General features: G+C 72.0%; 49 protein-coding genes and 1 tRNA gene (2 of these 50 only partly in view). 29 read left to right on the top strand and 21 right to left on the bottom strand.

Features of this window, described 5'->3' with window-relative positions; translation table 11 throughout:
- On the top strand, nt 1-1485 hold the 3' portion of the coding sequence (locus DC008_RS14620) for an MFS transporter (RefSeq protein ID WP_108707370.1). It extends 57 nt beyond the left edge of the window; the window shows 1485 of its 1542 coding nt (coding positions 58-1542); the start codon falls outside the window, past its left edge; it ends in the stop codon at nt 1483-1485.
- 119 nt (nt 1486-1604) lie between these two features.
- Here the strand turns inward: DC008_RS14620 and DC008_RS14615 are convergent, their stop codons facing one another.
- The gene (locus DC008_RS14615) at nt 1605-2120 is read right to left on the bottom strand and encodes a MarR family winged helix-turn-helix transcriptional regulator (RefSeq protein ID WP_108707369.1); all 516 of its coding nucleotides are present in this window, start codon (nt 2118-2120) and stop codon (nt 1605-1607) included.
- A gap of 102 nt (nt 2121-2222) precedes the next feature.
- On the opposite strand from DC008_RS14615, the gene DC008_RS14610 reads away from it, so the two are divergent.
- From DC008_RS14610 to DC008_RS14600, 3 genes are all read left to right on the top strand, one after another.
- A complete protein-coding gene (locus DC008_RS14610; RefSeq protein ID WP_108707368.1) occupies nt 2223-3005 on the top strand; it encodes a dioxygenase family protein in 783 nt (260 codons plus the stop codon).
- Between the two features lie 474 nt (nt 3006-3479).
- The gene (locus tag DC008_RS14605; RefSeq protein ID WP_108707367.1) at nt 3480-4478 is read left to right on the top strand and encodes a sigma-70 family RNA polymerase sigma factor; all 999 of its coding nucleotides are present in this window, start codon (nt 3480-3482) and stop codon (nt 4476-4478) included.
- A gap of 415 nt (nt 4479-4893) precedes the next feature.
- Nucleotides 4894-5547: a TetR/AcrR family transcriptional regulator gene (locus DC008_RS14600; RefSeq protein ID WP_341867289.1), complete on the top strand. Its 654-nt coding sequence runs from the start codon at nt 4894-4896 to the stop codon at nt 5545-5547.
- On the opposite strand, the gene DC008_RS14595 is transcribed toward DC008_RS14600, so the two are convergent.
- Nucleotides 5544-6512, bottom strand: a complete 969-nt coding sequence (locus tag DC008_RS14595; RefSeq protein WP_108710693.1) for a helix-turn-helix transcriptional regulator — start codon at nt 6510-6512, stop codon at nt 5544-5546. The two genes, DC008_RS14600 and DC008_RS14595, sit on opposite strands and share 4 nt — an antisense overlap.
- 242 nt (nt 6513-6754) lie before the next feature.
- Here DC008_RS14595 and DC008_RS14590 point away from each other — a divergent pair, with 242 nt between their 5' ends.
- The 3 genes from DC008_RS14590 (at nt 6755) to DC008_RS14580 (ending at nt 10643) form a co-directional block, all read left to right on the top strand.
- Nucleotides 6755-8296 carry an MFS transporter gene (locus DC008_RS14590; RefSeq protein WP_244221492.1) on the top strand — a complete coding sequence of 514 codons (1542 nt, stop codon included), beginning with the start codon at nt 6755-6757 and terminating at the stop codon, nt 8294-8296.
- Nucleotides 8297-8442: 146 nt separating this feature from the next.
- Complete coding sequence (locus tag DC008_RS14585; protein ID WP_108707364.1) at nt 8443-8637, top strand: hypothetical protein; 195 nt, start codon at nt 8443-8445, stop codon at nt 8635-8637.
- A 212-nt stretch (nt 8638-8849) separates the two neighbouring features.
- Nucleotides 8850-10643 carry an HEXXH motif domain-containing protein gene (locus DC008_RS14580; protein WP_108707363.1) on the top strand — a complete coding sequence of 598 codons (1794 nt, stop codon included), beginning with the start codon at nt 8850-8852 and terminating at the stop codon, nt 10641-10643.
- A 27-nt stretch (nt 10644-10670) separates the two neighbouring features.
- Here the strand turns inward: DC008_RS14580 and fxsT are convergent, their stop codons facing one another.
- The 4 genes from fxsT to DC008_RS14560 all read right to left on the bottom strand — a co-directional run bounded on the left by fxsT (nt 10671) and on the right by DC008_RS14560 (nt 17939).
- A complete protein-coding gene (fxsT, locus tag DC008_RS14575) occupies nt 10671-14501 on the bottom strand; it encodes an FxSxx-COOH system tetratricopeptide repeat protein (protein WP_244221355.1) in 3831 nt (1276 codons plus the stop codon).
- Complete coding sequence (locus DC008_RS14570; RefSeq protein ID WP_108707362.1) at nt 14498-15445, bottom strand: MoxR family ATPase; 948 nt, start codon at nt 15443-15445, stop codon at nt 14498-14500. The genes fxsT and DC008_RS14570 overlap by 4 nt, the downstream gene beginning before the upstream one ends.
- Nucleotides 15446-15549: 104 nt before the next feature.
- Nucleotides 15550-17073, bottom strand: coding sequence for a VMAP-C domain-containing protein (locus DC008_RS14565; RefSeq protein ID WP_108707361.1), 1524 nt, complete (start codon nt 17071-17073; stop codon nt 15550-15552).
- Nucleotides 17074-17084: 11 nt separating this feature from the next.
- Complete coding sequence (locus DC008_RS14560) at nt 17085-17939, bottom strand: toll/interleukin-1 receptor domain-containing protein (protein WP_208645863.1); 855 nt, start codon at nt 17937-17939, stop codon at nt 17085-17087.
- Nucleotides 17940-18150: 211 nt separating this feature from the next.
- Between DC008_RS14560 and DC008_RS14555 the strand changes: the two genes are divergently transcribed.
- The 4 genes from DC008_RS14555 to DC008_RS14540 all read left to right on the top strand — a co-directional run bounded on the left by DC008_RS14555 (nt 18151) and on the right by DC008_RS14540 (nt 22367).
- Entirely contained in the window at nt 18151-18912 is a 762-nt protein-coding gene (locus DC008_RS14555) for a DeoR/GlpR family DNA-binding transcription regulator (protein WP_108707360.1), read from the top strand.
- Nucleotides 18913-18946: 34 nt separating this feature from the next.
- Entirely contained in the window at nt 18947-19894 is a 948-nt protein-coding gene (gene pfkB / locus DC008_RS14550) for a 1-phosphofructokinase (protein ID WP_108707359.1), read from the top strand.
- A gap of 127 nt (nt 19895-20021) precedes the next feature.
- Nucleotides 20022-22007 carry a PTS fructose transporter subunit IIABC gene (locus tag DC008_RS14545; RefSeq protein WP_108707358.1) on the top strand — a complete coding sequence of 662 codons (1986 nt, stop codon included), beginning with the start codon at nt 20022-20024 and terminating at the stop codon, nt 22005-22007.
- A 105-nt stretch (nt 22008-22112) separates the two neighbouring features.
- Nucleotides 22113-22367 carry a hypothetical protein gene (locus DC008_RS14540; RefSeq protein ID WP_108707357.1) on the top strand — a complete coding sequence of 85 codons (255 nt, stop codon included), beginning with the start codon at nt 22113-22115 and terminating at the stop codon, nt 22365-22367.
- Nucleotides 22368-22400: 33 nt separating this feature from the next.
- Here DC008_RS14540 and DC008_RS14535 read toward each other — a convergent pair whose 3' ends face one another.
- The 4 genes from DC008_RS14535 to DC008_RS14520 form a co-directional block, all read right to left on the bottom strand.
- On the bottom strand, nt 22401-23147 hold the full coding sequence (locus tag DC008_RS14535) for a DUF6227 family protein (protein ID WP_108707356.1): 747 nt from the start codon (nt 23145-23147) through the stop codon (nt 22401-22403).
- Between the two features lie 186 nt (nt 23148-23333).
- Entirely contained in the window at nt 23334-24557 is a 1224-nt protein-coding gene (locus DC008_RS14530) for a L,D-transpeptidase (protein ID WP_108710690.1), read from the bottom strand.
- Between the two features lie 603 nt (nt 24558-25160).
- On the bottom strand, nt 25161-26186 hold the full coding sequence (locus tag DC008_RS14525) for a P1 family peptidase (RefSeq protein ID WP_108707355.1): 1026 nt from the start codon (nt 26184-26186) through the stop codon (nt 25161-25163).
- Between the two features lie 42 nt (nt 26187-26228).
- Nucleotides 26229-27467: a low temperature requirement protein A gene (locus DC008_RS14520; RefSeq protein ID WP_108707354.1), complete on the bottom strand. Its 1239-nt coding sequence runs from the start codon at nt 27465-27467 to the stop codon at nt 26229-26231.
- A 201-nt stretch (nt 27468-27668) separates the two neighbouring features.
- Between DC008_RS14520 and DC008_RS14515 the strand changes: the two genes are divergently transcribed.
- Entirely contained in the window at nt 27669-27845 is a 177-nt protein-coding gene (locus DC008_RS14515; protein WP_086872747.1) for a hypothetical protein, read from the top strand.
- Nucleotides 27846-27873: 28 nt separating this feature from the next.
- On the opposite strand, the gene mscL is transcribed toward DC008_RS14515, so the two are convergent.
- The 6 genes from mscL to DC008_RS14485 all read right to left on the bottom strand — a co-directional run bounded on the left by mscL (nt 27874) and on the right by DC008_RS14485 (nt 33768).
- Nucleotides 27874-28332 (bottom strand): large conductance mechanosensitive channel protein MscL, encoded by a 459-nt coding sequence (gene mscL, locus DC008_RS14510; RefSeq protein WP_108707353.1) that lies wholly within the window; start codon nt 28330-28332, stop codon nt 27874-27876.
- A 129-nt stretch (nt 28333-28461) separates the two neighbouring features.
- Nucleotides 28462-28962 carry an RcpC/CpaB family pilus assembly protein gene (locus tag DC008_RS14505; RefSeq protein ID WP_341867288.1) on the bottom strand — a complete coding sequence of 167 codons (501 nt, stop codon included), beginning with the start codon at nt 28960-28962 and terminating at the stop codon, nt 28462-28464.
- A 302-nt stretch (nt 28963-29264) separates the two neighbouring features.
- Nucleotides 29265-30107, bottom strand: coding sequence for an S-methyl-5'-thioadenosine phosphorylase (locus DC008_RS14500; protein WP_108707351.1), 843 nt, complete (start codon nt 30105-30107; stop codon nt 29265-29267).
- Nucleotides 30108-30196: 89 nt separating this feature from the next.
- Nucleotides 30197-30520, bottom strand: a complete 324-nt coding sequence (locus tag DC008_RS14495) for an FmdB family zinc ribbon protein (RefSeq protein WP_108707350.1) — start codon at nt 30518-30520, stop codon at nt 30197-30199.
- Between the two features lie 67 nt (nt 30521-30587).
- Entirely contained in the window at nt 30588-31877 is a 1290-nt protein-coding gene (locus DC008_RS14490) for an MFS transporter (protein ID WP_108707349.1), read from the bottom strand.
- A 334-nt stretch (nt 31878-32211) separates the two neighbouring features.
- Nucleotides 32212-33768: a potassium/proton antiporter gene (locus DC008_RS14485; RefSeq protein WP_235071969.1), complete on the bottom strand. Its 1557-nt coding sequence runs from the start codon at nt 33766-33768 to the stop codon at nt 32212-32214.
- A gap of 200 nt (nt 33769-33968) precedes the next feature.
- Here DC008_RS14485 and DC008_RS14480 point away from each other — a divergent pair, with 200 nt between their 5' ends.
- Complete coding sequence (locus DC008_RS14480) at nt 33969-36734, top strand: penicillin acylase family protein (RefSeq protein WP_108707347.1); 2766 nt, start codon at nt 33969-33971, stop codon at nt 36732-36734.
- A 63-nt stretch (nt 36735-36797) separates the two neighbouring features.
- On the opposite strand, the gene DC008_RS14475 is transcribed toward DC008_RS14480, so the two are convergent.
- Nucleotides 36798-37451 (bottom strand): 5-formyltetrahydrofolate cyclo-ligase, encoded by a 654-nt coding sequence (locus DC008_RS14475; RefSeq protein ID WP_108707346.1) that lies wholly within the window; start codon nt 37449-37451, stop codon nt 36798-36800.
- A 61-nt stretch (nt 37452-37512) separates the two neighbouring features.
- On the opposite strand from DC008_RS14475, the gene galU reads away from it, so the two are divergent.
- From galU to DC008_RS14440, 7 genes are all read left to right on the top strand, one after another.
- Nucleotides 37513-38415, top strand: a complete 903-nt coding sequence (gene galU / locus DC008_RS14470) for a UTP--glucose-1-phosphate uridylyltransferase GalU (RefSeq protein WP_108707345.1) — start codon at nt 37513-37515, stop codon at nt 38413-38415.
- A gap of 4 nt (nt 38416-38419) precedes the next feature.
- Nucleotides 38420-39742, top strand: a complete 1323-nt coding sequence (gene glp, locus DC008_RS14465; protein ID WP_108707344.1) for a molybdotransferase-like divisome protein Glp — start codon at nt 38420-38422, stop codon at nt 39740-39742.
- Nucleotides 39743-39828: 86 nt separating this feature from the next.
- Nucleotides 39829-40323 carry a cyclic pyranopterin monophosphate synthase MoaC gene (gene moaC, locus DC008_RS14460; RefSeq protein ID WP_055624886.1) on the top strand — a complete coding sequence of 165 codons (495 nt, stop codon included), beginning with the start codon at nt 39829-39831 and terminating at the stop codon, nt 40321-40323.
- The gene (locus DC008_RS14455) at nt 40320-40820 is read left to right on the top strand and encodes a MogA/MoaB family molybdenum cofactor biosynthesis protein (RefSeq protein WP_108707343.1); all 501 of its coding nucleotides are present in this window, start codon (nt 40320-40322) and stop codon (nt 40818-40820) included. Before moaC ends, DC008_RS14455 begins: the two co-directional genes overlap by 4 nt.
- Before the next feature lie 20 nt (nt 40821-40840).
- Entirely contained in the window at nt 40841-41476 is a 636-nt protein-coding gene (locus DC008_RS14450) for a GNAT family N-acetyltransferase (protein ID WP_108707342.1), read from the top strand.
- Nucleotides 41477-41660: 184 nt separating this feature from the next.
- Nucleotides 41661-42842, top strand: a complete 1182-nt coding sequence (sepX, locus tag DC008_RS14445) for a divisome protein SepX/GlpR (protein ID WP_108707341.1) — start codon at nt 41661-41663, stop codon at nt 42840-42842.
- Nucleotides 42843-42926: 84 nt separating this feature from the next.
- Nucleotides 42927-43000, top strand: a tRNA-Ala gene (locus DC008_RS14440).
- 126 nt (nt 43001-43126) lie between these two features.
- Here the strand turns inward: DC008_RS14440 and DC008_RS14435 are convergent.
- Complete coding sequence (locus DC008_RS14435; RefSeq protein ID WP_108707340.1) at nt 43127-43603, bottom strand: GNAT family N-acetyltransferase; 477 nt, start codon at nt 43601-43603, stop codon at nt 43127-43129.
- A gap of 77 nt (nt 43604-43680) precedes the next feature.
- On the opposite strand from DC008_RS14435, the gene DC008_RS14430 reads away from it, so the two are divergent.
- Nucleotides 43681-44484, top strand: a complete 804-nt coding sequence (locus tag DC008_RS14430) for an exodeoxyribonuclease III (protein ID WP_108707339.1) — start codon at nt 43681-43683, stop codon at nt 44482-44484.
- A gap of 24 nt (nt 44485-44508) precedes the next feature.
- Here DC008_RS14430 and DC008_RS14425 read toward each other — a convergent pair whose 3' ends face one another.
- Nucleotides 44509-45153 carry a MerR family transcriptional regulator gene (locus DC008_RS14425; RefSeq protein WP_108707338.1) on the bottom strand — a complete coding sequence of 215 codons (645 nt, stop codon included), beginning with the start codon at nt 45151-45153 and terminating at the stop codon, nt 44509-44511.
- Nucleotides 45154-45284: 131 nt separating this feature from the next.
- On the opposite strand from DC008_RS14425, the gene DC008_RS14420 reads away from it, so the two are divergent.
- The 4 genes from DC008_RS14420 to DC008_RS14405 all read left to right on the top strand — a co-directional run bounded on the left by DC008_RS14420 (nt 45285) and on the right by DC008_RS14405 (nt 48881).
- Nucleotides 45285-46802 (top strand): flavin-containing monooxygenase, encoded by a 1518-nt coding sequence (locus DC008_RS14420; protein WP_108707337.1) that lies wholly within the window; start codon nt 45285-45287, stop codon nt 46800-46802.
- On the top strand, nt 46799-47716 hold the full coding sequence (locus DC008_RS14415) for an alpha/beta fold hydrolase (protein ID WP_108707336.1): 918 nt from the start codon (nt 46799-46801) through the stop codon (nt 47714-47716). Before DC008_RS14420 ends, DC008_RS14415 begins: the two co-directional genes overlap by 4 nt.
- Nucleotides 47713-48597 carry an SDR family oxidoreductase gene (locus DC008_RS14410; RefSeq protein WP_108707335.1) on the top strand — a complete coding sequence of 295 codons (885 nt, stop codon included), beginning with the start codon at nt 47713-47715 and terminating at the stop codon, nt 48595-48597. Before DC008_RS14415 ends, DC008_RS14410 begins: the two co-directional genes overlap by 4 nt.
- A gap of 92 nt (nt 48598-48689) precedes the next feature.
- Nucleotides 48690-48881, top strand: coding sequence for a hypothetical protein (locus DC008_RS14405; RefSeq protein WP_338907719.1), 192 nt, complete (start codon nt 48690-48692; stop codon nt 48879-48881).
- An 82-nt stretch (nt 48882-48963) separates the two neighbouring features.
- Here DC008_RS14405 and DC008_RS14400 read toward each other — a convergent pair whose 3' ends face one another.
- Nucleotides 48964-52203: a S41 family peptidase gene (locus tag DC008_RS14400; RefSeq protein ID WP_108707334.1), complete on the bottom strand. Its 3240-nt coding sequence runs from the start codon at nt 52201-52203 to the stop codon at nt 48964-48966.
- Nucleotides 52204-52388: 185 nt separating this feature from the next.
- Between DC008_RS14400 and DC008_RS14395 the strand changes: the two genes are divergently transcribed.
- From DC008_RS14395 to DC008_RS14380, 4 genes are all read left to right on the top strand, one after another.
- Complete coding sequence (locus DC008_RS14395; protein ID WP_055624875.1) at nt 52389-52988, top strand: TetR/AcrR family transcriptional regulator; 600 nt, start codon at nt 52389-52391, stop codon at nt 52986-52988.
- A gap of 103 nt (nt 52989-53091) precedes the next feature.
- Entirely contained in the window at nt 53092-55323 is a 2232-nt protein-coding gene (locus tag DC008_RS14390) for an MMPL family transporter (RefSeq protein WP_108707333.1), read from the top strand.
- A gap of 135 nt (nt 55324-55458) precedes the next feature.
- Nucleotides 55459-55959, top strand: coding sequence for a YbaK/EbsC family protein (locus tag DC008_RS14385; protein ID WP_108707332.1), 501 nt, complete (start codon nt 55459-55461; stop codon nt 55957-55959).
- Nucleotides 55956-56801: an EamA family transporter gene (locus DC008_RS14380; RefSeq protein WP_108707331.1), complete on the top strand. Its 846-nt coding sequence runs from the start codon at nt 55956-55958 to the stop codon at nt 56799-56801. Before DC008_RS14385 ends, DC008_RS14380 begins: the two co-directional genes overlap by 4 nt.
- A 14-nt stretch (nt 56802-56815) precedes the next feature.
- Here the strand turns inward: DC008_RS14380 and DC008_RS14375 are convergent, their stop codons facing one another.
- Nucleotides 56816-57526, bottom strand: partial view of a purple acid phosphatase family protein gene (locus DC008_RS14375; RefSeq protein ID WP_108707330.1) — the end only. Its footprint extends 756 nt past the window's final position; the window shows 711 of its 1467 coding nt (coding positions 757-1467); the start codon falls outside the window, past its right edge; it ends in the stop codon at nt 56816-56818.

Below are 57526 nucleotides of genomic sequence, written 5' to 3'. Positions count from 1 at the left end.
CGATGGAAGGCGCTCGCCTTCATCGCGATAGCCCAGCTGATGGTCGTCCTGGACGCGACGATCGTGAACATCGCGCTGCCCTCCGCCCAGCAGGACCTGGGCATCTCCGACGGCAACCGGCAGTGGGTCGTCACGGCCTACGCCCTCGCCTTCGGCGGTCTGCTGCTGTTCGGCGGGCGTATCGCCGACCTCTGGGGCCGCAAGCGGGCCTTCGTGGTCGGTCTGGGCGGTTTCGCCGCAGCCTCCGCCCTGGGCGGGGCGGCCACCAACGAGGCCATGATGTTCGGCGCCCGCGCGCTGCAGGGCGCGTTCGGCGCGCTGCTCGCCCCGGCCGCGCTCTCCCTGCTCGCGGTGATGTTCACCGACGCCAAGGAGCGCGCGAAGGCATTCGGCATCTACGGCGCGATCGCCGGTGGTGGCGGTGCCGTCGGCCTGATCCTCGGCGGGTTCCTCACCGAGTACCTCGACTGGCGCTGGACGTTCTTCGTGAACATCCCGTTCGCCATCGTCGCCGCGCTCGGCGCCTGGTACGTCATCCGTGAGCCGCAGGGCAGCCGCAACCGCTCCACGCTCGACATCCCCGGCGTCATCCTCTCCACCCTCGGCCTGGTCGCGCTGGTGTACGGCTTCACCCGCGCCGAGTCCGACGGCTGGAGCGACGCCACCACGATCGGCATGTTCGTCGCCTCCGGTGTGCTGCTGCTGGCCTTCGTGATCGTGGAGGCCCGGGTCAAGGCCCCGCTGCTGCCGCTGCGCGTGGTCACCGAGCGCAACCGCGGCGGTGTCTACCTCTCGCTCGGCCTCGCGATCATCGCGATGTTCGGCCTGTTCCTGTTCCTGACGTACTACCTGCAGATCGTGAAGGGCTACTCGCCGGTCAAGACCGGCTTCGCCTTCCTGCCGATGATCGCGGGCATGATCACCGGGTCCACCCAGATCGGCACCCGGCTGATGACCCGGGTCGCGCCGCGGCTGCTGATGGGCCCCGGCTTCCTGGTGGCCGCGCTCGGCATGCTGCTGCTGACCCAGCTGGAGATCGGCTCCTCGTACGCCGCGCTCCTGCTGCCCGCGATGCTGCTGCTCGGCCTCGGCATGGGCACCGCGTTCATGCCGGCCATGTCGCTGGCCACCCTGGGCGTCAAGCCGCAGGACGCCGGTGTCGCCTCGGCCATGGTCAACACCTCGCAGCAGGTGGGCGGCGCGATCGGTACGGCGCTGCTGAACACGATCGCCGCCTCGGCGACCACGTCCTACATCGACGACCACATCGCAGGCGCGTCCAGCCGGTCCCAGCAGCAGCTGGTCCAGGCGCAGGGCCTGGTGCAGGGCTACACCGCCGCCATCTGGTTCGCCGTCGGCATCCTGGTCGCGGCCGCGCTCATCGCCCTGACCCTGATCAACGCCGGCCGTCCCGGCGGCACGGCGGTGGCGTCCTCCGAGGAGGGCGCCGAGGAGGAACTCCCGGTGCCGGTCGTCGCGCACTGACGCACGAACGACCACGGCCTTGACGGCCGTACCCCGAGGGACCAGGCGTGCGTACGGGGAAGGGGACGCTCGGTACGTACGCCGCGAAGGACCTGCCCCGGCTCGCTGGAACGAGCGGTTCAGCGCAGCCAGGGCAGGTCCGCACCCGCTTCGCTCGGCTGCAGGCCCTCGGCGACGATCTTCATGATCTCGCCGAGGGCCTTCTGCTGTTCGGGGCTCAGCCGGTCGAACAGCGCCTGCCGTACGGCCTGTACGTGGCCGGGCGCGGTCCGGCGCAGCACCTCCAGCCCCTCGTCGGTCAGCACGGCGAACTGGCCCCGCTTGTCGTCGGGGCAGTTCTCGCGGCGCAGCCAGCCGTTGCCCTCCAGCCGGGCGACGGCGTGCGAGAGCCGGGAGCGGGTGATCTTCGCGTACATCGCCAGCTCGGTCATCCGCAGCCGGCGCTCGGGGGACTCGGCGAGCGCGACGAGGAGCCCGTAGTAGAGATGGGGCATGCCCGCGTCCCGCTGGAGCTGACGGTCCAGATGGTCGTCGAGCAGGGTCGTGGCCTCTATGTACGAGCGCCAGACGCGCTGCTGGTCCGCGGTGAGCCAGCGGGCCTCCTCCGCCGGGGCGGAGCTCGGTGCGGTGTTCATGCTCTCCACTGTACGAGCACGCTTCTTGAACTTTGAACTATCTCGGCGTACCGTCAGGGGAGTAGACGCTTTAGATTTGAAGCACTTAGGGAGTGGCCCGTAATGTCCGCTGTTCAGGAGCGCATGCCCGCCCTCTACCTCAGCCACGGAGCCCCACCGCTCGCCGACGACCCCGTCTGGCCCGGCGAACTCGCCGCCTGGTCGGCCGCGCTGCCGCGCCCCAAGGCGATCCTCGTCGTCTCCGCGCACTGGGAGGAGGCCCCGCTCGCCCTCGGCGCCACCGAGGCCGTGCCGCTCGTCCACGACTTCTGGGGCTTCCCCGAGCACTACTACCGGGTGACCTACCCCGCCCCCGGCGCTCCCGAGCTCGCCGAGTCCGTACGCAAGCTGCTGCGCGCCCCCGGCACGCCCGTGCAGGACATCCCCGACCGCGGCCTCGACCACGGCGCCTACGTCCCGCTCGTCGAGATGTACCCCGACGCCGACATCCCCGTCCTGCAGATCTCCATGCCCACCCTCGACCCCGTGCGGCTCATGGACGTCGGCCGCAAGCTGGCCCCGCTGCGGGACGAAGGCGTGCTGATCATCGGCTCCGGCTTCTTCACCCACAACCTCGCCGCGCTGCGTCAGGGCGGAATACCGTCCTGGTCGGTGGAGTTCGACGAGTGGGGACGCCGCGCCCTGGAGCACCGCGACTGGGACGCACTGCTGGACTTCCTCCACAAGGCGCCGGCCGGCCGCTACGCCCACCCCCGCACCGAGCACTTCGCCCCACTGTTCGTGACCATGGGTGCGGCCGACGCGGCGGGCGAGCCGGGCGGTCAGAAGTCGGTGATCGACGGGTTCTGGATGGGACTGGCGAAGCGGTCGGTGCAGTTCGGCTGAGTTTCTTCGCCGGTGAGCTTCTTCGCCGGGCGGTGGACGGCCGAAACGAGTCCCTGCGGATCTCCCCGGGGATCTCCTGTGGCCTCTCGGGGGTGTCCGCGGGCGAAGCGGCCCCTCCTGGCAACCTTCCGCGGGTACGGGCCGTCTTCAGGGAGGGAAGGGCAGCCGACGGCGGCACTCCTCCTCCGAATGGACGGCGACAGCGATGTGAGCGGAGTCTCACCCCTTCCCCCCGTCCGGCGTCGACGAAGACACCGGATCCTGGCGGATCCCGTCTGACCTGCGGCTCCGCGGCCCGTTCAGGGGCCGGTCGCGCGTGTGGCCCAGCAGGATACTGCAAGATCAGAAAAATAGGGGGGTGCGTTGGGAATTCTGTCCTGATTCAAGTCGTTGTTCCCATCGAATGCCGGGCACTCGAGAAGAGTCCCAAGCGTTCAAAGGACCACCCGCCAGCCCAATCGCAAGGGAGCACGCATGGCAACCCGTGCCGTCGCCCGTCGTCAGTCCGCCACCGGCGAGGCCGTCGACGCGGCCAGCAGTGTTCGCGCCCATGGCGGCGAGATCGCGGACCGCGACCTGGTCGGCATGTACCTCGACGAGATCGCCCGTACGCCGCTGCTCGACGCCGCGAAAGAGGTCGAGCTGTCGCAGATCATCGAGGCGGGTGTGTTCGCACAGCAGGTCCTCGACGGGTACGAGGAGTCCAAGGCCGACGCCACCCGTGAGGAGCTGGAGGCCCTGATCGCCGACGGCGAGCGGGCCAAGGACGTCTTCATCCGCTCCAACCTGCGACTGGTCGTCGCCGTGGCCCGCCGCTACCCCCGCAGCGGCCTGCCCCTGCTCGACCTGATCCAGGAGGGGAACGCCGGTCTGGTGCGCGCGGTCGAGAAGTTCGACTACCGCAAGGGCTTCAAGTTCTCCACGTACGCCACGTGGTGGATCCGCCAGGCCATCACCCGGTCCATAGCCGACCAGTCCCGGACCATCCGCCTCCCCGTCCACCTGGTCGAGGAGCTGGGCCGGATCCGGCGCGTGCAGCGCGAGTTCAACCGCGAGCACGGCCGTGACCCGGAGCCCGCGGAGATCGCCGCCGAACTCGGCTCGACCCCGGAGCGTGTGACGGACGTCCTGGACTGGGCCCGCGACCCCGTCTCGCTGAACATGTCGGTGGACGACGAGGGCGAGACCCAGTTCGGCGACCTGCTGGAGGACACCTCCGCCGTCTCGCCCGAGCAGTCCGTCCTGACCCTGCTGCGCAGCGAGGAGCTGGACGACCTGATCGGCCGCCTCGACCAGCGCACGGCGTCCATCATCAAGATGCGGTACGGCATCGATGACGGCCGCGAGCGCACGCTGACCGAGGTGGGCAAGGAGCACGGTCTGACCCGCGAGCGCATCCGCCAGATCGAGAAGCACGCCCTGCTGGAGCTGAAGAAGCTGGCGCGCAGCACCGGCTTCGACGCGGCCGCGTAGATCGCGCGGCCGCGGGGGCGGCATCCTCATCCTCCGTACGGCCGGAGGGCGGCGTCGGCGGCACCCGCGAGGGGCGTGCGCCGGGTGGCGAAAGACCGCGCAAACATGGCGCCGGAACGCCGCTTGAGGCCCCGGGGTCCAGGGAACAAGACCTCAGGGCAAGGGAGTTCGACCCGGCAAGGGAGTTCGACCCTTCACCCACGGACCACGTCCCGACGCACTCCCCCCGGCGCCGGGACTTTCCCCGAGCCGGGCTTCGGCGCCCATCCCCCCTGGGCGCCGGGCCCGGCTCGACCCACGTCCGCCCCCGTGCGGGCGGGGCGATTCCGGGTGGAACAAAGGGCCACCCCGTACCTGAACCACGGGGTGACCCCTCGGATGGCAGATTGTGTCACATGGGCATAGCCTGCAGCATGTGAGCAGCCCCACCCCCGCACCTGACCCGGCCACCGCCTCCCTCACGGAACGACGCAAGGCGGCGACCCGCATGGACATCGCCCGCACCGCGGCCGCCCTGTTCGTACGGCAGGGACTGAAGGCGACCCGCGCCGAGGACATCGCACAGGCCGCCGGCGTCGCACCGCGCACCTTCTACCGGTACTTCGCGACCAAGGAGGAGGCGGTGGCGCCGCTCTACGCGGACGGCGCCGACCGCTGGACGCGGGCGGTCCACGACGCCCCCGCCGCACTGTCGGTGCCGGAGGCCCTGGAGCACGCGGTCCGGCACACGCTCACCCCCGGCGAGGGCATCTCCGGAGCATCCTGGGAGTGGACCCGCACCCTGGTCCGCCTCGCCCTCGACGACCCGGCGCTGCACCGGGTGTGGGCGGAGGTCGGCCATGCCACCGAGGCCCGGCTGGCCACGGCGCTGGCGGCGCGCGGCGCGGGCGACAACGTTGCCCCCGGCCTCGCCTTCCCCGCGGCGGTGGCCTCCGCCGCGGTCCGGGTGGCGGTGGAGACCTGGGCCACCGGAGACGCCCCGGCCGACGGCCCGGAGGGCCCCCGGGCGCTGGCCCTGGCCAACCTGGAGGCTCTGAAGGATTTCCCGTGGGGTGAAGCCGGGATCTAGGCGGAAGCGGCGCGGCTCAACCGCCCGCCCAACTCCCTCACGGATGTCACCAGTTCCTCGGGCGACTCGACCGTGAAGTCGCAGCCCGCCATCGCGAGCCGCACCGCCATCCACTCCAGGGGGCCCCCGGCCGTCCCCCGCACCCGGCAGGTCCGCCCGTCCTCCAGCGGCTCCGGCGCACCGAGCCACCCCGGCAGCCGCGCGGCGACGAACTCCGCGGGCGCGTCGAACGTCACGGAGAACTCGTACGACTCCTGCCAGCCCCACATGGACCGGCGCAGATACTCCGCGGCGCTCCCCGTGGGCAGTTCCCGCGGGGCGAACCGGGCGCCGGTCGCGAACGGCTCGCTCACCCGGTCCACCCGGAACGTCCGCCAGTCGTCCCGGTCGAGGTCGTAGGCGACGAGGTACCAGCGCCGCCCGGTCGACACCAGCCGGTACGGCTCGGTCAGTCGGCGTGACGCGGTGCCGTCCTTCGCGCGGTACGCGAACCGCAGCCGCTCCCGTCCGGCCACGGTCGAGGCCATGACGGTGAGCGTCTCGGGCGCGATGCTCGCCCCGTCCCCGCTGGCCAGCGGTGTGGTCGCGGCCTGCAGGGTGCTCACCCGGTGCCGCAGGCGGGCGGGCAGCACCTGCTCCAGTTTCGCCAGGGCCCGTACGGACGCCTCCTCGATGCCCTCGACGGCGTGCCCGGCGCCGGCCCGCAGGCCCACCGCGATCGCCACGGCCTCCTCGTCGTCCAGGACGAGCGGGGGCATCGCCTTGCCCGCGACGAGCCGGTAGCCGCCGTCGGACCCCTTGGTCGCCTGGACGGGATAACCGAGCTCCCGCAGCCGGTCGATGTCACGGCGGACCGTGCGCCGCGACACCCCGAGCCGGTCGGCGAGCTCACCGCCGGGCCACTCGCGGGGTGTCTGGAGGAGGGACAGGAGGGTCAGCAGCCGTGCCGGAGTGTCCGTCGTCATGCGTCCGAGCATGCCGTATGTCTAGGACATGATCTGACCTAATCGGGCCGTAGCTTCGTTCCATGACCTCAGCGGAGCGCAGGACAGCGACACAGCGACAGCGAACGACAGCGGTGGACGGGCCGACCCTCACGAAGGCCGCCGACGGGAAAGACGGCCCCTCGGGCCCCGAGGCAGGCACGGAACCGGATCCCGGAGTGGCTCCCGCGGACCGCCGCCGCTGGTTCGCCCTGGCCATCGTGATGACCGCGGCCTTCATGGACCTCGTGGACGTCACGATCGTCAACATCGCCATCCCGTCGATCCAGCGCGAGAGCGGGGCCACGTTCAGCCAGATCCAGTGGATCACCGCGGGATACGCCCTCGCCTTCGCCGCGGGCCTGATCACGGGGGGCCGGCTCGGCGACATCCACGGCCGTAAGCGGGTGTTCCTCGTGGGCATCGGCGGCTTCACCCTCGCCTCCGCGCTGTGCGGCTTCGCCGTCGACCCGGAGATGCTGGTCGCCTCCCGCATCCTGCAGGGCGCGATGGCCGCGCTGATGGTGCCGCAGGTCCTGTCGATCGTCCACGCGACCTTCCCGGCGCACGAACGGGGCAAGGTGTTCGGCCTGTTCGGCGCGATCGTCGGCCTGGGCGCGGTCAGCGGGCCGCTGCTCGGCGCGCTGCTGACGGAGGGCGACCTGTTCGGGCTGGCCTGGCGCCCGATCTTCCTGATCAACCTGCCGGTCGGCATCGCCGGCCTGCTGCTCGGCAGCCGTTTCATCACCGAGTCGAAGGCGCCGAAGGCCCTGAAGCTGGATCTGGTGGGCGTCGCGCTGGTCACCCTCGGACTGCTGATGCTGCTCTACCCGCTGACCCGGGGCCGCGAGCTGGGCTGGCCGCTGTGGGGGTACGTGTCGATGGGCGGCTCGCTCGTCGTGCTGGGGGCGCTGGTGGCGTACGAGCGGCGCAAGGGCGCGCGTGACGGCTCGCCGCTGGTCGAACTGTCCCTGTTCAGGGTGAAGAGCTTCGCGGCCGGCATCGCCGTCCAGACGGTCTTCGGCGTCGCGCTCGGCATCTTCTTCCTGGTCTGGACGCTGTACATGCAGTACGGCCTGGGCTGGGGGCCGCTGAAGGCCGGTCTCACCGGCATCCCGTTCTCGATCGCCGTGTCCACGGCGGCCGGTCTGTCCGTCCAGCAACTCGTCCCGCGCTTCGGCCGCAAGGTGCTCCAGGCGGGCGCGCTGACCATGGGTGCCGGCGTCCTGCTCTACATCTGGGAGGCCGGCCGGTACGGCCTGTCCATCACCCCGTGGCAGATGGCGCTGCCCCTGGTCGTGATGGGGATCGGCATGGGCCTGATCGTGGCCCCGCTGACGGACGCGATCCTCTCCGAGGTGCCGCGCGGGCACTCCGGTTCGGCGTCCGGCCTGATCAACACGGTCCAGCAGATGGGCAACGCCCTCGGCCTCGGCCTGGTCTCCGTCGTCTTCTTCGGCGTCGTCGACGACCGCCTGACCCGGGCCACCACCCGCACCGAGGCGAGCACGGCCTTCGCGGACGGCTTCCAGCACGCGCTGGTGTGGGTGGCGGTGGTGATGGGCGTCATCTTCCTGCTGATGTGGGCCCTGCCGGCACGACCGGCGGTGCATCGGGAGGGCGAGGAGAACGAAGCCGTCGATGCCGCCGAGAACACCGAGGACACCGAGGGGCGCGACGAGGGTGCGCGCGCCGGGCGCGCGCGCTCCACAACGGCTCAGGACACACCCTCCGAGCAGGAGGAACGGCTCGCGCACGCGCTCTGACGCCCCGGATAGCTCCCCCCTGGTGGGCCCGCCCTGGGACGGAATGTAATCTGCGACACACAAACGTTCTGTGCGGGCCCGCGCAGGACACGCCAGCGTCCTGTGCGGGCCCGCAGAGGACGGACGAACGAGAAGCGGCAGGCGTCATGGCATCGAGAGAACAGGCTGCTCCGGCGGAGGCGGCGGCGTCGGAGACCGCGTCGTGGCTCCCCACCCTCTCGGCACTCTCCCTGGGTGAGCTCGCCACGCTCGACCCCTCGGCGCTGGACGCGCCCCTCGAGCAGCTCAAGCGCCGCGTCAACAAACCGCTCTCCACCATCGCCGGAAGTTCGGGCAGCTAGGGCCTCTCGTTTGGATCATGCCGGGCTCGCGGGGTCTGGCACCGCACCTCGCCGCGTTGTCGTCGGTTGCCATGGCTCCGCCATGGCGCCCTCCTCCGCCTTGCGATGCACGGCACCAGACCCCGCTCCCTCATCCGGCCTGATCCAAACGAAAGACCCTAGTCCCGGCGAAACGGGGCCCCGGAACGCCGGGGCCCGCCTAGCATGACCTGATGCGTCATCACCAGCTCTCCACGCCTGTCTTCGAGGCCCTCGCCTCGACCGGCGAGGACGTGTCGGCCGTCGAGGCACTGCTCGACGTCGAGTGCAGCCGCCGCCTCCTGATGCTGCGCGCCATCCTGGACGCCTGTGCGTCGATGCCGACGGTGGGCGAGGCGTGGAAGCTGCTGGTGCGGGCCGAGGAGCGGAGTCCGCAGACGTTCCGGACAGCACTGCTGGACCCCCAAGTCGGCGTGTGGGCAGCAGCGTTGATGCGCCGCCTGCCCTCCGAAGGTGAAACGGAGGGGGCCGCGGACGAACCGCCCCTGTGGGCGGAGGCCGGCTTCCTCGGGCAGTTCGCGGCCGCCGTGGCGTTCGAGGCCGGGCTCGACTTCGACGTCCAGGTGCCGATCCGGCAGGGGCGGGTGTTCCTCCCCCGGCTCGGGCGTGCCCGTCTCGGCTCCGACGAGGCCTGGGGCACCGCCGGGGTGTCGGCACGGGACGGAGTCCTGCGGGTCGCCGCGAACGATGAGACCGTGACACTCCCGGGTGATCCGGAGGCCGACGGGCCCGGCTGGGAAGGGCTGCGCCGGATCCGCGCCGAGCACGGCGGCCAGGCGCTCACCCTCGTCCTGGACGACCTGGGCGACCGCCCGGTGGTCACCGGACTGCCCGCCACCGGACGGCTGACGGAGCCTCGACTCACTGCCTGGCGCGACTGGTTCGCCGCCATGTGGCCACTGCTCGTGGACGACCACCCCGCCAGTGCGCGGGCGCTCGCCGCGGGTCTGCGGTCCGTGGTGCCCCTGCCCCGAGGGGAACGACTGCGGGCCCGCGCCGCCTCCTCCAGCGACGCGTTCGGCTGTGTACTGCTGTCGGCGCCGGACGAGGACGCCGAGGCGCTGCCCGCCCAGCTGGGCGTCGCCCTCGTCCACGAGTTCCGGCACAGCCTGCTGAACGGGCTGATCTTCCTCACCCCGCTCTTCGAGGACTCCGGCGCGCTCTTCCACGCCCCCTGGCGCGACGACCCACGGCCGGTCGGGGGACTGGTGCACGGCGCGTACGCCTTCTCCGGGGTCACCCGCTACTGGCGGACCCGCGGCCTCGACGGCCTCGCCGGCTTCGAGTTCGCGCTGTGGCGCCACGCCGTACGGGAGGTCCTCGCCACCCTGCGGGACCATCCGGCGCTCACGCGGCTGGGCGGAGACCTCGTGACGGCCCTCACGGAGCAGACCGCCGCCTGGGACGCGGACCGGGCGGGGGAGACCGAGTCCAGGCTCGCCGACCTGGCCGCCGCCTACCACCAGGCCGCGTGGCGCGCCCACCATGCGCGGCCGTCCAAGACGGGCGTCGACGAGCTAGTGGAGCTGTGGGAGGCCGGACGGCCCCGCGGCGAACGGAGCCGGGCAGCGAGCCCGGACGGTGCCGTTGTGTCCGCCGACCCCGACGCCTGCAGGCTGGACGTGCCGGCGCTGCTCGCGCGGCTCCTCCTCATCGACCCCGACGCCCTCACACGGCTGCGCGCCCAGGACGACCCGGGCGCCGAGGTGTCCGGCGCCGGGCCAGGCGACCTGGCACTCGTGGCCGGGGACACCGAGGACGCGGTGAAGCTGTACGCCGACGAACTCACCCGGCGTGACGCCCGCCCCGCGGCATGGGCGGGACTCGGACTGGCCCTCCTCGAGAGCGGGCGGAAGGCCGCCGGTACGGCGCTCGTCGAGCAGCCCGAACTGGCCCGCGCCGTCAGCGCGGCCCTGCCCGTCCCGCCGGACCCGGTGGCCCTGGCGCACTGGCTGGGCGGCGTCTGAGTCCGCGCCGCCCGGCCGGCGTCGGTCTCACAGCGGCATCGGGTCTATGTCGCAGTCCGCCCGGTGCTCCCAGTCCGCCGCGCGCTCCACCGCCGGATGCGCGGTGCCGAGCTTGCGGGCGAGACGTTCACGGGTGTCCGCGTGCAGGACGTCCGCCTCGTCGGTACGCCCCAGCGCGCGCAGGTCCATGGCGAGGTTGGCGGCGCAGGCCAGGGTCGACGGATGGTCCTCGTCGAAGGTGGCCCGTGAGCGGCGAAGCGTCTCCTCGTCCAGCGCCAGCGCCGCGGCGGCGTCCCCCAGGGCGTAGTGGTCGCTGGCCAGGTTCGTCCGGCACACCAGCGTCGAGGGATGGGTCTCGCCGAGAGCGGCCGTGAACTCGTCCAGGACGACGCTGTTGATGTACTGCGAGGCGGCCGCGTTCCCCAGCAGCCGGTAGGTGATGGCCAGGTTCAGCGCGGCCGACAGGGCGTGAGGGTGGTGCCGGCCGTAGGTCTTCTCGTACTGCTCGCAGATCTGCGTCCCTATCCGCAGCGACTGCGGCAGGTCTCCGCTGTGCCGCAGGTGCACCGTCAGCTCCAGCGTCGCCGCCATCGTCTCGGGGTTCTGGTCGCCGTACCGTGCGCGCAGCGCGGCGCGCACCCGGTCGGCGGTCGTCAGCGCCTCCTCGTGCTCGCCGGCCTTGCGCAGGGCCACGGCCAGGTGGCGGAAGCAGGACAGGCTGAGCGGGTTGTCCGCCTTCAGCAGGGCCGTCGACCGCTCCACGATCTCCCGGTGGTACGTCAACGCGGTCGCGTACTCGCCCAGTTCACGGGTGTCGAGGATGAACCCCAGCCAGGTGCGCAGCGCGTCCACGTGGTCCTGGCCGTACATGTTGACGTAGCTGTTCCAGGTCATCTCGTCGACGTCCCGGGCCCGGGCGAAGTCACCGGCGAGACGCAGGCTCACGCCCAGGTTGTGTGCGGCGCGCAGGGTCTCCGGGTCGTCGGGCCCGAGCATGCGCAGATACTGCTGGTGCACGGACTCCGTCAGCGTCAGGGACTCGGCGAAGTCACCGCGCACCCGGTGGTCGATGGCGACGTTGCCGAGCGCGTCGATGGTGTCCTGCGCGTCGTGGCCCATGGTGCGCCGGTAGGCGTCCAGGACGGAGGCGTTCAGGTCGGCCGCCTCCTGATAGGCACCCATCGTGAACAGCAGGAAGCCCAGCCAGCGGGCGACCTGCAGGGTCTGCGGATGATCGCGTCCCAGCGTCTCGGACCACATCTCGTACGCGGTGCGGGCGAGTTCCCGGCCGGAGGTGTAGTCGCCCCAGCGCAGCAGATAGATCACCTCGTTGACGACGAGGTTGCGCACCCAGTTCTCCTGCGACCGCACGGCCTCCGACACCACCACGTGCGGATACAGCGAGCCGTACCGGTCCCAGCGGTTGATGTCGTTCGGGTCGTTGGGGTCGTTCGCCGCCAGCAGCAGATGGGCGCCGCGCCGCATCGTGGCGCGGTCCTCCTCGGTCATCCGGTACAGCAGCGCCGCCTGGACCAGCCGGTGCATCTGGAGGGAGTTGTTGCGGTGGTTGAAACGGGCCAGTGAGTAGCGGCCGATCTCGCGGATGACCTGGCCGAGCCGGATCGGGTCCTCCAGCGCCGCGTCCAGCTCGGGGGCTATGGAGCCGCGGGGCATACGGGCGAACAGGGTCCGCGCGATGGGCTCCGGCGCGTAGAACGAACAGACCTGCAGCAGCTGGTAGGCGGCCGGGTTCTTCGTCTCCAGCTGGTCCAGGGAGATGTTCCAGGCGGCGATCACCGGGTGCTGGTTGTCCAGCGGGGCCGTGCCGCGGAGCAGGTCGACGCGTTTCTCGTCGAGCAGGCGTAGGTATTCGTCGACGAGCATGCCGGTCTCGGCGTGCCAGGCCGCCGCCTGCTCGATGGCCAGCGGCAGGTCGCCGAGCGCCTCGGCGAGCCGGTCGGCGTCCTCGTCGCTGATCTCCGGTCCGCGCAGGCGCAGCAGTTGCTTGCTCTCCTCGCGCAGGAACACGTCGACCTCCAACGGGCGTGCGATCGAAGCCCATTGAGGGTTGCGGGAGGTGATGAGGATGTTCCCGGGCCCGCCCGCCGGGAAGAACTGCTGGACCGCCTCCGGGCTTTCGGCGTTGTCGAAGACGAGCAGCCAGTTCGAGTACGGCTTGCCGATGCGCAGTGCCTCGAGGACGGCGGCGACCGTGGAGGACGCGTCGCTTCCCGGGGTGAGCCCGAGGCGCGGGGCCAGCTCCACCAGGGACAGGGAGATCTGCGCGGTGCGTTCCGCGGAGATCCACCAGACGACGTCGTACTCGGTCATCTTGCGGTACAGATACTCCACGGCGAGCAGGCTCTTGCCGACTCCACCCATGCCGTGCAGGGCGTGTGGCAGGACCGCGGTGGCCTTCTCGACCAGCAGTCGCCGGTGCAACTGGTCGAGGAGCTCCTCACGGCCGGTGAAGTTCGGGTTCCTGGGCGGGATGTTTCCCCACACCGTGGGGGTGTTCCTGGTGCGATCGTTTCCCACGGTGCCCGGGGGCTGCTGCGGCATCGCCGGCCTCCTGTTCCCCTGATGCGTCGGGCGGTCGGCGTCGCCCGGGGGGTGGGCGACGGCTTGGCTGGGTGTGCGGGGTGCGATGGTGCCCTCGGATGGTGCGTGGTGCTGCTCGACGTGGGCGGCGAGTGCGGCGTCCACCTGTCGTGCCGGTTTCAGGAAGGGGCCGGACAGGGCGTGGAGCACAGCGCTCTCCGCCCGGAGCCACGGCCCTGACTCCTCGTTCACTTCGGGAAGCCGGGACACGACGGCCCCACTCAGCAGCCGGGGCAGTCGCCACAAGTGTTCCCCGTCGCCTCCCCGACGATCCCCCACCAGCTCGACCACTCGTACGAGATCGGGTCGGCGTCCGGCAGCGAGCAGTTCCTCCCGCACACCCGGCTCGAACGCGTAGCCCCGGCCGTCGGGCGCGGGCCGGGCCAGGCCATGGGTCAGCAACTGGGCGAAGTCGGCCAGGGAACCGTCGGGCAGCAACCGGTCGAGCACCTGGCGGATCAGCGGCGGCTCAAGCGGGACGGCGGCGAGCAGCGTGGCCAGCGTGAAGACGTCCCGGGTGACCGTGGAACGGAAATGCGCCACCCGGCCGCCCGGATCGGCCGGCGGCCCCACATCCCCCGTGCGCTCCGGCAGTCCGGCGCGCGGGAACATCACCGTCAGCGGCAGCCAGGCGGGCGGTCCCGCACGCAGCAGCGCCGACCAGGCGTCCAGCCAGCGCGGCGACAGCTCCAGCACCGGGATCGGCACGTCCGGGCCGTGGCCGGGGGGCCGGCCGTCCCCGTCGGGGCCGAGGCCGCGCGCCCGCCAGCGCAGCCGGTGGTTGGAGGCGCCGGAGGACGGCGCACGCAGCAGCACCTGCCAGCCGCGCAACGCCGTCGCGGGCCACACCGCGTGCGGCAGCACATGGATCACGGCGACGGGCCCGGCCTGCCCCCACCGGCGCAGCAACGGCTCCACGGTGTGCGTGCGCCAGCGGGCACCGGCCCCGTCGGTGAGCAGCAGCGTCAGCCGGCGGTCCGCGCCCCGCCGGGCCAGACCGGCCGGGTCGGTGCTGCGGCCGTACGGCAGCCGATGGGTCGTGACACGGCCGTAGACACCGGTACGGCGCAGCGCCCGGACGAAGGCCCGCGCCGTCTCCTCCCACACCTCCATGGTGGGCCCGCCGTCCACGACGACGGCCACGTCCCAGGGCCGCCCCCGCCCGCCGCCCGGCCCGGCCCGGCCCAGGCCCCGTCCGGCGCGGCGCAGCGCACCGGGCAGCCCCGGCGGGAGCTCCGGCCAGAAGCCGGTGGTCACGGCTCCTCCGGGGCCGTCCACGCCCACAGGGCGTCCACCGCCGGCTGCCAGCCGCGTTCATCGGCGACGGCGCTCAGGACACCGTTCGCGGCCAGATGCAGCGAGTCCAGCAGCCGCTCCACGACCGGCCCTTCGGCGCGCTTTGCCCGTTCCAGGAAGGCGTCCACGACGTCCGGTGCCGGAGTGCCGGGGCGGCCCGGCGGATAGTGGCGCGCGGCCACCGCCCGCAGCGTGTCCACGTCGGGCCGGCGCGTCCGCAGCACCACACACCGCCGTACGAGGTCGAAGGGCATGTCCCGCTCGCCCGTGGTCGTGATCACCACGACGGGGAAGGCGTGGCAGCGCACCACACCGCCGGGCACCGTCACCACCGCGTCCGGATCATCGTCCGTGGCGACCCGGCCGGCACCGGCGGGCAGGTCGAACCCACCGGCGGCCAGCACCGTGCACAGATCCTCCGGCAGGGAGATCTCGGCCCGGTCCAGCCGGTCGATCAGCAGAACCCGGGGCCTGCGGTACGGCAGAAGCGCGGTGCCCAGCGGACCGAGCCGGCCCTCACCGGCGAACAGCCCCTCCCGCAGCGTGCTCAGGCTGGTGATTCGCCAGTGCAGGACACGCCCGAGCGCCAGCTCACGGCCGATGCGGTGGGCCAGGGACGCCTTGCCGGTGCCGGGTTCGCCGCTGACCAGCAGCGGGCGGCGCAGACACAGCGCCGCGTTGACCCGGTCCACCTCGTCCGGCGCGAACGGCAGCGGGGCCGTGCCCTCGCCGAGCAGCAGGGCGGCGTACGGATCGTCCGGAGGCGCGGGGAGCAGCGGACCGCCGCCGAAGCTGCGCCGGCCGGGCGGATCCGGCCAGGGCTCGCTACCGGGACCCGGGTGGCCGGTGCCCCGGTAGACACCCCAGGTGGCCTGCTCGTGCGGGGGCTCTTCGGTCGGCGGCATGGCGAGTGTTCCTCCGGCTGGCACTGGTCGGGGACGGGGGCGACGCGCGAGGTACTGGGAAGACGGCTGTGCGTCAGGGGCCGACCCTGGTCACGGTCCCCGTCTCATGGCCATCCCCGCCCGTCCGGCACGACCGGTTTGCGGTCCGGGTCGTCCCACAGCAGCGTGAGATGACGGCCCGGATGGTGCCCGTCGCGGCCGTCGCCGTCATGGATCGCGGCCTGCCGCCGATATGCGGCGACCTTCGCCGGGAGCTGCTGCCAGCCCTCGGCGAGCAACGTCCGTACGACGTCCAGGAACTCCTGCGTCGAACGGTCCGTGCGGTGCCAGATCACCACCGGCAGCCCGCTGCGCAGCGCCGCCTCCAACTCGCGCCGGCCATGGTTCTGCCCGGGCAGCGGCGGCTCGCTCAGGACGGTCGCCACCACCTGCTGGTTGTCGCCGAGGCGGGCCTCCAGACCGCGCAGATGACCGCCGTCGCCGCCGACCGCATGGACGTACAGGGACTGCGCGGGCGGCTCACCCAGCGACAGCTGCAGCCAGCGGTGGCGCCAGAACCGGTGCCAGGCACTGTTCTGCAGCCGGTCCAGGCTGCGGATCACCACCGGATAGTCCACCGCCAACGGCACATGCGGGCTCTCCGTCGTGTCCCGCGGCCACCAGTCGACGGGCAGATTGAGCAGCTCGAACGGCAGGACGAACTCCAGCCACAGATCGGCGGGCCGGTCACCGGCGGCCCCCTCGACCGAGCGGACGATCCCGCTCACCGCCTCCTCCAGCCCGTCCCTCGGCACCTGCGGCAACGCGTCCCCCTGCTCCCAATGCGGCCCACGCGCCGTCGACATGAAGGAGTGGGACACCGTGTAGGAATCGCTGTCCAGCGGATCGGGCGTGATGTGGATGGCCAGGAACTCCTGATGCGGCCGCACCGGAGCGGTCGGCGACCGCAGCCGTTGCGTGCGCTCCATGTCGAGGAGCTGCGCGAGACCGCAGCGCAGCGCCCACTTCCGGTTGCGGGCCAGAACCTCCCCGGCGAGGAGGTGGTTCATCGAGTCGGTGCTGCGGTCCAGATAGAGCATCCACGGCGGCAGACCGTCCCGCGGTGCACCCTGACCGGCCATGTGCAGGAAGTCGTGCCACGGGTTCTCCGCATGGGTCGGTGGCGCCGCCACCCGGGCGTGGGTGGCCGCCCGCACCAAGGCCGTCCGCATCTCGTGCGACATCGTCAGCATTCCGAGAGTGCCGGTGAGGAAGTCCCACGAGTCGGTGATCTCGGGGAGGCCGTCGAGCGAGTCGACGGCCGTCCACTCGTCCGCGAGCCGCCGCACCAGCACGGCCTGCGGGCAGCCGGGCTCCAGCATCGGCAGTTTGCGGGCCAGGGCCGACAACCCGTCCGGGCACCGGGCGCAGAAGCGGACCAGTTCGAGCAACTGCATCGGCACCGTGGCCTGTTCACGCAGGTCGACCCGGCGGTCGAGGGACTCGCCGACCATCTCCGCGAGCAGGGCCCGCGCGGACCGGTCCCGCAGCGCGCCGACCGAGAGCAGCGCGTTCTGCCCCTCCTCCTCGATCCGCTCGCGTATCCGCGATGCCGAACGGCCGCGGCCCCCGCCGCCCTCCCAGGTCAACGGCGCCCCACTCAGCCGGGGAACCGGGGCGGCAAGGCCGGCTTCGCGCGGCCGGCGCGGGCGGCACCGACCCCGTCGAGCAGCCGCTCCCGCGCCCGCTCCATCGGAAGGCCCACCAGGTCGATGTGGACGACCGACGCCAGCAGCCCCTCCGGTCTGCAGCGCGCCACCATCACCGGGACCAGTCTGCGGGCCAGACCCGTGGGGTCCGCGGCCTGCACGGCCTGCCACTCCTGGCGGCCGTAGACCGAGCGGAGATAGTCCGGGGAGAGCACCGCGATCGTGCGCGCGCACTGCGTCACGCCCCTCTCCATGCCGACCGGCCACTGAGTGCCCGGCACGAAGTCCCACTCCTCCACGAGGACACCGTGCCCCGCGTCCTCCAACTGCCAGGCGATCCAGGCCGCCCAGGCGCGATCCACGGCGGTGTAGGAGACGAAGAAGTCCAAGGCGCCGTCCTGAGCGGCGGGGGAGGAGTGCGGGGACCGCGAGGGCGGTAAGGAACCGAGTGGCGCGGGCTGAGGCGCCGGGGGTGGACCGGCCGTCTCCGCGACGCGCCCGTGGACCAGGGCGCTGACCCTGTCCGAGGTGCGGCTGTGCCCCTCCAGCAGCGACACGACCTGCGCGAGCGCGGGCAGTCCGCCGTCCGCCGCCTCGCAGGCCCGCACCAGCTCCAGGAACTGCAAGTGACGGGTGGGGTGTTCGCGCAGGTGAAGCCGCCGGCCCAGTTCCTCCCCGATCAGCTCCTCCAGCATGGCGCGCGCCGAGCGGTCCTGGAGGGTCGGCGAGTCGAGCAGTGCCTCCACGAGCTCCCGCTGCCAGTCGTGGTCCACCCCCGTGCGGTGGCGCGAGTCGTCCGTGTCCACAACACCCCCCGAAAGCTGTGTCCCACGTCCAGGATACGGACGCAGTGACGCCGGGTCAGCGCTTCGTCACGTTCTCGCGCCAAGCGGCCTCGGGGGTTACACGGTGCCCGTTCATGTCCGTGCGGTGCCTGAATGTGTTTACTTCTCGCTCAGTCAGGCTTACTCTCCCTTCGAAGCCACAAGCTCGGGCACAGCGCGAAGGAGAACGGGCATGTACGCACCGGAGCGGCAGCAGGCGATCCTCCGGCTCGCCCGGGACGGTGGGCGGGTGGACGTGCTGTCGCTGGCCGAGGAGTTCCAGGTGACCGCCGAGACCATCCGGCGGGACCTCAAGGCGCTCGACCGGGCCGGGCTCGTACGGCGCGTGCACGGCGGCGCCATCCCCGCCGGACGCCTCGACTTCGAACCGGACCTCAGCGAACGCGAATCCACCGCCGCCGACGAGAAGGACAGGATCGCGAAGGCGGCCCTCGCCGAACTCCCCACCGACGGCACCGTCATCCTCGACGCCGGCACCACCGTCGCCCGCCTCGCCGCCGCACTCCCGCTGGAAGCCTCCCTCACCGTCGTCACCCACAGCCTGCCCACCGCCGCCCGTCTCGCCGACCACCCCGGCATCCAGCTGCACCTCGTCGGCGGCCGCGTACGCCACCGCACCCGCGCCGCCGTCGACGCCTGGGCCCTGCGCGCCTACGCCGAGATCCGCGCCGACGTGCTCTTCGTCGCCGCCAACGGCTTCTCCGCCGAACACGGGCTGACCACCCCCGACCTCGCCGAAGCCGCCGTCAAACGCGCCGCCGTCGCCGCCGCCCGCCGCGTCGTCCTCCTCGCCGACTCCGGCAAGCACGGCCAGGAACACTTCGCCCGCTTCGGCGACCTCACCGACGTCGACCTGCTCATCACCGACACCGGCCTCGCCCCCGACACCGCCACGGCCCTCGAACACGACGGCACCGAAGTACAGCGAGTCTGAGAACGTCCCCCCACCAGGGCCTGGAAACGAGCGCATGATCCTCACCGTCACCCCCAACCCCTCCCTCGACCGCACCTACGAGGTCCCCGCACTCCACCGCGGCGAGGTCATCCGCGCCACCGGCGAACGCATGGACCCCGGCGGCAAAGGCGTCAACGTCTCCCGCGCCGTCGCCGCCGCCGGCCGCCGCACCGTCGCCGTACTGCCCCTCGGCGGCGCCCCCGGCGCCCTCGTCGCCGACCTCCTCCACGCCCAGGGCATCGAGGTCGCCCCCGTCCCCGTCACCGGAGCCACCCGCTCCAACATCGCCCTCGCCGAGACCGACGGCATCCTCACCAAGATCAACGCCCCCGGCCCCGAACTCACCGCCGCCGAACGCGCCCACCTCCTCGACGCCGTACGCACCCAGTCCCGCACCGCCGACTGGATCGCCTGCTGCGGAAGCCTCCCCCGCGGACTCGCCGCCACCTGGTACGCCGACGTCGTCACCCGGGCCCACGCCGACGGCACCCGGATCGCCCTCGACACCTCCGGACCCGCCCTGCTCGAAGCCGTACGCGCCCGGCCCGACGTCGTGAAACCCAACGCCGAGGAACTCGCCCAGGCCGTCGGGCGCCCGCTCGCCACGGTCGGGGACGCGCTCAAGGCCGCCGAGCAGTTGCGCGCGCTCGGCGCGCGCGCCGTACTCGCCAGCCTCGGCGCCGACGGGCAACTCCTCGTCGACGACGCCGGCACCTGGTACGGCAGCGCCCACGTCGACACCGTCCGCAGCAACGTCGGCGCCGGCGACGCCTCCCTCGCCGGATTCCTCATCGCCGGCGGCCACGGCCCCGGCGCCCTCGCCTCCGCCGTCGCCCACGGCGCCGCCGCCGTACGGCTCCCCGGCAGCGTGATGCCCACCCCCGCCGACCTCGACCCGACCGCCGTCACCGTCACCGCCGACATCCCCGTGGACCGCGTCCTCGGCGAGCCCGCCGTATGAGCGGCGCCGCGGGGCGTGGTGGAGGCGCCGGATGCGCCTGTCTCCCCGTCCTTCACTCCGTCCCCAGCCCCGTCCCCCTTCTCGCCCACCGGATCCCCGGGGCGATACGCGTGCGAAGGAGCCCGCGATGAGCGACATGATCACGGCGGACCTGGTCGACCTCGACCTGACCGCCGACACCAAGGAGGCGGCGGCACGCGCCCTCGCCGAGCGCATGGTGGCCCTCGGCCGGGTGACCGACCTGGACGGCCTCCTCGCCGACATCGCCGCCCGCGAGGCACAGATGCCCACCGGCCTCGACGGCGGCATCGGCATCCCCCACTGCCGCAGCGCCCACGTCACCGAACCGACGCTCGCCTTCGGACGCAGCACGAACGGCATCGACTTCGGCGCCCCCGACGGCCCCGCCGACCTGATCTTCCTCATCGCCGCCCCCGCCGGAGCCGACGAAGCCCACCTCACCATCCTGTCGGCGCTGGCCCGGCAGCTCATGGACAGCACCTTCACCGGCGCGCTGCGCGCCGCCCGCGACGCGGAGTCGGCAGCCGCGCTGATCGGGGGAGAGCAGGCACCTGGGGAGGGCCGGGACGCCGAGGGTTCCACTGCGGACGCCCCGCGTCCCTTCCGTATCGTCGCCGTCACCTCCTGCCCCACCGGCATCGCCCACACCTACATGGCCGCCGAGTCCCTGGAGAACGCCGGCCGGGACGCGGGCGTCGAACTCGTCGTCGAGACCCAGGGCTCCGCCGGCTTCACCCGGCTCGACCCCGCCGTCATCGCCGCCGCCGACGGCGTGATCCTCGCCCACGACGTCGCCGTACGCGAGAAGGACCGGTTCGCCGGCAAGCCCACCGTCGACGTCGGCGTCAAAGCCGGCATCAACCGGCCGGCCGAACTCATCGCCGAGGTGCGGGAGAAGGCCGCGCGGGGAGAGGTCACGCGGGCCGCGCGGCCCGGCACCCCCGTCGAACGCGCCGGCGAACCCGACGACGGCTACGGCACCCGCCTGCGCAAGTGGCTGATGTCCGGCGTCAGTTACATGGTCCCGTTCGTCGCCGCCGGAGGCCTGCTGATCGCCCTCGGCTTCGCCATCGGCGGCTACCGGATCGACGAGGCCCCGCCCGTCACCGAACACTTCGCCTGGGGCCAGATCGACAGCTGGGGCGCCCTGCTCTTCCAGATCGGTGGCGTCGCCTTCGGCTTCCTCATCCCCGTCCTCGCCGGCTACATCGCCTACGGCATGGCCGACCGGCCCGGACTCGTCCCCGGCTTCGTCGGCGGCATGATCGCCTTCACGATCAACGCCGGATTCCTCGGCGGCCTCGTCGCAGGCCTGCTCGCCGGCGGCGTCGTCCTCGCCATCCAGCGCATCGACATCCCCCCGGTGCTGCGCGGCATCATGCCCGTCGTCGTGATCCCGCTGCTGTCCTCCATGGTCGTCGGCTTCCTGATGCTCGTCGTCATCGGCAAGCCCATCGCCGAGGCACAGAAGGCCATGACGGACTGGCTCGGCAACCTGTCCGGCTCCAACGCCGTCCTCCTCGGCATCCTCCTCGGCCTGATGATGTGCTTCGACCTCGGCGGCCCCGTCAACAAGGTCGCCTACGCCTTCGCCACCGCCGGCATCGCCGTACAGGATCCCAGCGACTCCGCCATGAAGATCATGGCCGCCGTGATGGCCGCCGGCATGGTCCCGCCCCTGGGCATGGCCCTCGCCACCACCCTCCGCCGCACCCTCTTCACCCCCACCGAACGCGAGAACGGCAAAGCCGCCTGGGTGCTCGGCGCCTCCTTCATCAGCGAAGGCGCCATCCCGTTCGCCGCCGCCGACCCACTGCGCGTCATCCCCGCCTCCATGGCCGGCGGCGCCGTCACCGGCGCCCTCACCATGAGCTTCGGCTCCACCCTGCGCGCACCCCACGGCGGCGTCTGGGTCACCTTCCTGATCGGCAAGCCGTTCCTCTACCTGCTCGCCATCGCCGCCGGTACGGCCGTCACCACCGGCCTCGTCATCCTGCTCAAGGGCATGCGCCGTACGGCGGGGGAGGGGCCTTCAGCCGTCGACGCCTCCGAGGGCAGCGGCGCGGGGAAGCAGCCCGTGGCCACCGCCTGAGACGGCCGGTTGTCCCGGTTGCGGCGCTGTGCGCGCTTCACGGCACCTGCGAGATACGTCACGGTCCGGGCCGTACCGCCCGGACCGTGGTGTCTACTGGGAGACATGCCTGAGCACGTCTCGATCCTCCAGCTCCTGGGTCCCGTCGTCCTCGCCCTGGCGGCCGTGCTGTGGGTGACGGGGCTCGTCCGCCTGCTGCGCCGCTACCGCCCCGTGAACCGTCCGGGGGGTCCCGGCCAGGCACTCTCCGGCCTTCCGCAGCAACGGCAGACCGCCCCCGAACGGGAGGCCGTCGAACTCACCCCGGCGGAACGCGACGCCTTCGCCGGCCTCGTCCACCGGCTCAACTCCGGCCGCTGATCGATCCAGAGGCCGGGTTCGAGACGTTCGCCGTCAGGAGACCTGCGTCGCCCGCCGCTCCATCGCGGCCCGCGCCGCGTCCTCGCTGACGTACACCTCGCACATGTGCCGCCCGTCCGGCGTCGCCGTGTGCTCGACCTCCCACAGCGACACCTCCGCCCCGTCCCGCAGCAGGAACGCGTGCTCGTAGAGCGAGAAGCACAGGCCCGCACGCGCCGACCGCCAAGGACGCCCGAACGCCTGGGTGATCCGGTGCCCGCACGCCGTGGCCAGCAGGGCGGCCGTCTCACGCCCCGGCCGGTCCGCGTTCTCCGCGCGGCGCAGCAACCGCCGCGCATGATCCACCGAGTTGTCCGGCACATACGCGTGCCGGGGCGCCACCATCGGCGACAGCTGCACCGTCACCGGCAGCTCGAAGTCGGGAGCGTCCGGAGGCAGCGGAAGCCGCTCGGTCGCGGCACGCAGCTCCTCCTCGTCGACATACACCTCATGCTGCGGGGCACGGTCCCGTGCCGTGTTGTGCACCAGCTCCCACAAGGTGAGCGCCGAACCGTCGGCGAGCAGCCAGGTGTGCCGGTACGTCTCACGGTGCAGCCCCGCACTGTGGTGCGCGGAGTGCAGCGAACTGTCGTGCGCGAGCGCGCAGTCCAGCCGCCGTATGGTCTCGTCGGGCAGCTCGAACGAGTTCAGGGCACGGCCGAGGAGCCGCGCGAGGTGCTCCTCCGGAGACTCCGGCGACTCGGGTGGTTCGTACGCTGTGGTCTCGTACGGAACGCTCAAGGTTTCTCCCGGCGTTGCTGCATGTCACCTTGTGGGTGCATACCGTAGCTCCTCGGTCGGACATCATGTCCGGGAACCGAGAAAACGTACGTCCGGTGAAACGCGTGGACCGCGCGAGAAGTTCCCGCGCGGCCCGTCGAACCGTCAAGAAACCCTGCCTGACGTGCGCTTCAGGGGGCGTGCCGATCAGGCGGCGCTGCCCGCGGTCCACTCGCTCCACGGCATGTTCCAGCCGTTGAGGCCGTTGTCCGGCTTCACGCTCTTGTCGGGGGAGTTCTTGACGACCACGACGTCCCCGAGCATCGAGTTGTCGTAGAACCACTTCGACGGCGTGTCCCCCTGGCCGCCCTTCACATCCCGCAGGCCCACGCAGCCATGGCTGGTGCCCTGACGGCCGAACGGCGGATTGCCCTGGTTGTACCAGTAGTTGCCGTGGATGTACGTGCCCGACTGCGTCAGCCGCATCGCGTGCGGCACGTCCTTGATGTCGTACGCGTCCGCCAGATTGACCGTCCGGCTGTCCATGTGGAGCTGCTTGGACTTCTCGGAGATCACCATCTGCCCGTTGTAGGTGGAGAACTCCGAGCTGCCCGCCGAGATCGGCACCGACTTGATCGTGGCGCCGTCCCGGACGACCGTCATGGTCTGGGTGTTCACGTCGACCGTCGACACCTGGGAGCGGCCGATCGTGAAGGTCACCGTCTTCTTCTGCACGCCGACGACCCCGTCGGCACCCTCGACCCCGTCCAGGTCGATCTTCATCGTGACCTTGGAACCGGTCTTCCAGTAGTCCTCGGGCCGGAAGTCCAGACGCTTCTGGCCGAACCAGTGCCCGACCACCTTCTGCCCGCTGCTGGAGGTGACGGTGATGTGCGACTGCACCGCCTTGCGGTCGCTGATCGCCTTGTCGAACGAGAACGACACCGGCATCCCGACGCCCACCGTGGTCCCGCCGTCGGGGGTGTAGGTGCCGATGAAGCTGTTCGCCGCGCTGACCGTGGTGAACGTCGAGTCGGCGGTCGTGCTCCGGCCGTCCGCGTCCTTCGCGGTGGCCGCTATCTCGTACTTCGTGCCGCGCTCGAGCTGCTTCCCGGGGTGCCAGTCGGACCCGTCCGAGGACAGCGAGCCCGGCACCTCCTGCCCGGTCTTCGCGTCCTTCATCCGTACGGCCGTCAGCCTGCCGCCGTCGACCCGTACGCCCGTCGTGTTGATGGACGCCCCCGAGGAACCGTCCTTCGCCGAGATCACGATCTTCGCCGCGGACGTCGTGGACGACCCCTTGCCCCCCTTGCCGTCACTGCTCCCGGCGTCGGTGCCGCCACCACTGCAGGCGGTGAGGGTCAGGGCGCCGATCGCCAGGGCGGCACAGGCCCCCACTGTGCGGCGCGCTGTCATGTCCGGCGTTGTCACGATCTGCTCCCTCATTCGACGTTACGCGAATTCTGGTTGGTTCCGTTCCGTTCCAGGGTGGAAGAGGCCACCGCCTCGGGGCGGGTTCCCCACGTGCGCGGTGAACGTCATCACGTGACACAACCGCGACAAACGTGAGCGGTATGTGGTCGTTCGGGGGTGGGAGGGTGGGGCGGGGGCCCTCCCCCTTACCTTCTCGCTGGCCCCGGAATGGGGCGTCGGGCGCATCGACAGATTGCTGATCAGGGGCATGACCACCAACGTGTCCGCAGGTCGGGAGGCTCTTCCCGGCCTACCGCAGTGGGGTGAGATCGCTCACGAGTCGCGCCGCATGGACGTCGAGAGGGGCGACTCGCAGTCGAAATCGAAAGTCTCCACAGCGGCGTCAGAGCGGAGCGGTTTCGGGGATGCGTGCCGACACGAAGCTGGTGAGCCGTGCGACCTGGTCCTCAGTGATCCGTTCCACTCATACCTCCTGCGGCTAGCAACCTTGTTCACCTGCGACGGCGCCAACTATCGGCACCGGGCTGGCACCGCCATGGGCGACGGGAGGCCCAGACGGCTTGGCCAAAGACATAGGGGCGCTCCCTCCCACCCCCGCCCTCACCGCCCGTACAACTCCCCGTACGACGGCCACGCTCCGCCCGGGCCGTCCACCGATTCGGCCGCGCGTACGGCTCGCACGATCGCCCGGGTCACCATGTCCGCGCCCGCCGCGAGGACGTCGTTCAGCGCGAGCGGGTCGGCGTCCAGCGCGCGCTCACCGGTGGCGAGCGCGAAGACCGTGTCGCCGTCGTTGAGCAGGTGCACCGGCCGTACGGCCCGTGCGATGCCGTCGTGGGAGGTGCCGGCCAGCTTCTGTGCCTGTGCCTTGGTCAGGCCGGCGTCGGTGGCCACCACCGCGAGCGTGGTGTTCAGCGGTGGCGGCGGTGCGTTGGTGTCCGCGATTTCCGCCAGCCGCCGGCGCGCGGCCTCGTGGACGTGGGCCTCCGGAAGGTCCACCAAGCCGTGCGACAACTCCCCGTACAGCGCGCCCGTCCCAGGCTCCACGGCCGACCCCGCCGCGTTGGCCACCACCAGCGCGGCCACCGTGATCCCCGACTCCAGGACCGTGCTCGCGGTGCCGACGCCGCCCTTGACCAGCCCGACCGTCGCACCCGTCCCCGCGCCCACACACCCTTCCCGCACCGCCCCGCCGGCTTCGCTCGCCGCTGCCGCCTCGACCGCCGCCCGGCCCGTGCCGGCGTCCGGCCGTGCCCGGAAGTCGCCGCCGCGTCCCAGGTCGAAGACGCACGCCGCGGGCACCACCGGCACCACATGGGCCGGGTCGGGCCCGACCCGCACGCCGCGCCGCTGCTCCTCCAGCCACGCCATCACCCCGGTCGCCGCGTCCAGCCCGTATGCGCTGCCCCCGGTCAGGACGATCGCCTCGACCTTCTGCACCACGTTGCGCGGGTCCAGTGCGTCGGTCTCCTTGGTGCCGGGACCGCCTCCTCGTACGTCCACGGCGGCCACGGCTCCGCCCTCCGGGGCGAGGACGACCGTGGTGCCGGTGAGCCAGCCGTCCCCGGTGCGGGTCGCGTGGCCCACTCGCAGTCCGGCGACATCCGTCAGAGCGTCAACTGTCATACGCCCAGTGTCGTCCAGGCCCGTGCCGCCCAACCCGGTGCGTCAGGCGGCCGGCTCCCGTGTCGCCGCCGCACGCTGCCGGGCGTGTCTGCGCGCCGTCAGCGTCTCGCCGGTCGCCACGCCCAGCGCCGAGACCAGTCCGGCCGTGAACACCGCCCACTCGCCCAGGAACGTGCAGCAGATCACCAGCAGGGCCGTGGTCGGCAGCACCAGCTGCTGCGCGATGCCCATCTTGAAGTACCGCGCGTGCAGCGCCCACACGGTGAGCAGATACAGCGCCGTCGGCAGGGTCACCGCCGCGGACGCCGCCAGCGTCGAGATGTGCGCCTCGTGGAGCGACTCCTCGACCGCCACCTCCAGGCCCGCGCCGATCGCCGCCGCCGAGGCGAACACCACGTAGTGGCCGTAACCCCACAGGAACGACTCCCTGTTGGAGCGCAGATGCCCGTGGATCGGCACGACGAAGTAGACCCACCACGCCGAGAAGATGATCAGCAGGCCACCGGCGGCGATGGGCAGCAGCTCGCCCAGCGCGTCGTTCTCCTCGATGCCGGTCTTCACGGCGACCGTGGCCGCCGCGATGGTCTCGCCGAGCACGATGATGGTGAGCAGCCCGTACCGTTCGGCGATGTGGTGCGGGTGCCACGACGTCGGATGGATCCTCTCCGCGTACGCCGGCACGCACAGCTCCAGGATCGCCATGACGAGGAACCACCAGCCCCGTGCGTCCTCCGGCAGCAGCACCAGACCCAGCCAGCCGATCTGGCAGAGCAGCACACCGCCGGCGTACCGCAGCGCCATCGCCCGCTCCCGGCCGGAACTCGACCTGGCCACCCGCAGCCACTGCCCGACCAGGGCCAGCCGCATGATGAGGTAGCCGACGAGCACCGCCCCGTAGTCGTGGTCCTGGAACGCCTCGGACACCCCGGCCGCCAGGACCAGCACACCGGCGATCTGCACCAGCGTGACGACCCGGTACAGCACGTCGTCGTTGTCGTAGGCGGACGCGAACCACGTGAAGTTCATCCAGGCCCACCAGATGGCGAAGAACACCATCGCGTAGTTGAGGATGCCTTCACCGGCGTGGCCCTCGGCGACCGCGTGGACCAGCTGGACGCCCGCCTGGGCGATGGCCACGACGAAACACAGGTCGAAGAAGAGCTCCAGCGGGGTGGCGGCCCGATGTTCCTCGCTGCGGCTGCGGGCCGTGAGCCGGCGCAGCGGCCGGCGGTGTCCGGTGGGGCGGGCGGAGTCCGGCGCGGGATTCGAACTGGACGTCATGGGATCAAGCACAGCAGATGGGGCGTGGATTCGCGCCCGCGGCGCACGACCCGCGCACAAGCCCCCACAGGACTTCACCGACGGCACCGCCGGACCCCGGACACGCACCGCCGGACCCCGGGCACGCGGTGGAGGGTCGGGGACCGACCCGGTGGGACGCGGGGACGCGGGGGCGCGGCGGCGGGGCCGTACCCTGGAGCCATGAGCAGCACCCCCGCCTCCGAGCCGCGCGAGCCGAAGCCCGCGCTGATCTTCGACGACCCGCTGGACCAGCAGTCCTCGGACGACACGGACCGCGGGTGGGGCGACCGGCCGGCCGGGGACAGCGCGGCCGACCTGAAGCGCTTCCTCGACGAGAAGCCGCCGCACCACATCTGAGGCCCTGCGCCGCCCGCGCGCCAGGACGCTAGCGCTGGTCGTGCCCCGACCCGCGCTGCGCGACCAGAGCGTCGCGGATCTCCTTCAGGACCTCCAGCTCGCTCACCTCGATAACCTCCTGCGTGCCCTCCTTCGCCTTGCGGCGGGCCTCCACCCGGGCCAGGTACTTCGCCATGGGCAGCACCATGAGGAAGTAGACGACCGCCGCGGTGATCACGAAGCTGAGGCCGGCGCCGAGGACGGAGCCCCACAGGATCTGGATGCCTTCGTCGCCCTTGCAGGTGCCGGTCAGGCACGAGCTGTAGTGATCGAGGTTCTTCGTGCCGATCGCACCGACCAGCGGGTTGATGACCCCCTTCACCACCGCGTTGACGATGTTGGTGAAGGCGGCACCGATGACCACCGCGACGGCCAGGTCGACGACGTTTCCGCGCATCAGGAAGGCCTTGAAGCCCTGCCAGACGCTCGGTTCCTTGTTCTCGCTCACTTGGGAGGCACTCCTCGGACGCGCTGCTCGGGGAACGGATCGCTCCGCAACCTACGTCAGCGTTCAGCCATTCTGTCCAATCGGCCTCCTCTTTGGAGCGAAGCGACGGGCGCCGACGCTTGACCGGGCTCAGCACAGCGTCACCGCCAGCCGCGCCGTCGCACTCGCCCCGGCAAGCCGGGCGGCCGTGGCGCGCGGCACGGACAGCACCACGAGTGCCCCGGCCTCTCCGGTGGCCTCCAGCGGCTCCGGCAGCTCGGCCACGCGCGCACCGCGCGCCACCACCTCGGCGTTCCCGCCGAAGGCATCTTCACCGAAGCCGTCCCCGCCGGGACTGGGACCGTTCCCCTCGGCGGCGATCACATCGACCCGGTCACCGGGGCGCAGCAGCCGTACGGTCGCCGCGTCGGCGATCCGCACCGGCGCCGACACCGGCTCGGTGACCCGGTGCGGCCGTACCGGCTCGTCCGCCGGGTGCCCGCGCGCCCCGTCGGCCTCCCTCGGTCCCGCCGCCACCAGCGCCGCCGCGGTCACGGCCAGCCCGGCCGCCACGGCCCGCCGCCGATGCCGTACGAGCCGGCGCAGCCGGTACCGCGTGCCGCGCACCCGCACCGGGTCGAAGTGCGGCACCTCTCGGGTGGCCGGGGCGTCCGGCCCCGGCGGCAGCGCACGGCGAGGCGACGAGGAGAAAGAGAAAGAGGCAGAAGGAGCCCGGAAGGCAGGGGGAGCTACGGACACGGGGATCACCACCAGTGAGGACGGAGCGGACGGAACGGCTTGCGAAGCCACCATCCGTCATCACGCCGCCGCCCGCTGAGGCCCGTGGACAACCCACAGCCTGTGGAAAAACCCGCCCCTCGAACGAGGCGTTCCGCCCACCAGGTACGCCGGTACGCCCGCTACACCCCCGGCAACCGGCTACCACTGCGCCCCTACGGCAACACGAACCCCGGATCCATCCCGCCCAACGCCCCCGCACACAGACAGTCCCGGTCCTCATCGGCCGGCAGAGCCGCCACCGCGTCGAAGAGAACCCCCCGCAGCCGGTCGACGTTCGCCGCGAACACGCGCAGCACCTCGTCGTGGCTGACGCCCTCGCCGGTCTCGGCGCCCGCGTCGAGGTCGGTGACCAGGGTCATCGAGGTGTAGCAGAGCTCCAGCTCACGGGCGAGTGCCGCCTCGGGGTGGCCGGTCATGCCGACCACGGACCAGCCCTGCGCCTGGTGCCACAGCGATTCGGCGCGGGTGGAGAAGCGGGGCCCCTCCACGACGACCAGGGTGCCGCCGTCCACGGGCTCCCAGTCCTGGCCGCGCGCGGCCTTCAGGGCGGCGGCGCGGCCGGTGGGACAATAGGGGTCGGCCAGCGACACGTGCACCACGTTGGGCACGGTGCCGTCGGGGAGCGGCAGTCCGTCGAAGTAGGTGCCCACCCGGGACTTGGTGCGGTCGACGAGCTGGTCCGGCACGAGCAGGGTGCCGGGGCCGTACTCGGGCCGCAGACCGCCCACCGCGCACGGGCCGAGCACCTGGCGCACGCCGAGGGAGCGCAGCGCCCACAGGTTGGCGCGGTAGTTGATGCGGTGGGGCGGCAGATGGTGGCCGCGGCCGTGCCGGGGGAGGAAGGCGACTCGCCGGCCGGCGATCTCGCCGAGGAAGAGGGAGTCGCTGGGCGGCCCGTACGGGGTGTCGACCTGGACCTCGGTCACGTCGTCGAGGAAGGAGTAGAAACCGGAGCCGCCGATCACGCCGAGCTCGGCGTTCGCCTTGTTCGCCATGTCCGCACCCTAACCGGCCCCGGACACACCGAGGACCCCGCCGCCGGACGACGACAGGGTCCCGTAAGAAGTGGTGGTGCCGCCGCGGGCTAGGCGGCGGAGGAGGTGCCGGTGCTCGACGCCTTCTTGTCCGAGGAGGACGAAGAGGACGAGGCCGTCGAGGACGCCGACGAGGAGTCGGACGACGACGAAGAAGACGCCGACTTCGACGACGCCGGCGAGCTGCTCGACGAGGAGCCGCGGCTGTCGTTGCGGTAGAAGCCGGAGCCCTTGAAGACGATGCCGACCGCGGAGAACACCTTCTTGAGGCGGCCCTGGCAGTTGGGGCACTCGGTCAGGGCGTCGTCGGTGAACTTCTGCACCGCCTCGAGGCCCTCGCCGCACTCGGTGCACTGGTACTGGTAGGTCGGCACTGTCTTCCTCCTGGCACTCTCACTCGATGAGTGCTAACGACGATCCATAGTGACGTATTCCGGCCGCTCAGTCCACTGCCACCGGCACGCGGTGACCGACGCCACGTGCGACCGTGCGCCCCGCGGCCCGGGTCTCGAGCCGTGAACGCAAGGCCAGGAGCGTGATCAGGGCCAGCAGGGTGCCGCCCATGGGCACCAGGAATCCGGCGCCGCCCCACAGGCGGTCCTCCAGCTGTCCGGCGACCGTGACGGCGGCGGCCTGGCCGAGCGCGACGGCGCCGGTGAGCCAGGTGAACGCCTCGGTGCGGGCGCCGGCCGGGACCAGGCTCTCCACGAGGGTGTAGCCGGTGATCAGAGCGGGCGCGATGCACATGCCGACCAGCAGGCCCAGCGCGGCCAGCACCAGGACCGAGTGCGCGGCCCACAGCCCGGACGCGGCCAGCGCCAGCGCGGCGTAGCCGACGAGGAGGCGGCGCTGCGGCGAGACCTTCCAGACGATGGCACCGCAGACGAGGCCGGCGAGCATGTTGCCCGCGGCGAAGGTGCCGTACAGGACGCCGTTCAGGCCGGGGCTGCCGATCGACTCGGTGAAGGCGGCCAGGGACACCTGCATGCCGCCGAAGACGGAACCGATGCCGAGGAACGTCACGATCAGCACGCGCACGCCGGGGACGCGCAGCGCGCTGGCGTGCCGTACGCGCGCGTGCCCGCCGCCGGTGACGGCCGGCTGGGTGCTCCGCTGCGCGGCGAACAGCAGTCCGCCCACCAGGGTGAGCGTGGCCTCGGTGACCAGGCCGGCGGCCGGGTCGACGGCCGTGCACAGCGCGGTGGCCAGCAGCGGGCCGACGACGAAGGTCAGCTCGTCGGTGACGGACTCGAAGGCCGCGGCCGTCGACATCAGGGGCGAACCCTGGAGCTTGACGCCCCAGCGGGCCCGCACCATCGGCCCGACCTGCGGCACCGAGGCGCCGGTGGGCACGGCCGCGACGAACAGCGCCCACAGGGGCGCGTGTGCGAGGGCGAGCGCGGTCAGCGTCAGCCCGGACACGGTGTGCACGAGGACGCCGGGGATCAGCACGGCCCGCTGCCCGTAGCGGTCGGCGAGACGGCCGCTGTAGGGCGCGAAGACGGCCATGGAGACGCCGGTGACGGCCGCGGCGGCGCCCGCCGCGCCGTAGGAGCCGGTGGTGTGCTGGACCAGCAGCACGATGGAGATGGTCAGCATCGCGAACGGCTGGCGTGCCGCGAAGCCGGGGAGCAGGAACGTCCAGGCGCCGCGGGTGCGCAGCAGCTGTCCGTATCCCGGGCGGGAGGAGGCCGAGTCCTTCGACGGCTCCTCGGTGACCGTGGATGCCACGGCCCGTGCCTTTCTGCCGCCTGGTAGCGCGGCCCCACCGGGTGGGGGACGGCGCCGAGAGCTGTCCTCTTGCGCGGAACTGCGGTAGATACCGGCGCCCACGATGAGGAGGGGCGTCCCGGCCGCCATACGGTCGCGCCAGCTCTGCGTCAGGCAGAGTTGGTTCGATCTGGGTCACCTGCATTGTACAGGGGCTTGGACCCCAGCCCCTGTGAAAACCAGCACGCCCCGGCTCCCCGCCTGCACTTCCCCGGAACAAGTCGCATCACAGCGCAAGCCGCACACGGCACCGGCCTTGCGACCGGGCACCGGCCCTGCGACCGGGCACCGGTCCCTACGACCGGCTCATCCCGTCCGTCCCCAGCCACCCGGCCAGCTTGCCGCCCGCGCCGACGGCGCGGAGCCTGCGCTCGGCCTGGTCGCGCACCGGGTCGGTGGCGACCACGAGGAGTTCGTCGCCGTGCCGCAGCACGGTGGCCGGCTGCGGAACGAGGGATTTTCCGTCGCGGACGACGAGGGTGACGGCTGCGCCCGGCGGCAGCCGCAGTTCGCCGACCTCGACGTTGTGCATCTTCGAGCCCTCGGGGATGACGAACGACAGCAGGTGTCCGCCCAGCCTCTCCAGGGGCGCCGACTCGATGCCGAGGTCGGCGGCCTCCGGTCCCTGGCCGAGGTTCAGCTTGCGGCCCAGCCAGGGCAGCGTCGGCCCCTGGATCAGGGTGTAGACGACGACCAGCACGAAGACGATGTTGAAGATGCGCTCGCTGCCTTCGACGCCGCTCACCACGGGGATCGTCGCCAGGATGATGGGGACGGCGCCGCGCAGGCCGGCCCACGACATCAGGGCCTGCTCCCGCCAGACCACCCGGAACGGCGTCAGGCAGGCCACGACGCTCAGCGGGCGCGCCAGCATGGTCAGAGCCAGGCCGATGACGAGGGCGGGCACGATGTCGTCGCCCAGTTCGTGCGGGGTGACGAGCAGGCCGAGCAGGACGAACATGCCGATCTGGGCGATCCAGCCGAGCCCTTCGGCGAAGCCGCGGGTGGCCGGCCAGTGCGGCAGTTTTGCGTTGCCCATCACCATCGAGGCGAGGTAGACCGCGAGGAACCCGCTGCCGTGGGCCATGGCGCCGGACGCGTAGGCGGTGACGGCGATGGCCATGACGGCGATCGGGTACAGGCCGGAGGCAGGCAGCGCGACGTGCCGCAGCCCCCAGGCGCCGAGCCAGCCGATGGCGAGGCCGATGGCCGCGCCGATGGCCAGTTCCAGCGCTATCTCGCCGAGCAGCACGTACCACTGCTCGATGGGACCGCGGTGGGAGAAGGCGACGACGAGGATGACGACGGGCGCGTCGTTGAAGCCGGACTCGGCCTCCAGGGTGCCGATGACCCGGGAGGGCAGTGGGATGCGGCGCAGCACGGAGAACACGGCGGCGGCGTCGGTGGAGGAGACGACGGCCCCGATGATCAGGGCCTGCTGCCAGTCCAGTCCGACCAGGTAGTGCGCGGCCGACGCGGTGACGCCGACGCTGATGGTGACGCCGACCGTCGCGAGCGCGGAGGCGGCCGGAAGGACGGGCTTGACCTCTTTCCACTTCGTGCCGAGTCCGCCCTCGGCCAGGATCACGACCAGGGCGGCGTAGCCGATGACCTGGGTGAGCTCGGCGTCGTCGAAGCGGATCCCGATGCCGTCCTGGCCCATGAGGACGCCGATGCCCAGGTAGACGAGCAGGCTGGGGAGGCCGCTTCGCGAGGAGATGCGGACCGCAGCGACGGCGCTGAGCAGCACGAGCGAGCAGACGAGCAGAAGCTGGTTGAGGTCGTGGACAGTCAGCGGCCGTTCCCTTCCCTGGCCCACGTACGCGCGCGGGGGCTCATGAACATAGGACACGAAGTGGCGGTTCTCCGCACCCAACTACTTCATTACCTTACCTAACTCTTGACGATTTCTTGACGCTCCGGCGGGCATGATCGAACGTCCGTCCGCTACGGTTCCCCACTCCGCGTCAAGTCCGACCGGGCCCTGCGCCTATGGTTGCTCCCAGCACTCCAGGACCGTCTGCCGCTCGCGTTAGGACAGCAAGGACAGCGATGCCCCCGAACACCACCGCCTCCACGGGTCAGCAGCCCGGCAAATCCGGCAGGAAGAAGGGGCGCAGAGCGCGTCTGCTCGTCCTGGTCCTGGTGCTGGCCGTCATCGCGGGTGTCACCGGCGGTGCCTACTGGTCCATCAGCACCGTCCGCGCGTCCTTCCCGCAGACCAAGGGCTCGCTCACGCTCGACGGGCTGTCCGGGCCGGTCGACGTCAAGCGGGACGGCTACGGCGTGCCGCAGATCTACGCGTCCTCCGACGAGGACCTGTTCATGGCGCAGGGCTTCGTGCAGGCGCAGGACCGGTTCTGGGAGATGGACGTCCGCCGGCACATGACCTCGGGCCGGCTGTCGGAGATGTTCGGCAAGGGGCAGGTCGACAACGACGAGTTCCTGCGCACCCTCGGCTGGGACCGCATCGCCAAGCAGGAGTACGACACCAAGCTGTCGGCCGCCACCAAGAAGTACCTCCAGGCCTACGCCAAGGGTGTCAACGCCTACCTGGCCGGCAAGGACGGCGCGGAGATCTCCCTGGAGTACGCGGCGCTCGGCTTCACCAACGACTACAAGCCCGAGCAGTGGACCCCGGTCGACTCGATCGCCTGGCTGAAGGCGATGGCCTGGGACCTGCGCGGCAACATGCAGGACGAGATCGACCGCGCCCTGATGACGAGCCGGCTCGGCCCCAAGCAGATCGCCGAGTTGTACCCGCAGTACCCGTACGACCGGAACAAGCCGATCGTCCGGACCGGCGGCTACGACGCGGTCACCAAGACGTACGGGCCGCAGGACGCCACGGCCGGTGGCACGGGCACCGGGGGTACGGGGACCGCAGGTACCGCGGGCGCCTCCTCGTCCGGCACCACCGGTCTGCAGAGCCAGCTGGCGGGACTCCAGGACGTCCTGGACGGGCTGCCCACGGCCGTCGGTGTGAACGGCAACGGCATCGGCTCCAACTCCTGGGTGGTCGGCGGCAAGCACACCATCACCGGCAAGCCGCTGCTGGCGAACGACCCGCACCTGTCGGCGTCGCTGCCGTCCGTCTGGTACCAGATGGGCCTGCACTGCCGCTCGGTCTCCGCCTCCTGCCAGTACGACGTGGCCGGCTACACCTTCGCGGGCATGCCGGGCGTCGTCATCGGCCACAACCAGGCCATCGCCTGGGGCATGACCAACTCCGGCGTCGACGTCACCGACCTGTACCTGGAGAAGGTGTCCGGCGACGGCTACCTGTACGGCGGCAAGACGGTGCCGTTCACCACCCGCCAGGAGACCATCAGGGTCGCCGGCGGCGAACCGAAGAAGATCGTCGTACGCGCGACGAAGAACGGCCCGCTGCTCTCCGACCGCAGCTCCGAGCTGGTCAAGGTCGGCAGGAAGGCCACCGTGGACACCGCGGCGCCCGACCGCGGCGACGGCTACGGCATCTCGCTGCGCTGGACCGCGCTGGACGCCGGCACCACCATGGACGCCGTCTTCGCCATGGACAAGGCGAAGAACTGGAACGACTTCCGCGCCGCGGCCGCCCTCTTCGACGTGCCCTCGCAGAACCTGATCTACGCGGACCGCGAGGACAACATCGGGTACACGCTGCCCGGGAAGATCCCCACGCGCGCGCAGGGCTACGACGGCTCCGTGCCGGCCCCCGGCTGGGACCCCAAGTCCCGCTGGACCGGTTACCTCGACGAGGACGAACTGCCGTACGAGTACAACCCGAAGCGCGGCTACATCGTCACCGCCAACCAGGCCGTCGTCGACAAGAAGTATCCCTACACGCTGACCACGGACTGGGGCTACGGCGCCCGCAGCCAGCGCATCAACGACCTGATCCAGTCGAAGATCGACGGCGGCGGCAAGATCTCCACCGACGACATGCGCCAGATGCAGCTCGACAACAGCAGCGAGATGGCCAAGCTGCTGGTGCCCCAGCTGCTGAAGATCGACATAGCGGACCCCGACGTCCGTGAGGCGCAGGAGCTGCTGGAGGGCTGGGACTACACCCAGGACGCCGACTCGGCGGCCGCCGCCTACTTCAACTCGGTGTGGCGCAACATCCTCAAGCTCGCCTTCGGCCACAAGCTGCCCAAGGAGCTGCGGGTCAAGGGCCAGTGCCTGTACGTCGACCCGGTCAGCACCACCGGCCCGGCCGACGAGGTGCAGAAGGTCCGCGAGTGCGGCGAGCGCGACGCCGACCAGGCGCAGCCGGACGGCGGCGACCGCTGGTTCGAGGTGGTGCGCGCCCTCATGGACGACCCGGACAGCGACTGGTGGAAGACACCGGACGCGGGCCCCCGCAAGGGAGCCGACCGCAACCGCGACGACCTGTTCGCGCGCGCCATGGTCGACGCCCGCTGGGAGCTGACCGCGAAGCTCGGCAAGGACATCGACACCTGGAGCTGGGGCCGCCTGCACCGCCTGTTCCTGAAGAACCAGACCCTCGGCACCGAGGGCCCGGGCTTCCTCCAGTACGCCCTCAACCGCGGCCCCTGGAAACTCAGCGGCGGCGAGGCCACGGTCAACGCGAGCGGCTGGAACGCGGCCGGCGGCTACGGGGTCGTGTGGGTGCCGTCGATGCGGATGGTCGTCAACCTCGGCGACCTCGACAAGTCGAAGTGGATCAATCTCACCGGCGCCTCCGGGCACGCCTACAACGCCCACTACACCGACCAGACGGACAAGTGGGCCGACGGCGAACTGCTCGACTGGTCCTTCTCCAAGCAGGCCGTCGACGGCTCCACCAGCGACACCCTGGTGCTGCGGCCCTGACCGTCCGCCGATCGTGCGACGGGCCCTCCACGCCTGCGTGGAGGGCCCGTTCGCGTACGGCGGTCAGGTCCGGGGGAAGCGCCGGACCCCCGACGGAGTCACCACCGCGTGCACCGGACGGTCGTGCGGCTCCTCGGGGACACGGGCGACGACCTCCGTGTCGTACAGCAGCACCACGAGCGCCGGATCGACGCCCGCGCTCTCCAGCCGGGCCAGCACCCGGTCGTACGATCCGCCGCCCCGCCCGAGACGCATCCCGCGCGCGTCGACGGCGAGGCCCGGCAGCAGCACCACGTCGGCCTCGGTGACGGCGTCCGGGCCCAGGTGCGGGCCGGGGGGCTCGAAAAGAGCCATCTTTCCGCCGTGTTGGACGCGGACGAGCCCGTCCCGTCCGGTGTACGGGCCCCAGTCCAGGTCGTTGTCGGGCAGTAGGGCGGGCAGCAGGACGCGCACGCCCCGCGCGCGCAGCGCGTCGAGCAGCGCGAGGGTGCCGGGTTCGCTTCCCACGGAGACGTACGCGGCGACCGTGCCCGCCTGCGCCAGCTCCGCGAGGCACAGTGCGCGCTCCGCCAGCGCCGCCGCGGATTCCCGCACGTCATCGGGTGTCAACCTGCCCCTTACCGCGAGGAGCTCTCGCCGCAACGTCCGTTTGGCAGACTCGGTGCCGTCCGCGAAGTGAGGCAAAGCTCGCTCCCTAACCCTTCCCAATGTGCTCATATGAGAGCCAAATAACCGGAGCTTCAGATTCCATACAAAGGCACCGGATAAGGTGTCGGGCATGACTCAGTCCCACCCTCGGATCACCAAGGCTGTCATCCCCGCAGCGGGTCTAGGAACCCGCTTCCTGCCGGCCACCAAGGCGACTCCCAAGGAGATGCTGCCGGTCGTCGACAAGCCCGCGATCCAGTATGTGGTCGAAGAGGCCGTCTCGGCGGGCCTCGACGACGTCCTCATGATCACCGGCCGCAACAAGCGGCCGCTCGAGGACCACTTCGACCGCAACTACGAACTCGAGTCCGCCCTGCAGAAGAAGGGCGACGCCGAACGCCTCGCCAAGGTGCAGGAGTCCAGCGACCTCGCCACCATGCACTACGTGCGCCAGGGCGACCCCCGGGGCCTCGGCCACGCCGTGCTCTGCGCGGCCCCGCACGTCGGCCACGAGCCCTTCGCGGTCCTCCTCGGCGACGACCTGATCGACCCCCGCGACCCCCTGCTCAAGCGGATGGTCGAGGTGCAGGAGCAGCACGGCGGCAGCGTCGTCGCCCTGATGGAGGTCGCGCCCGAGCAGATCCACCTCTACGGCTGCGCCGCCGTCGACCCCACCGACGAGGGAGACGTCGTCAAGGTCCACGACCTCGTCGAGAAGCCGGCCGCGGCCGACGCCCCGTCGAACTACGCCATCATCGGGCGCTACGTCCTCGACCCGCACATCTTCGACATACTCCGCAAGACGGAGCCCGGTCGCGGCGGCGAGATCCAGCTGACCGACGCCCTCCAGCAGTTGGCCGCGGACGAGAAGGTCGGCGGCCCCGTGCACGGCGTCGTCTTCGAGGGCCGCCGCTATGACACCGGCGACCGGGGCGACTACCTGCGTGCCATTGTCAGACTCGCATGCGAACGTGAAGACCTGGGCCCGGACTTCCGGACCTGGCTTCGCAGTTACGTAGCCGAGGAGATGTAGCGAGTTGAGCACCGCCGCGCCCCGTCCCGCCGGCCACGACCAGCTCTGGTCCGTGGACGAACACCTTCAGGACATCCTCGCCACCGTCCGCCCCCTGGAACCCATCGAGCTGCAGCTCCTCGACGCCCAGGGCTGCGTCCTGGTCGAGGACGTCACGGTGCCGGTCTCGCTGCCGCCGTTCGACAACAGCTCCATGGACGGGTACGCGGTACGGGTCGCGGACGTCGCGGGCGCGAGCGAGGAGTTCCCGGCCGTCCTGGAGGTCGTCGGGGACGCCGCGGCGGGCCAGGCCGACCAGCTCCACGTCGGTCCCGGCCAGGCCGTCCGCATCATGACCGGCGCCCCGCTGCCGCCCGGCGCCGAGACCGTCGTCCCCGTGGAGTGGACCGACGGAGGGCTCGGCGAGGGCCCCGTCACCGGGATGCGCGCCCGCAGCCAGGCCCCCGAGGGCGCCGCCGGCACCGTACAGATCCACCGGCCCGCCGAGGCGCGCGCCCATGTGCGCGCCGCGGGCAGCGACGTCAAGGCCGGCGACCGCGCCCTGGAGGCCGGCACCGTCCTCGGCCCGCCGCAGATCGCCCTGCTCGCCGCCATCGGCCGCGGCACGGTCCGGGTCCGCCCGCGCCCCCGCGTCGTCGTCATGTCCACCGGCAGCGAACTCGTCCAGCCCGACGAGCAGCTCGCGACCGGGCAGATCTACGACTCCAACAGCTTCGCCCTCACCGCCGCCGCCCGCGACGCCGGCGCCATCGCCTACCGCGTCGGCGCGGTCGCCGACGACGCCGAGACACTGCGCGACACCATCGAGGACCAGCTGGTCCGCGCCGACCTCATGGTCACCACCGGCGGCGTCAGCGTCGGCGCGTACGACGTCGTCAAGGAGGCGCTGTCCCACGCCGGCGACGAGGACGAGCCCGGCAGCGGCGTCGAGTTCCGCAAGCTCGCCATGCAGCCCGGCAAACCGCAGGGCTTCGGCTCGATCGGCCCCGATCACACCCCGCTGCTCGCCCTGCCCGGCAACCCGGTGTCGTCGTACGTCTCCTTCGAGCTGTTCGTGCGCCCCGCGATCCGCGCCCTGATGGGCCTGACCGATGTGCACCGGCCCCGCACCCGGGCCACCCTCGTCGCCGACAAGGCGCTCACCTCGCCCAAGGGACGCAGACAGTTCCTGCGCGGCAGCCACACCGACGGCGAGGTGCGTCCCGTCGGCGGCGCCGGATCGCATCTGGTCGCCGCCCTCGCGCACGCGGACGCGCTGATCGTCGTCCCCGAGGACGTCGAGAGCGTCGAACCGGGCAGCGAGGTCGAGGTGGTCCTGCTCGGCTGACCGCCCCGGGTTGGCGGTACCGTGTCGCGCACAGCAGGCCCGTGCGCCGCACCGCGACGGGCCCGGACCGGGAGCGCCACACCAGCATGAGCACGCAGAACCCACCCGAGCAGGACCACCTCACGCACCTCGACGAAGCGGGCGCCGCTCGGATGGTCGACGTCTCCGGCAAGGACGTCACCGCGCGCACCGCCCGCGCGAGCGGACGCGTCCTCGTCTCACCGCGCGTGGTCGAGCTGCTGCGGGGCGAGGGGATGCCCAAGGGCGACGCCCTCGCCACCGCCCGGATCGCGGGCATCATGGGCGCCAAACGCACCCCGGACCTCATCCCGCTGTGCCACCCGCTCGCGCTCTCCGGTGTGAAACTGGACCTGTCGGTCGCGGACGACGCCGTGGAGATCCTGGCCACCGTGAAGACCACGGACCGCACGGGCGTCGAGATGGAGGCCCTGACCGCGGTCACCGTCGCCGCGCTCACCGTGATCGACATGGTCAAGGCGGTCGACAAGGGAGCGGTCATCACGGACGTACGGGTGGAGCAGAAGACGGGCGGGAAGTCGGGCGACTGGAGCCGGGCATGACGTATCGCGCTCTCGTGGTCACCGCCTCCAACCGGGCCGCCGCCGGGGTCTACGAGGACCGGGGCGGACCGCTGATCGCCGACGGCCTGAAGCGCCTCGGGTTCACCGTCGACGGCCCCCGGGTCGTCCCGGACGGCGACCCCGTCGAGGCCGCCCTGCGCACCGGGGCCGAGGACGGGTACGACGTCGTCGTCACCACCGGCGGCACCGGCATCTCGCCCACCGACCGCACCCCCGAGGCCACCCGCGCGGTGATCGACCGCGAGGTCCCGGGCATCGCGGAGGCGATCCGGGCGTACGGCCGGGACAAGGTGCCCGCCGCCGCCCTGTCACGGGGTCTCGCCGGCGTCGCCGGACGGACCCTGATCGTGAACCTGCCCGGCTCCACCGGAGGGGTGAAGGACGGCCTGGCCGTCCTCGAACCCCTCCTGATCCACGCCGTCGACCAGCTGCGCGGCGGCGACCACCCCGGACCGAGCAGTGGGGGTGCGAGCTGAACAGCCCATCCTGGCCCGTCGTGCTGCGGGACGGCGACATCGTCCTGCGGCCGATAAAGATGCGCGACCAGCGGGCCTGGCGCGAGGTCAACCGCCGCAACCGCGACTGGCTGCGGCCCTGGGAGGCGACGATCCCGCCCCCCACCCCCAGCGGGCCGATCGTGCACCGGCCCACCTACCGGCAGATGGTGCGCCATCTGCGGTCCGAGGCGAACGCCGGCCGGATGCTGCCGTTCGTCATCGAGTACCAGGGGCGGCTCGTCGGGCAGTTGACGGTCGCCGGGATCACCTGGGGTTCGATGTGCTCCGGGCACGTCGGCTACTGGGTGGACGAGTCCGTGGCGGGCCGCGGCGTCATGCCGACCGCCGTCGCCCTCGTCGTCGACCACTGCTTCCGCACCGTCGGTCTGCACCGCATCGAGGTCTGTATTCGCCCCGAGAACGGGCCCAGCCGCCGGGTCGTGGAGAAACTCGGATTCCGCGAAGAGGGACTGCGTCCGCGTTATCTCCACATCGACGGAGCCTGGCGCGACCACCTCGTGTTCGCGCTCACCGCGGAAGAGGTCCCCGACGGACTGCTCGGCCGCTGGCACCGCACCCGTGCGCAGGCCGGCCCGCCCTCCGGGCCGCGCAACACACAGGGGAATCCCGCGTAACCCCGGAATTGAATAAGTGTTCGAAATTGATCGGCGGATGACCGGCTGAGGGCATCAAATTCGCGGCCTCGGCGGGCAGCTGATCGCATCGGTCACAAAAAAAGTTCGAAATATCAGCCAGATCGTGCGACACACCGGCTCAATTGGCGGATGGCCTCATGCAAACCCCTCTACCGTGTGAGACGTGAGCAGCAGCGGCCTCATCTACGCAGTCATCGTCGGGGCCTGGGCCGCCTACCTGGTGCCGATGTGGCTCCGTAGGCAGGACGAGCTGAACGAGGCCCGTCCGACGGAACGCTTCAGCACGGCCATCCGGTTGCTGTCCGGACGGGCGGGCATGGAGCGCCGGTACGCCAAGGACCTGCGCGCCCGCTCCACCGTCGAGGGGGAGCCCGGCGCGGACGACCCGGACGACGTCACCGAGTCGGTGGACGTCCGGGCCTTCGCCGTACCCCCGACCCGTCCGCAGACCCAGGCGGCGGCACCGGCCCCGGCACCCGCCCGCCCGGAACCGGCCCGCCCCGAACCCGCCCGCGACACCCCCCGGGACGCCGACGCCAAGGCCCGCAAGCGCGTGCCGGCCCCCCGGCGGTCCCCCTCCGAGGAGGCGGCCGCAGCACGGGCCCGGCGCCTGAAGGTGCTCGCGCGCCGCCGGCGCACCACCGTCGTCCTCTTCCTCGCGTTCACCCTCGGCGCGATCGTCGCCGCCGTCGGCGGACTCGCCTTCCTGTGGGCACCCGGCGTCCCCGCCGTCCTGCTCAGCGGATACATCGCGTATCTGCGGTCCCAGGAGCGCCGCCGCTTCGCCTACCAGATGGACCGGCGCCGCGCCGAGGCCGCAGCGCAGCGGCTGCGTGAACACGCCCGGCAGAACCGCCGCCGCGGACCCGGCGACGCCGCGCCCGGCGCCCCCGAGTCCGACGAAGGGTCCGGACCAGACACCGGCACCGACCTTTCCGCGCTCGCCGCCGACCGGCGCGCCCTCGTCGAGCAGACCGACCACGCCGAGTGGGTCGACCAGCAGCGCGAACGCCAGCGCCGCCCCGGGCACGGCGACAGCTGGGACCCGGTCCCCGTCCCGCTGCCCACCTACGTGACCGCGCCGGTCGCGCCGCGCGCCACCTCCGACGTCGACCTCGGCGCACCGGACGCGTGGAGCTCGGCCCGCTCCAGCGCCGTCGGCCACGAGCACGAGGCCCCGGCCGCCGCCGACGCCTCCGCCGCGCCCGAGGACGACCGCGCCGATGGGGACGAGCGCAGCGACGCCCGCCGGGCCGCGTCCGCCCGCCGGGCCCGTGAACGGGGCCGCACACCGCTGTTCGACCAGTACGAGGACGGCGACCGGCCGCGCGCCGCCAACGAGTGACGGCCCTCCGGCGCGGCCGGCCGGCCGCCCGGCAACGGATTTCCGAGCACCCCGATCGGGGTGCTAAAGTTTCACTCGTTGCAAGGGCCTGTGGCGCAGTCCGGTAGCGCACCTCGTTCGCATCGAGGGGGCCAGGGGTTCAAATCCCCTCAGGTCCACGCAGCTCAAAGCCCCGGTAGGGATATCCCGACCGGGGCTTTGGCATGTCCTGAGGCCGACGGGTCAAAAGGGGCGGCGGGCGGCGGGGTCTGACCCCCGCTCACCCGCCGCGCGTGTGCCGGTCCTCACAGGGCCTTGGCGTAACACAGGCTCAGTTCGTGGAAGCGGTAGTAGCCGAACTTCTCGCACGGCTCGTAGCCGCTGGACGTGTAGAGGGCCACCGCCTCCGGCTGCTTCGCACCGGTCTCCAGCACCATCCGCCGGCGGCCCGCCGCCCGGGCGTCCTCCTCCAGCGCCGCCAGGACGCGCCGCGCTATCCCGCGCCCGCGCATGTCCTCGACCACGTACATGCGCTTCAGCTCGGCGTCGCCGTCCTGGTTGCCCTCGCCGTTCTCGTCCTGCGAGCGCCAGCCGCCGGAGGCGACCGGCACGCCGAGCGCGTCGTACGCGATCAGGTACAGGCCGCGCGGCGGCGCGAAGTCGGCCGCTGCGAGCGGTGTCTCGTCGCCGCCGTCGCCGTAGCGGACGGCGTACTCGGCCTGGACCTGATCGTTGAGCTTGACCGCGTCGGGGTGGTCGAAGGGAACCGGGCGAATATGCATGCTGTATACCGTATATCAATTCAAGATCGGGACATTCCAGAATCGGACAGCGTCCAGTGTGCCGGTAAAGTGCCCGGGTGCTGACTGTGACCTCTGTGAATGTGAACGGGCTCCGGGCCGCCGCGAAGAAGGGCTTCGTGGAGTGGCTGGCCGCGACCGACGCCGATGTGGTGTGCCTCCAGGAGGTCCGGGCCGAGCCTCAGCAGCTGCCCGAGCACGTCCGTGCCCCCGAGGGCTGGCACGTCCTGCACGCACCCGCCGCCGCCAAGGGTCGCGCCGGCGTCTCCCTCTACACACGCCGGGAACCCGACCGGGTGCGGGTCGGCTTCGGCTCGACCGAGTTCGACGCCAGTGGCCGCTACGCGGAGGTCGACCTGCCGGGTGTGACGATCGCCTCCCTCTACCTCCCCTCGGGCGAGGTCGGCACCGAGCGGCAGGACGAGAAGTACCGCTTCATGACCGAGTTCCTGGCCCACCTCAAGGACCTGCGCGAACGCGCCGCCGCCGACGGCCGCGAGGTCCTGGTCTGCGGCGACTGGAACATCGCGCACGACAGGGCCGACCTGAAGAACTGGCGCGGCAACCAGAAGAGCTCCGGCTTCCTCCCCGAGGAACGCGCCTGGCTGACCCGTGTGTTCGACCCGGCGGAGGGCGGCTACGTCGACGTGGTCCGCGCCCTGCATCCGGACGTGGACGGACCGTACTCGTGGTGGTCGTACCGGGGGCGGGCGTTCGATAACGACACAGGATGGAGGATCGACCTCCATGCCGCGACGCGGGGGCTCGCGGGGCGGGCGCTCAAGGCGTACGTCGAGCGGGCCGCCACCCACGGTGAGCGCTGGTCGGACCACGCGCCCGTCACGGTGGTCTACGGGAGCTAAGGGCTGTCCCGTCAGGGACAGCCCTTAGTCGCTCTGCTTGCGCAGTCTGCGGTCCAGGGCCAGGGAGAGTTCGGCCTCGACGACGCTGCGGGCCAGGGGGCGCAGGCGGGGGAGGTCGGACTCGTCGGCGTGGCGCAGGACCAGGTCGGCGAACATGTCGGCCATGGCGTCGACGTGTTCGCGGACGCGGCGGCCGGCGGTGAGGACCTCGGCTAGGGGGATGCCCTCGCGGACGAGGGCCGAGGAGACGTCGAGCAGGCGGCGGCTGATGTGGACGATCTCGTCGCCGTCGGTGCCGAGGTAGCCGAGGTCGAGGGCGGCGGCGAGGTTCTCGGGGGTGACCTGGCCCTCGAAGCGGGCGGCGAGTTCCTCGGGGGTGAGGCGGACGGGCTCCTCCTCGGTGGGGGTGACGCCGAGGACGTCGGCGACGTCGCGGCCGTGGTCGAGGGCCTCGGCGAGTTCGGCGATGCCGGTGAGGGTGTGGCCGCGTTCCAGGAGGGCCGCGATGGTGCGCAGGCGGGCCAGGTGGTGGTCGTCGTACCAGGCGATACGGCCCTCGCGGCGGGGCGGCGGGATGAGCTTGCGTTCGCGGTAGAAGCGCAGGGTGCGGACCGTGATGCCGGCCAGCCGGGCCAGCTCCTCCATGCGGTACTCACGCTTCTCGGTCACTGGGGCACCTTAGTTCGTACCGTGGGTAACTTTCGTGGGCCGCCCCCTACCGGTCGGTACGCGGCTGCTCTACGCTCCCCACCATGCCAGTGTTCACTGGCATGGTTCCGGTGGAGCAGGGAGGCACACGCATGGCCGAACGCGAACATGTGCGGGTCGCGGTGGTCGGGTCCGGGTTCGGCGGGCTGGGAGCGGCCGTACGGCTGCGGCGCGAGGGCGTCACGGACTTCGTCGTCCTGGAGCGCGCCGGCAGCGTCGGCGGCACCTGGCGGGACAACAGCTATCCGGGCTGCGCCTGCGACGTTCCGTCCCATCTGTACTCCTTCTCGTTCGCGCCCAACCCGGACTGGCCGCGCACCTTCTCCGGGCAGGAGCACATCCGCGCCTATCTGGAGCACGTCACCGACACCTTCGGGCTGCGGCCGCACATCCGCTTCGACACCGAGGTGAAGCGGATGACGTGGAACGGCGAGCGGCTGTGCTGGGACATCGAGACCAGCCGGGGCGAGCTCTCCGCCGATCTCGTCGTCTCCGCCACCGGGCCGCTGTCCGACCCGAAGATCCCCGAGATCCCGGGTCTGGCCTCGTTCCCCGGCAAGGTGTTCCACTCGGCGCGCTGGGACCACGACTACGACCTGCGCGGCAAGCGCGTCGCGATGGTCGGCACGGGCGCGTCCGCCATCCAGATCGTGCCGTCGATCCAGCCCGAGGTGGAGCGGCTCACCCTCTTCCAGCGGACCCCGCCGTGGGTGATGCCGCGCATGGACCGGGCCGTCAGCGGGGTGGAGCGCTCGCTGCACCGGGCACTGCCGTTCACCAGCCGGCTGCGCCGGGGGGTGCTGTGGGGCATCCGGGAGCTCCAGGTGCAGGCGTTCACCAAGCATCCGAACGAGCTGGGCTTCATCGAGGGGCTGGCCAAGCGGAACATGGGCCGGGCGATCAAGGACCCGGAGTTGCGGGCCAAGCTGACCCCTGACTACCGCATCGGCTGCAAGCGGATCCTGCTGAGCAGCTCGTACTACCCGGCGCTCGCCCAGCCCAACGTGGATGTCGTCGCCGGCGGGCTCAGTGAGATCAGGGGCTCGACGCTCGTGGCCGCCGACGGCAGCGAGGCCGAGGTCGACGCGATCGTGTTCGGCACCGGGTTCCACGTCACCGACATGCCCATCGCCGAGCGGGTGGTCGGTGCGGAGGGCAAGACGCTCGCCGAGACGTGGAAGGGCGGGATGGAGGCGCTGCGCGGCGCGTCCGCCGCCGGGTTCCCGAACTGGATGACCATCATCGGGCCCAACACGGGCCTGGGGAACTCGTCGATGATCCTGATGATCGAGTCCCAGCTGAACTACATGGCGGACTTCGTGCGCCAACTCGACGTCCTGGGCGGGCGGGTGGCGCTGGACGCCAGGCCGAGCGCGGTGCACGCCTGGAACCGCCGGGTGCAGCAGCGGATGGCGCGGACGGTGTGGAACACGGGCGGCTGCACCAGCTGGTATTTGGACGCGCAGGGCCGCAACACCACCATCTGGCCGGGGACGACCGCGGAGTTCCGGCGGGCGACCCGCCGGGTGGATCTCGCGGAGTACGCCGTCGTACGGCCCGCGGAGCCGGAGCGCGCGCAGAGCGGCGAGAGCGCGGAGGTGTCCGCGTGAGCCGCGCGACGAGTGTCGCCGAGGGGCCGTACGCCCCGCCCGTGCCCGTCAGGGAGCTGACGGTGGAGTCCGCCGACGGGGCGCGGCTGCATGTGGAGGTGCACGGCCCGGAGGGCGCGCCGGCCGTCGTCCTCGCGCACGGCTGGACCTGCTCGACGGCCTTCTGGGCGGCGCAGATCCGCGCCCTGGCCGTGGACCACCGGGTCGTCGCCTATGACCAGCGCGGTCACGGGCGCAGCCCGGCCGCCGCGGTGTGCAGCACGGACGGGCTCGCGGACGACCTGGAAGCCGTTCTGAAGGCCACGCTCGCCCCCGGCGAGAGGGCCGTCATAGCCGGGCACTCGATGGGTGGGATGACGGTGATGGCCGCAGCCGCCCGCCCGGCCTTCCGGGAGCACGCGGCCGCCGTCCTGCTGTGCAGCACGGGCGCGTCCCGGCTGGTCGCCGAGTCGACGGTGCTGCCGTTGCGGGCGGGCCGGCTGCGGACCTGGCTGACCGGGCGGCTGCTCGGGTCGCGGGCGCCGCTCGGCCCGGTCACGGCGGCCGCCCGGGCGGTCCTGAAGTACGCGACGATGGGCCCGCGTTCGGCTCCCGAGATGGTCGAGGCGTGCGCGCGGATCGTGCACGCCTGCCCGCGGACCGTGCGGCACGCCTGGTCGCGGGTGCTGTCCCTGCTCGATCTCGGCCACGGCATACGGGAGTTGACGGTCCCGGCGGCGGTGGTCGTCGGTACGGCCGATCGGCTCACTCCGCCGGTGCACGCCCGCTCGCTGGCCGAGGCGCTGCCGAACTGTGTCGGCGTGACCGAGCTTCCGGGGCTCGGCCACATGACGCCCATCGAGGCGCCCGAGCTGGTCACCGGGAAGATACGCGAACTCGTCACGACGTACACGCAGGTCAAGGAGGGTGCATGAGCAGGGTGAGCCTTGAGGGCCAGGTCGCCGTCGTCACCGGTGCGGCGCGCGGGGTCGGTGAGCTGCTCGCGCGCAAGCTGTCCGCGCGGGGCGCGTCGGTGGCGCTGGTGGGGCTGGAGCGGGACGCGCTCAAGCAGGTCTCCGAGCGGCTGCACGGCGACAGCGACCACTGGTACGCGGACGTCACCGACCACGAGGCGATGGCGCGGGTCGCTCAGGAGGTCAAGGAGCGGTTCGGGAAGGTCGACATCGTGGTCGCCAACGCCGGTGTGGCGACCGGGGGGCCGTTCGTCGAGTCCGACCCGGAGTCCTGGCGGCGGGTCATCGAGGTCAATCTGATCGGGTCGGCGGTGACGGCGCGGGCCTTCCTGCCGGTGCTGATGGAGAGCCGCGGGTATCTGCTGCAGATCGCCTCGCTCGCCGCGATCACGCCGGCGCCGATGATGACGGCGTACTGCGCGTCCAAGTCCGGTGTGGAGGCGTACGCGCACAGTCTGCGGGCCGAAGTCGGCTACAAGGGCGTGCGGGTGGGCGTCGGCTATCTGTCGTGGACGGACACCGACATGGTGCGCGGCGCCGACCAGCACGATGTGATGCGGGAGTTGAGGCAGCGGCTGCCGTGGCCGTCGAACAAGACGTATCCGCTGGGCCCGGCGGTGGACCGGATCGTGGCCGGGATCGAGCGGCGCTCCAGCCATGTGTACGGGCAGTGGTGGCTGCGCGGGATGCAGGGGGTGCGCGGGTATCTGCCGGCGCTCATCGGGACGGTCGGGCAGCGGGAGATGCGGCGGTTCGCGGACCGGCTCGACGGCATGCGGACGGGCCTGGTCGGGGCGGGCGGCGCGGCCGACGAGGAGGCGAGGACTACACGGCGTGACTGATCGACATGCGCAGGGTTATCGCCCGTGTGAATCTGGTCGAGGCCCCAGCGAGGGGCCGATCCGACCCACTACGGGAGTGAACCCACATGGGCATGAAGGACCAGTTCAAGGAGAAGTCCGAGCAGCTCCAGGAGCGTGCGCGCCAGCACGGGCAGCAGGAGCGCCGTCCGCAGGAGCAGCCGGAGCGGGGCCGTCCGCCGCAGCGCCCGCAGCGTGACGAGGAGCCCGAGCGCATGCGTGAGCGTGAGGAAGACGAGCGCTTCGACCTCGACTACGACCGGTAGTCCGTCGGTTCGCTGAAACGCGGGGTGCCCCCGGCTCTGGTGGGTGCCCCGCGTTCGCGTGCACGGCCTGGGAGCGCACGGCCTACGAAGCCGGCCGCGGCGGGAGCTTCGGACGGGACCGGTCCGGTACGTGGGAGTAGTCCGGGGGTGTCGCCGCCGGGTGGGACTCCAGGAGTTCCAGGGCGAGTTCGACGGCGTCGGCGAGCTGGGCGTGACGGCCCTCCGCCCAGTCCAGGGGGGTGCGCAGGACCTCGACGTCGGGGGCGACTCCCTTGTTCTCGACGGACCAGCCGTAGGCGTCGAACCAGGCCGCGTTCATCGGCACGGTGATCACCGTCCCGTCGCCGAGCCGGTGACGGCCCGTCATGCCGACGACCCCGCCCCAGGTGCGCTGCCCGACGACCGGTCCGAGGCGCAGCAGCTTGAACGCGGCGGTGATCATGTCGCCGTCGGAGGACGTCGCCTCGTCGGCGAGGGCGACGATCGGGCCGCGGGGCGCGTCGGAGGCGTACGACACCGGCTGGGCGTTGCGGGTGAGGTCCCAGCCGAGGATGGTCCGGGTCAGCTTCTCCACGACGAGCTCGCTGATGTGGCCGCCCGCGTTGCCGCGCACGTCCACGATGAGCGTGGGCCGGGACATCTCCATGCGCAGGTCCCGGTTGAACTGCGCCCAGCCCGAGCCGCCGAGGTCGGGGATGTGCAGATAGCCGCAGCGTCCGCCGCTGAGTTCCCGTACGACGGCCCGGCGTTTGGTGACCCAGTCCTGGTAGCGCAGCGGGCGTTCGTCGACGAGGGGGACGACGGCGACGCGGCGCGCGCGGCCCGCGACGCCCTCGGCCGGGGTGAAGGTCAGCTCCACCGTGGTGCCGCCGGCTCCGGCGAGCAGCGGGTACGGCCCGGTGTGGGGGTCGACGGGGCGGCCGTCGACATGGGTGAGCACGGCGCCCTCGCGGATGCCGGTGCCGGCCAGCGGGGAGCGGGCCTTGGAGTCGGAGGAGTCGCCGGGCAGGATGCGCCGGACCGCCCAGCCGTTCTCACGGCGTACGAGGTTGGCGCCGAGCAGGCCCTGGCGGCGCTGGTAGTGCGGTGGGCCCTCGTTGCGGCGGGCGGCCGTGACATAGGCGTGGGAGGTGCCGAGCTCGCCCAGCACCTCGCGGAGCAGGTCGGCGAACTCGTCGGGGGTGGCGACGCGTTCGACGAGCGGGCGGTACTGGTCGAGGACGGCGTCCCAGTCGATGCCGCACATGCCGGGGTCCCAGAAGTACGCCCGGGTCAGCCGTCCGGCCTCGGCGTACGCCTGCCGCCACTCCGCGGCCGGGTCGACCTCGTGCAGGATGCGGCGGGTGTCGATCCACACCGTGCTGTCGCTGTCGCCGGACTCGCCGGCGGGGACGGCCCGCAGGTCGCCCTCGTCGACGACGACGAGCCGGGTGCCGTCGCCGCTGACCGCGAACCAGTCGAGGTGGTCGACCAGTTCGGTCTTCTTCGCCTTGCCGATGGAGAAGTGCTCCAGGGTGGGGCGGCCGGTCATGTCGTCGGGGTTGGCGAAGGTCTCGCCGAGCGCGCCCGAGATCGGCCAGCGCAGCCACACCAGTCCGCCGCCGGAGACCGGGTGCAGCGCCGAGTACTTGGAGGCGGTCACCGGGAACGGGGTGACACGGCTGGCGAGGCCCTCGGTCTCCACGGTCGTCGTGCCGGGGTCGCCGCCCTCGTCGTCGGCCAGCGGGTCCAGGCCCCCGGCGGCGGGCCGGCCCTCCGGGGTCAGGGCGAACGGGGAGGGGGTGGCCGAGGAGAGCGGGACCAGGTAGGGGCGGCAGCCCAGCGGGAAGGACAGGTCGCCGGTGTGCACGTCGTAGACCGGGTCGAAGCCCCGCCAGGACAGGAACGCGAGATAGCGGCCGTCGCGGGTGAAGACCGGGTTCTCGTCCTCGAAGCGGCCGTCGGTGACGTCGACGATCAGCCGGTCCTTCATCCGGGCCAGCTTGATCTGGCGCAGGGTGCGGCCGATACCGGGGTGCGACCAGGTCAGCCAGCCGCCGTCGGGGGAGAAGGCGAGGTCGCGCACGGGTCCGTTCACGGACCGGATGAGCTCGGTGACCTCCCCGTTGGAGTCCTCGGTCGCGTCGAGGAGGAGCAGCCGGCCGTCGTGGGCGGCGATCGCGAGCCGTTCGCCGCGGGGGTCGGCGACCATCTCCAGGACCCGGCCCAGCTCGCCGGAGGCCAGCCGGCGCGGCTCCCGGTCGCCGGTGGCCCGGGGCAGACAGGCGATCTCGACGGCGTCCTCGCCGTCCGCGTCGGTGACGTAGGCGACCTGGCCGACGGAGCCCAGCATCTCCGGGAGGCGGACCCGTACGCCCGGGGTGTCGGTGATGGTGCGGGCGGGGCCGTCGCGATGGGTCAGCCAGTACAGGCTGCCCCGGACGACGACGGCGCTCGCGCGACCCGTCTCGTCCACGGAGACGCCGTCGACGTGCTGGGCGGCCGGCACCTGGTAGGGGCGGCGGCCCGCCGCCGGGCCGCTGAGCCGTACGTCGAGCCGGCGGGGTTCGGAGCCGGCCGCGAGGTCGTCCACGATCCACAGGTCGCCCGCGCACTGGTACACCACGCGGGTGCCGTCGCTCGCCGCGTGCCGGGCGTAGAAGGCGTCGTGGTCGGTGTGCCGGAGGAGGTCGGAGCCGTCGTGGGCGCAGGAGTAGAGGTTGCCGACGCCCTCGTGGTCGGAGAGGAAGGCGATGCGGTCGCCGACGAACATCGGGGAGTGCAGATGGCCGTCGAGGCCTTCGAGCAGCCGTCGGCAGTGCAGCCAGAGCCGGCCGGTGGCGCCGCCGCGGTACCGCTTCCAGTACGCCGGTTCGTGCGGTGGGGTGCCGGTGAGCAGCAGGGTGCGGCGCTCGCCGTCGAAGTCGGCGACCTGGATGTCGGAGCAGGGGCCCCAGGGGAGCTTGCGGCCGGGCTCGCCGTCGGGGCGTACCTGGTAGGCGAACGTGTAGTGGGAGAAGGGCTCGCCGTGGGAGGCGACGGCGAGGATCACCCCGTCCGGCGTCCAGCCGCAGACCTGGGTGTCGGCGGAGCCCCAGTGGGTGAGCCGGGTGGTGGCGCCGCCGTCGACGGGGACGAGGTGGATCTCGGGGACGAGGGTGCGCCAGCTCGTGTACGCGATGTGCCGGCCGCCGGGGGAGAAGCGGGGGTGGCCGGTCTTGGCGCGGTCCACGGTGAGGCGCCAGGCTCGGCCCGGGGCGTCGAGGGGGGCCAGCCACAGGTCGTCCTCGGCCACGAAACACAGCAGGTCGCCGCTCAGATGCGGTAGGCGCAGGTAGCTCACCTCCCCATGCTTCGCCCGGGGACTGGAGGGGGCAACTCGTGACATACCGGCCATCCGGAGCCGCACGATGGCCGAAAGGAGCGCGTGCCCCAGAACACGAACGAAACCGTTTCGTTTCGTTAGGGCGGTGCGCTATCGTCTTAGGTGTACGAAACCGTATCGTTCGGAGGAGAGGGGTGGCAGCGATGACCGAGGTGTCCACGACACGGCGCTCCCGCATCACCCCCGAGCGCGAGGCCGAGCTGTACGCGGCCGTGCTCGAACTCCTCCGGGAGGTCGGCTACGACGCCCTCACCATGGACGCCGTGGCCGCCCGCACCCGGTCCAGCAAGGCGACGCTCTACCGCCAGTGGGGCGGCAAGCCGGAGCTGGTGGTCAAGGCGATCCGGCACAACAAGCCAGGCAACGTCTCCGAGATCGACACCGGGTCCCTGCGGGGCGACCTGCACGCCCTGACGTCCCAGGAGGACGACTGCACCATGCAGCAGAACGCCGCGCTGATGCGGGGTCTGTTCATGGCGGTGCACAACAACCCCGACCTCCTGCAGGCGTTCAAGGAACTCCTCATCGAACCCGAGATGGAGGAGTTCCGGCGGATCCTGCAGCGGGCCGTCGAGCGCGGCGAGGTCCGCCCCGACCGCCCGGCGCTCGACTACGTCGTGCACATGCTGATCGGCGCCTTCGCCACCCGGTCCCTGATCGACGACCGGCCGCCGACGAAGGCCTTCCTCACGTCCTACATCGACGCCGTCGTCCTCCCCGCCCTCGGCGTCCCCGTCAGCTGACGAGCCCTCCCCACGCAAGCCCTTACCTGACGTAACCGCTCACGTCGTCGGGCTGATCACCCCTGCCCAGAACCAACCCACGACCTGACCGGGAGACGCCCTCGTGGCCACGTTCCTGTACAAACTCGGCCGGCTCGCCTTCAGGCGACGCCATTTCGTCGCCCTCATCTGGGTCGCGCTGCTCGCCGTCGCCGGCGTCGGCGCGGCCACCGCCCCGAGCGCGGGCAGCACGTCCTTCTCGATCCCCGGCACCGAGGCGCAGAAGGCCTTCGACCTGCTGGACGAACGGTTCCCCGGGATGAGCGCCGACGGCGCCACCGCCCGGGTCGTCTTCAAGGCGCCGGACGGCCGGAAGATGACGGACGCCGGCAGCAAGGCGGCCGTGGAGGACACCGTCCGGGAGCTGTCCGACGGCTCCGAGGTCGCCTCCGTCGCCGACCCGTACACCGCGAACGCCGTCAGCAAGGACGGCACGACCGCGTACGCCTCCGTGAAGTACAAGGTCTCCGGCATGGAGCTGGAGGACACCTCGCGCGAGGCACTCGAGGACGCCGCGCAGCACGCCCGTGACGCCGGACTGACCGTCGAGGTCGGCGGTGACGCCCTCCAGACGACCCCCGAGACCGGGGCCACCGAGGTCATCGGCATCGCGATCGCCGCGGTCGTCCTCGTCATCACCTTCGGCTCCCTGATAGCGGCCGGGCTCCCGCTGCTGACCGCCCTGATCGGCGTCGGCATCGGCATCTCCACGATCACCGCCCTGGCGAGCGCGCTGGAGCTGGGCTCCACGACCTCGACCCTGGCGACGATGATCGGCCTCGCCGTCGGCATCGACTACGCCCTGTTCATCGTCTCCCGCTACCGGGCCGAACTCGCCGAGGGCCGCGACCGCGAGGAGGCCGCCGGACGGGCCGTGGGCACCGCCGGATCCGCCGTGGTCTTCGCCGGACTGACCGTCGTCATCGCCCTGGTCGGCCTGTCCGTCGTCAACATCCCGATGCTCAGCAAGATGGGCATCGCCGCCGCCGGTACCGTCGTCATCGCGGTCCTGATCGCCCTGACGATGATCCCCGCGCTGCTCGGCTACGCCGGCCGCAGGGTCCGGCCCGCCGGTGCCAAGAGCCGCTGGATGGGCGGCCGGCGCGCCGAGCGCAAGGCCGCCGCCGGCACCGCCAAGCCCAACATGGGCACCCGCTGGGCGAGTTTCGTCGTCCGCCGCCCGGTCGCCGTGCTGCTGCTCGGAGTGCTCGGCCTCGGCGCCGCCGCCGTCCCCGCGACCTCCCTGGAGCTCGGCCTCGGCGACGACGGCTCGCAGCCGACGTCCACCACCCAGCGCCGCGCCTACGACCTGCTCTCCGACGGCTTCGGACCCGGCTTCAACGGACCGCTGATGGTCGTGGTCGACGCCCGCGGCACCGACGACCCGAAGGCCGTCTTCGGCGACGTCGGCAACACCATCGAGCGGCTGGACGACGTGGCCACGGTGACGCCGGCCGCGCCCAACAAGGCCGGCGACACCGCCACCATCACCGTCATCCCGAACGCCAAGCCGTCGTCGGTCACCACCGAGGACCTGGTGCACTCCATCCGCGACGAGGGCGCCCGCATCCAGGCCGACACCGGCTCGACCGTCCTGGTCACCGGCTCGACCGCGATGAACATCGACGTCTCGCAGAAGCTGAACGACGCCCTGCTGCCGTATCTGGCGCTGGTGGTCGGCCTGGCCTTCCTGCTGCTGATCGTGGTGTTCCGCTCGGTCCTCGTCCCGCTCAAGGCCGCCCTCGGGTTCCTGCTGAGCGTGCTCGCCGCCCTCGGCGCGGTCGTCGCGGTCTTCCAGTGGGGCTGGTTCGCGGGCCTGCTCGGCGTCGAGGAGACCGGACCGGTCATGTCGATGATGCCGATCTTCATGGTCGGCGTGGTGTTCGGCCTCGCCATGGACTACGAGGTGTTCCTCGTGACCCGGATGCGCGAGGCGTACGTCCACGGCGAGAAGCCGAGCCAGGCCGTCGTCACCGGCTTCCGGCACGGCGCCCGGGTCGTCACCGCCGCCGCGGTGATCATGATGGCGGTCTTCGCCGGGTTCATCGGCTCCAGCGAGTCCATGGTCAAGATGATCGGCTTCGGCCTGGCGATCGCGGTGTTCTTCGACGCCTTCGTCGTCCGCATGGCCATCGTCCCGGCCGTCCTCGCCCTGCTCGGCAAGCGGGCCTGGTGGCTGCCGAAGTGGCTGGACCGCGCCCTGCCCAACGTGGACGTGGAGGGCGAGGGCCTGCGCACCCCCGAGGACGGCAAGGACACCGACCCCGACGCGGACCGCGCGCCCGCCCTCGTCTGACACGCGGGCGGCCGACCGGGACCGGCCGGTGAGGGCTCCGTGGGGACGGGGCGCCCTCACCGGCCTTCCGCCGTGCCGGTCCGGACCGCGAAACGTCCTCGCGTGGCCCGTACACGCACCGCTAGCGTGCCGTGCATGACGACGACCGACAACCCGGGCTCCGGAGCCCACCCCCGATTCGCCGAGGCCCTGCACGAACTGGGCCTCGGCGAACTGCTGCCCCGCGTCCGCCGCTTCCCGGACGCCACCCGCACCGCCGCCGAGGCCGCCGCCGCGATCGGCTGCGAACTCAGCGAGATCTGCAAGTCGCTGATCTTCGCCGCCGACGGCGTCCCCGTCCTGGTGCTCATGGACGGCGCCTCCCGGGTCGACCTCGAACGGGTGCGGCAGGAACTCGGCGCCGGGAAGGTCACCCGCGCCAAGGCCGACGTCGTCCGCGAGACCACCGGGTACGTCATCGGGGGCGTGCCGCCCTTCGGGCACCGCACCCGCACCCGGGTCCTCCCCGACCGGTCGCTGCTGGAGCACGACGTGGTGTGGGCCGCCGCCGGGGACCCGCACACCGTCTTCCCCATCGGGCCCAAGGACCTGATCACCCACGCCGGAGCCGCCCTCGTCGACGTGCGCGAGCAGTGACGCCCCTGGTCGCCGGCGCCGTCCTGCTCGCCGCCGTCACCCACGCCGGCTGGAACGCCATCGCGCACCGCATCACCGACAAGCTCGTCGGGTTCACCCTCATCGCGGGCGGCGGGGTGCTCATCGGGATCGCCCTGATGCCCTTCGGGACGTTCCCGGCGGCGGGCGCCTGGCCGTATCTGCTGGCGTCGGCGGTCGTCCACGTCCTGTACTTCGCGCTGCTGATGACGTCCTTCCGGCTCGGTGACTTCGGGCAGGCCTACCCGCTCGCCCGGGGCACCGCGCCGCTCGTGGTCGCCGTCCTCGCCGCCGTCTTCGCCCACGAGGTGCCGGACGGCTGGGCGGCCACCGGGATCGCCCTGTCCTGCGCGGGCCTGACCGGGGTCGCCCTGTGGGGGCTGCGCGGGCGCCGGCCGGACTGGGCCGCGATCGGCGCCGCCCTCGCCACCGGGCTGAGCATCGCCGCGTACACCGTGCTCGACGGGCTCGGTGTCCGCGCGTCCGGGTCGTCCCTCGGCTACATCGCCTGGCTGATGACGCTCGAAGGGCTGGTCATCCCGGCGTACGCGCTGTGGCGCCGGCGGGGCTCGGCCCTGGCCGTGCTGCGCCCGTACGCGGGGCTGGGACTGCTCGGCGCGGCCCTGTCCGTCACCGCGTACGCCCTGGTCCTGTGGGCGCAGACCCGGGCCGCACTCGCGCCGGTCGCGGCGCTGCGCGAGTCCTCCATCATCGTCGGCGCCGCCATCGGGGCCGTCTTCTTCAAGGAGCGCTTCGGGGCGCCGCGTATCGCGGCCGCGTTCCTGCTGGTCGCCGGGATCGGGCTGATGCTGCACACCGGGTGACTCGGCGGGAGGGATCAGTGCCGGCCCGTGATCCCCGACAGGTCACGGACCGTCACGCTGTTGCGGTCCGCGACCGAGCGGCCCAGCGAGTGGTGCGGCCACAGGCCCCCGGCCACGCGCCGGCTGCGCTCGCTCCAAAGACGGGCCGCCAGGGCGCCCGCCTTGTAGTGGTTCAGGGCGAAGCCGCCGGAGTGGACGCGCAGCAGGGTGAAGCCGCCCGGGTACTCCTTGGCCGCCGCGACCTCCTGCTGGGTGACATGCGGGGCGCGCGCCAGCACCGTCCGCTTGTTGCGGTGCGTGTGGCCGGCGTGGTGCAGGAAGACGCCCGGGGCGTCCGCGTAGGCGTCGAGGACGGAACCGGCCTGCCGGCGGTCCAGGCAGTGCCCGCGCGTCACCGGGAACAGCGAGTCCCGCACGGTCAGCGGATGATGCCCGAACACCAGCGTCGGCTGGTCCGGCTGCTCCCTCAACCGCTGCTGGAACCAAGCCAGTTGCTCCCGGCCGAGGCCGCCCGCGTCCGCGCCGTTGCCCGTCCTGACATAGGTGTCGAGGCCGACGACCCGCAGGCCGCCGAGGTCGCGTGCGAACCAGCCGGGGCCGTCGCCGTCCACGAACGCGGTGGCGAAGGTGCCCTCCTCGGAACGGTCGTGATTGCCGCGTACGACGAAGTAGTCCCGCCCGCGCGTGCCGAACCCGTCGAGGATGCGCCGGGCCTCGGCGAGGTC

Source organism: Streptomyces nigra (assembly GCF_003074055.1).
Lineage (GTDB): Bacteria > Actinomycetota > Actinomycetes > Streptomycetales > Streptomycetaceae > Streptomyces > Streptomyces nigra.
Note: the sequence above shows the minus strand (reverse complement) of the source record. Positions and strands in the feature narration are given on the sequence as shown.

Coding starts and splice junctions, on each gene's coding strand:
- DC008_RS14585 (WP_108707364.1), top strand. CDS start 8,443: ATGGCATCGAGAGAACAGGCTGCTCCGGCGGAGGCGGCGGCGTCGGAG.
- DC008_RS14580 (WP_108707363.1), top strand. CDS start 8,850: ATGCGTCATCACCAGCTCTCCACGCCTGTCTTCGAGGCCCTCGCCTCG.
- galU (WP_108707345.1), top strand. CDS start 37,513: ATGACTCAGTCCCACCCTCGGATCACCAAGGCTGTCATCCCCGCAGCG.
- DC008_RS14420 (WP_108707337.1), top strand. CDS start 45,285: ATGGCCGAACGCGAACATGTGCGGGTCGCGGTGGTCGGGTCCGGGTTC.
- DC008_RS14520 (WP_108707354.1), bottom strand. CDS start 27,467: ATGACGTCCAGTTCGAATCCCGCGCCGGACTCCGCCCGCCCCACCGGA.
- DC008_RS14540 (WP_108707357.1), top strand. CDS start 22,113: ATGCCTGAGCACGTCTCGATCCTCCAGCTCCTGGGTCCCGTCGTCCTC.
- DC008_RS14595 (WP_108710693.1), bottom strand. CDS start 6,512: ATGACGACGGACACTCCGGCACGGCTGCTGACCCTCCTGTCCCTCCTC.
- DC008_RS14590 (WP_244221492.1), top strand. CDS start 6,755: ATGACCGCGGCCTTCATGGACCTCGTGGACGTCACGATCGTCAACATC.
- DC008_RS14525 (WP_108707355.1), bottom strand. CDS start 26,186: ATGACAGTTGACGCTCTGACGGATGTCGCCGGACTGCGAGTGGGCCAC.
- DC008_RS14395 (WP_055624875.1), top strand. CDS start 52,389: ATGACCGAGGTGTCCACGACACGGCGCTCCCGCATCACCCCCGAGCGC.
- DC008_RS14610 (WP_108707368.1), top strand. CDS start 2,223: ATGTCCGCTGTTCAGGAGCGCATGCCCGCCCTCTACCTCAGCCACGGA.
- moaC (WP_055624886.1), top strand. CDS start 39,829: ATGAGCACGCAGAACCCACCCGAGCAGGACCACCTCACGCACCTCGAC.
- pfkB (WP_108707359.1), top strand. CDS start 18,947: ATGATCCTCACCGTCACCCCCAACCCCTCCCTCGACCGCACCTACGAG.
- DC008_RS14405 (WP_338907719.1), top strand. CDS start 48,690: ATGAAGGACCAGTTCAAGGAGAAGTCCGAGCAGCTCCAGGAGCGTGCG.
- DC008_RS14515 (WP_086872747.1), top strand. CDS start 27,669: ATGAGCAGCACCCCCGCCTCCGAGCCGCGCGAGCCGAAGCCCGCGCTG.
- DC008_RS14570 (WP_108707362.1), bottom strand. CDS start 15,445: ATGCCGCCGACCGAAGAGCCCCCGCACGAGCAGGCCACCTGGGGTGTC.
- DC008_RS14385 (WP_108707332.1), top strand. CDS start 55,459: ATGACGACGACCGACAACCCGGGCTCCGGAGCCCACCCCCGATTCGCC.
- DC008_RS14480 (WP_108707347.1), top strand. CDS start 33,969: ATGCCCCCGAACACCACCGCCTCCACGGGTCAGCAGCCCGGCAAATCC.
- DC008_RS14545 (WP_108707358.1), top strand. CDS start 20,022: ATGAGCGACATGATCACGGCGGACCTGGTCGACCTCGACCTGACCGCC.
- DC008_RS14615 (WP_108707369.1), bottom strand. CDS start 2,120: ATGAACACCGCACCGAGCTCCGCCCCGGCGGAGGAGGCCCGCTGGCTC.
- DC008_RS14455 (WP_108707343.1), top strand. CDS start 40,320: ATGACGTATCGCGCTCTCGTGGTCACCGCCTCCAACCGGGCCGCCGCC.
- DC008_RS14500 (WP_108707351.1), bottom strand. CDS start 30,107: ATGGCGAACAAGGCGAACGCCGAGCTCGGCGTGATCGGCGGCTCCGGT.
- DC008_RS14605 (WP_108707367.1), top strand. CDS start 3,480: ATGGCAACCCGTGCCGTCGCCCGTCGTCAGTCCGCCACCGGCGAGGCC.
- DC008_RS14435 (WP_108707340.1), bottom strand. CDS start 43,603: ATGCATATTCGCCCGGTTCCCTTCGACCACCCCGACGCGGTCAAGCTC.
- DC008_RS14475 (WP_108707346.1), bottom strand. CDS start 37,451: ATGAGCACATTGGGAAGGGTTAGGGAGCGAGCTTTGCCTCACTTCGCG.
- DC008_RS14410 (WP_108707335.1), top strand. CDS start 47,713: ATGAGCAGGGTGAGCCTTGAGGGCCAGGTCGCCGTCGTCACCGGTGCG.
- DC008_RS14555 (WP_108707360.1), top strand. CDS start 18,151: ATGTACGCACCGGAGCGGCAGCAGGCGATCCTCCGGCTCGCCCGGGAC.